Raw genomic sequence first — 57671 nt, forward strand, 5'->3', positions numbered from 1 at the left:
AGGAAGTCGCCGCGCGTTATTCCGAATTAGCTCAGTTGGTAGAGCACCTGACTGTTAATCAGGTTGTCGTCAGTTCGAGTCTGACATTCGGAGTATAAAAAGGTGCTAACACTTGTTAGCACCTTTCTTGTATATTAAACTATATATAGTATTTGCCGGCTTAGCTCAGTTGGTAGAGCATCGGTATCGTAAACCGGCGGTCACAGGTTCAAGTCCTGCAGCCGGCATAAAAAAACTAGGATGACTACATCCTAGTTTTTTTATTTTCATATGATTAATTTTGGGCAAATTGATAAAATTTTAATCAGAGAGTATAATTAGTTAACGTTGCGATGATTTTTTTATTGTTTGGAGGAGTATTAATTGGATAAAGTTGATAATGATAATCAATCAAAGGGCCTAATTTCATTAACATTAACTGAATCATTAGAACGATTTAGTTACTATGGTATGCAAGCAATCCTTTTGTACTATATGTATTATTCATTTGGCAGGGGTGGCCTTGGTTTCAAGCCTTCTACTGCTGCATCATTGTTTGCAATCTATGGATCACTTAGTTATCTATCCGCAGCATGTGGAGGATATGTTAGTGACAGAATTCTGGGAGGAAAAAGGACGGTTTCTCTTGGGGCCATTTTAATTATTTTGGGTCAGTTAATCTTAACGATTCCACTTCATAATACAATTTGGTTATTATTTATATCTCTTGTATTTTTGACAGTGGGGACTGGATTACTAAAGCCAACAATAACGACAATGGTTGGAAACTTATACGATGAACAATATAATACCAGGGCATATCGTTTTACTATTTTCCTCTCTGGAATTAATATTGGGGCTTTTTTAGCGCCAATCATCATTGGTTATATCGGTGTACACGTTAATTTCCATCTTGGATTTTTAATTGGTGCGATTGCTATGTCAATCGGACTGGCTATCTTTGAACGACATACGAAAGACTATAACCAAAACAATAGTATTTATACTTTAAATCCAATTGAACCTTACGAAATTAAAAAGCTACTTGATCGAGTTATTTTATTCGTCGTTTCCATATCATTAGTGTTCCTACTAATGTATGTTTTTGATGCATTTAATCTAGAAAACATTATTACACTATTAAGTGCAATAACTATTGTTATTCCATTTATTTACTTCTTTGTGATTATTAGTAGTAACCACACTAGTCAAAAAGAAAGAAAAGGAATGGTAGTATACTTAATTCTATTCATTTGTGCATCTTTCTTTTGGGGAGTAGAGGAACAAGGACCAATTGTTTTAGCAATGATGGCTAGTGGAAGTACAGACAATGATTTCTATGTATGGAAATATGCTGTATTAGCATTCTTTATTATTGCCTCATTGATAATCGGTTACTTAGTACAAAAAAAGAGTAATAGTGCTTTATTAAAGATATTTACTGCTGCAATTCTATTGTTCTTTATTTTTCTAGGTATTTTCCATGATGGCGACTTCCATGTTCATATTTCAAGAACTTGGTACCAAGCAATTAATCCATTATTTATATTAATTTTTACGCCATTATTCGCTAAATACTGGCATCATAAAGAAAGTAATGCTTTAAAGTCATTTCCACTAGGAGTTCTCTTAGCAAGCATAGGATGTTTAATTTTATTTATACCAATCAAATTCTTGGCGGGAACTGAAGTTAATCCACTATGGATCTTAGCAACAGTTGGAATGGTTTGTTTAGGAGAAATGCTAATTTCTCCAGTTGGGCTATCAGTGACTTACCGGTTAGCGCCTAAGAATTTCCTTTCGCAAATGATGGGGGTATGGTATCTATCGGCAGCTACTGGTCAGGCCATTAACTCTCAAGTAGTGAAATATTTCTCTATAGATAATGTTAACTACTTCTTGGTACTAGGAAGCATTGGAATTGCTTTATCCATTGTGATGGTAATTTTATTACATCAAGTTCTACGCGATTTACACATCAGTAGAAAAAATTAAAAAAATACTTAAAAAGTGTTGACTTAAACTGCGATTTTCGATATTATATTATTTGTTGATTGGTTGAGACATATCAATGACATCGCAGTTTCAACACTTGCGATTAGGTAAAAAAGTCATTGACAAGCATCTATGATTTTGATATTATATTTCTTGTTGATTACATTTTATATCTTTTCGGAGGGGTAGCGAAGTCTGGCTAAACGCGGCGGACTGTAAATCCGCTCCTTCGGGTTCGGTGGTTCGAATCCACTCCCCTCCATTTTTATTGGGCTATAGCCAAGTGGTAAGGCAACGGGTTTTGATCCCGTGATGCGCTGGTTCGAACCCAGCTAGCCCAACTACTTGAAATGACTAACTTTTATAGTTAGTCATTTTTTTTATGTTATAATAAACACATCATTTTTTAAGTTATGGAGGTTGCTATGAAAATAGGTTTTATTGGTGTCGGAGCAATGGCAAAGGCGATGATTAAAGGATATATCAATTCTGGTCAAGTTAATGCTAGCGATATATATGTACATGCTCCACATAAGGAAAAATATCTAGAATTCGCAAATGCTACAGGTATTAACTGTAGCAACAGTAATCAAGAAGTAGCAGCAAGCAGTGACTTGGTTATTTTGGCAACAGGTCCAAAACAAGTCGTTGATGCTTTAAAGGATGTTAGAGAAAACTTAAATGGTAAGATTCTGGCATCAATTGCATGGCAAATTTCATTAGAACGTCTAGAAGAGTTAACTAGCTATGATTTACCAATCATTCGTTTAATTCCAAACGTCAACGTAGAAGTTAACGAAGGAATGTTAATTTATAAGGCTAACGAAAACCTAGTTGATCAAAGACTAACAGATATTGTTAAGAACTTAGAAACACTAGGTAAGATGATTGAAGTTGACGAAGACAAATTTGATGTATCAGGATCATTAATGGGCTGTACTCCAGCATACGCTTATTTATTTGCGGACATCTTTAGCAGAAGCGCAGTTAACCATGGTTTAGACAAACGAACAGCAACTCAATTAGCAGCACAAGCTATTCTAGGATCAATGAAGATGATTGAAAAATCTGACAAGTCACCAAGTGATTTAATTGACGATGTTTGTTCTCCAGCCGGTGGAACTATCAAAGGATTATTAGCATTGAAGAAGAGCGGTTTTGAAAAGGCCGTAATTGATTGTTTTGATGCAACGCAAGAATAGTAATGAAGGGATAGTGAAATAATGGCTTTGCCAATTTATATCCAAATTCATAATGAAATCAAAAAAAATATCGAAGAGGGTAAATGGAAACTAGGTAGTCGCATTCCATCAGAACGTCAACTATCAACTGAATTTAACGTTAGTAGAATGACTTTAAGACAAGCCATTCAAACACTTGTTGATGAAGGGATCCTAGATCAACGTGTTGGTTCAGGTACATACGTTTCCAATGAAAAGGTTCAAGAAAAGATGTCTGGGGTGACCAGTTTTACTGACATCATGTTAGCGCAAGGAAAAATTCCTGCCAGTAAGACTATTTCATATCACACACTAGAACCCTCACTAAGTGAAATCGAAAAGTTAAACATCTCTCAAAACGACAAGGTATTGAGAATGGAAAGAATTCGTTACGGTGATGGCGTGCCCATTTGTTTTGAAATCGCCACAGTTCCTGAAAAAATCATCGATGGTTTAAGTAAAGATGATGTGACCGATTCATTCTACGCATCATTGAAGGAAAAGAAGAACTTAGTACCAAAAGTATCAAGACAAAACGTTTCAGCAACACTCGCTTCCGAAAGAATTGCTGAATATCTAGATATTAAAAAGGGGGATGCCATTCTGTTACTAAGACAGGTGACATCACTACAAAACGGCCAGCCGTTTGAATACGTTCGTACTCAATACGTGGGCGAAAGATTTGAATTTTATTTAGATAGTAAAAAAAGTACATTCGACTAATGTCGATGTACTTTTTTATTTTGCTTCATTCTTCTTTTGTTTCTTTACTAAACGGATGAATTTTGGCAATGCCAACATACGTTTGAAACGGGTAGGTTCCTTGATTAAACGGTATAACCATTCAATATGGTGATTGATCCAAAATTGTGGTGCACGTTGAACGTGACCGGATAAAACATCAAAGCTACCGCCCAACCCAATCCATAGACCATCGTTTACATGACGATATTTTTCGATGAAGTATTCTTGCTTAGGAAAACCTAGGGCAATAAATACCATATCAGGCTGATTTTGCTTGATTTCAGCGGCAATTTTATCACTATCAGTAAAGTAACCATCATGATAGCCAGAAACGATTAAATCTGGGTATTTTTGCGGAATAATCTTCTTTAAATCTGCGATAACTTCTGGTTTGGCACCCAAAAAGTATGCTGATTTATGATTGTGATTACCCCAGCTTAATAAGTCTAATAAAATGTCGTATCCGGTGATTCTTTCACTCATATCTGAACCTAAGATATTTGCACCCATAACGATACCAATTCCGTCGGCAACTAGGTAGTCAGATTTTTTAATTGTATCGGTGTATTTTTGATTTTTTAAAGCATGAACAACGATTTCTGGATTAGCAGTGACGACAAAAGTATTTTCACGATTGTCGATTCTTTGCTTGGTGTTTTCCATGAAATCATTGAATGAACTGTTTAAAAAATCAAAACCTAAAATATTAACAGTTTTATTTTCCATTGCAATACCTTCAAATAAATTATTATGATTATTTCTTTAATTAATGATAAAATAAAAGACAATAAAATGCGACAAGTATTAGGAGGATTTCATAAAAAATGTCAAATGAATTTGATAATTTAACATTACATACTGATGCATATGAAATCAATATGATGCAAACTTACTTCCAAGCTGGTTTGCAAAATCGTCGAGCTGTATTCGAAGTTTACTTTAGAAAGATGCCATTCGAAAATGGTTTTGCTATTTTTGCGGGATTGGAAAAAGTAATTAGCTATATTAAATATATCAACTTTACTGATGATGATATTGAGTTCTTACGTTCTCAAAACGAATATACCGAAGAATTTTTAGAATATCTTCGCAATTTTAAGTTTACTGGATCAATTCGTTCTTTGGTCGAAGGTGAATTGGTATTCAATAACGAACCAATGCTTCAAGTCGAAGGAAACGTTTGTGAATGCCAACTAGTTGAAACAGCAATCTTAAACATCGTTAACTATCAAACATTGATTGCCACTAAGGCTGCTAGAATCAGAATGGCAGCAGGGGATGACCCACTACTAGAATTTGGTAGTCGTCGAGCTCAAGAAACTGCTGCAGCCATCTGGGGAACCAGAGCTGCTTACATTGGTGGTTTCAACGCCACATCAAATGTCTTAGCAGGTAAAAACTTTAACATTCCAATTAGTGGAACTCATGCCCACTCATTAGTCGAACTATTCCAAGATGACTACAAAGCCTTCAAGGCTTACGCACAAAGTCATCATGAATGTGTTTTCCTAGTAGATACTTTTGACACCTTAAAGAGTGGTGTTCCTAACGCCATCAAGGTTGCCAATGAAATGGGCGACAAGATTCATTTCGCCGGTGTTCGTATCGATTCTGGTGATATGGCATACCTATCAAAACGCGTCCGTGAAATGCTAGATGATGCAGGCTATCCAGATGCTAAGATTTTTGCCTCAAACGACTTGGATGAAAAGACCATCACTAGTTTAAAGATGCAAGATGCCAAGATTGATGTTTGGGGGATTGGTACCAAACTAATTACCGCATTCGATCAACCAGCACTAGGTGCCGTTTACAAGATGGTATCTGTCGAAAATGATAATGGTGAAATGGTCGATACCATTAAGCTATCAAACAACGCCGAAAAGGTATCTACACCAGGTAAGAAGCAAGTATGGAGAATTACTGAACGCAAGGATGGTAAGTCAGAAGGAGATTACATCACATTAGACGATGAAAATCCAAATGATGAAGACAGTCTATACATGTTCCATCCTCAATACACATACATTAACAAGACATTGACTGATTTTGATGCAAGACCTTTACTAAAGGACATCTACAAGGATGGTGCTTTAGTTTACGATCAACCGGAATTAGCCGATATCAAACAATATTCTGAAGATGTATTATCATCACTATGGCCTGAGTACAAACGTGAGTTAAACCCACAAGAATACCCAGTTGATTTATCAACAAAATGTTGGAACAACAAGATGAGCATTATTAAGGATGTTCACGATAAAATCAAAAATAAGCAAGACAAGGGTGAATTGTAATGAGAGAAAAGCAAGCAGAAATCATTGATGCATTAAAGGTAAAACCATCAATTGATCCAAAAGAAGAAATCAGAAATAGTGTTGACTTCCTAAAGAGTTACCTAAAGAAAAACACTTTCCTAAAAACTCTAGTTCTAGGGATTTCAGGTGGACAAGATTCTACTTTGACAGGTAAGTTAGCACAAATTGCCATTAACGAAATGCGCGAAGAAACTAATGACGATGAATACAAGTTTATCGCCGTTAGATTACCTTATGGAACTCAAGCTGATGAATCAGATGCAATGGACTCAATTGCTTTCATCGAAGCTGACAAGACTATTCGAGTAGATATTAAACCAGCTTCTGATGCTGCCGTTGCTTCGGTTGAAGCTGATGGAATGACAATTTCTGACTTTAACAAGGGTAACATCAAGGCAAGACAAAGAATGATTGCTCAATACGCAATCGCTGGTCAAACTCACGGTGCCGTTTTAGGAACCGACCATGCTGCTGAAGCTGTAACTGGTTTTTACACTAAGTTTGGTGACGGTGCTGCCGACATTACTCCACTATGGCGTTTAGACAAACGACAAGGTAAGGCCATGTTAGCCGAATTAGATGCACCAAAGCATTTATACGAAAAGACTCCAACTGCTGATCTAGAAGATAACCGTCCAGCTTTACCTGATGAAGTTGCTTTAGGTGTCACTTACGACGATATCGATAACTACCTAGAAGGCAGAGAAGTTTCAAAAGATGCTGCAGAAAAGATTGAAAACTGGTATATTAAAACAGAACACAAACGTCATCTACCAATTACAATTTACGATGACTTCTGGAAGTAAGAAGGGAATTTTTGAATTATGAAGAAAAACAAGATGGCAATCTATGCCCCATTTTTATCTGATTTAATCACTAACACTAACAAGGTTGGTGAGGAAATGAGTCATGATTACGATCCATTGGAAGAAGCCGTTGCTAACAACGATTACACATCAATCGATTTGACAAGCACAAAGGATACTTTCCAAAAGGGTACTGATAAGTACAAAGAATTCTTATCACAACTTGATAACGTACAAGTTCCTGCCAAGGAATTAGGTCGTCACTCAATCCTAAAGGAAGCTTATGCTGACTACGTTAAGGGATGCCAAGACATGGTAGACAGTATCAAGGCTGACACTATTGAAGCAGATGCTTTTAATGAAGCAGGTAAGCTACAACAAGATAGCATCGAACGAGTATTTAAGACAGCTCAAAAGATTATGATGTCAATGTAATAAAAACAAAAGATAGTTGGTAAAAATTACCAACTATTTTTTTATCTAAAAATGCAATGATATAATTAAAGACAAACTCAAATAAGAAATGAGATGAACGATTTGGATCAATCAATCATTAAAAAAATCAGAAAAGAATTAGGTAGCTATTCTGAAAAACAAATCTCTGCCGTTATTTCTATGCTAGAAGATGGCAATACCGTTCCATTTATCGCTAGATACCGTAAGGAACGCACAGGCAGTTTGGATGAAGTGCAAATTAGAGAAATTGCCGATGCCAACACTAAAATCACTAATCTAGAAAAACGTAAAGAAGAAGTTCTTCGTTTAATCGAAGAACAAGGTAAACTAACTGATAAACTAAAGGCTGATATCCAAAAAGCCGAATCAATGCAAAGTGTCGAAGACTTGTATCTACCATACAAGAAAAAGAAGAAGACCAAGGCGATGATTGCCAGAGAACGAGGTTTAGAACCATTGGCTAAACTAGTTTTAGCTAACGATGATTCCTTTGTGAATAAGGCAAAAGACTATGTGGATGCAGAAAAGGAACTAAACGACGTCGAAGATGTTTTGAAAGGTGTTCATGAAATCCTAGCTGAAGATATCGGAAACGACGCCCATCTAAGAGAATGGATTCGAGAAGATACCAAGAAGAATGGTCAAATTGCCAGCAAGGCCAAGAAGGATGCCGATGAAAAAGACGAAAAGCACGTCTACGAAGATTACTATGATTTTTCACAACCAATTAACCAATTGAAGAAACATCGCGTTCTAGCATTAAATCGTGGTGAAAAGGAAAAGGTATTAACAGTCAGCATTGATGTTAATACCAATGTCATCTATAAGTTCTTACAAGCAGAAATTAATCGTAAGCGTAACGGTAAGTCTGCTGAATTTGTGAAGGATGCTTATGAAGATGCATACTCTCGTTTCATGAAACCAGCAATTGATCGTGAAATCAGAAATGAATTAACCGATGAAGCTGATGAACACGCCATTAATATTTTTGGTAGAAATTTGTATAACCTATTGATGCAAGCGCCAATCAAGGGCAAGATAGTGATTGGTTTTGACCCAGCTTACCGTACTGGGTGTAAATTAGCCGCAATTGACGATAATGGGAAATTCTTGGATAAGTTAGTGATTTATCCACATAAACCAGCAAGCGATGCTAAACGCCAACAAGCTAAAAAACAACTAGTTGATTTCATTAAGAAGAACCATGCTGAAATGATTGCCATTGGAAACGGGACAGCTAGTCGTGAATCAGAACAATTTGTTTCAGAACTAATTAAAGAAAATAATCTACCGGTATATTACGTAATTGTTAATGAAGCCGGAGCTTCTGTATACTCTGCAAGTCAAAATGCGCGTGATGAATTTCCTGACTTTCATGTTGAAGAACGTTCTGCAGTAAGTATCGGGAGACGTCTTCAAGACCCGTTAGCTGAATTAATTAAAATTGATCCTAAGTCAGTAGGGGTTGGTCAATATCAACACGATTTACCTGCTAAACAATTAGACGCCCAATTGGATCGAGTTGTGGAAACAGCTGTTAATAAAGTCGGAGTGAATGTTAATACAGCTAGTCCTGAGTTATTAACCCATATTTCGGGGATGACCAAGACTACCGCCAAAAACGTGGTTAAGTTTAGAAATGAAAATGGTGAATACAAGACTCGTCAATCCTTATCAAAGGTACCTAGATTGGGACAAAAGACTTATGAACAAGCCATTGGTTTCTTAAGAATCCTAGACGGCAGTAATCCACTTGATAATACCGATATTCACCCAGAAAGTTACAAGATTGCTAACCAAATTGTGGATGAATTGAATTTAAATTTGGATTCATTGGGAACAACCGAAATTAACCAAGCGTTATCCACATTTGATGTTGATAAGTTTATTAACGAAAATGGTTATGGAAAACAAACCGTATTAGACATCATTGATGGATTAAAACGTCCTGGTAGAGACTTCCGTGATAACATGCCAACTCCAGTCCTAAAGCAAGATGTATTGAAGATTGAGGATCTAAGAGAAGGAATGCAACTACAAGGAACCGTTAGAAACGTAATCGACTTTGGTGCATTCGTTGACGTGGGTGTAAAACAAGATGGACTTGTCCACATCTCACAAATGAGTAATCAATTTATTTCTGACCCAAGTAGCGTTGTTTCTGTTGGGGACATTGTTGACGTATGGGTATTATCTGTTGATATTAAACGAAATCGAATTCAACTAACGATGATTAACCCGGAGAAGTGATAAAATTTAAATGAATAATCAAGAATTACAAACATTGGTGGAAAAGATTTCACAAGAATCATTCGCCAAACCATTTAAGCACCGTGCTTACTTTAATAGTCGTTTAAGAACCACTGGTGGAAGATACCATGTGGCCAGCCATGATATTGATATTAACCCTAAGATGTTAACCGAACATTCAATGGAAATATTGGTAGGGGTGATTAAACATGAGCTTTGCCATTACCATCTACATTTAGCTGGATATTCTGGTAAGCATAATACTTTAGCTTTTAAACGATTATTGAAGACGGTGGGTGGTTCAAGATTTGCGCCGGCACCTGTGGACAAACGTCCATTCAAATATGTTTGTACACATTGTGGACAAAATTACCGTCGTAAGCGTAGAATTAACACTCACAAGTATGTATGCGGAAAATGTCGTGGAAAACTAAAATTAGACACTGGAGATGATTAGTTTGGATAAAAAAATAATTATCCGAGTACCTGCTACATCAACGGGAATCGGAGCTGGGATTAACTCAATCGGAATTTCTTTTGGTTTATATTACACAGTCATTGTTGAAGAAGAAATGCAACGCTGGCAAGTTAACCATGCATTGGGGGATGACGTTCCAAACGATGAAAACAACATTATCGTGCAAACCATCCTAAAGGTTGATCCAACAATCAAACCTCATCAATTAACTGTTATGTCAGATGTTCCAATTGGAAGAGGACTTGGTTCAAGTACTACAGCAATTGTTGCGGGAATCAAGATTGCTAATGCGTTAGGTGAATTAGACCTTTCACTAGACGATGAAATTAACATCGGTAGTAAGATTGAGGGCCATGCAGACGGTGTCGCATCTGCATTGTTAGGTGACATTACGGTTTCTTACTTTAATGGTGAAATGGCTACAACAGTTAAGACCCAAATTCCAGAGGTTATTAACGCGTTAGTATACCTAACTAAGGACGATGGTAGTGATAAGGCTATCTACAAGAACCAAGTTAGCTCTGTAGACGCTGTAAAAGCCAGCAGTGCTACCAATGTACTAGTGGCCTCACTAATGAGCAATGAATGGACTAAAGCTACTGAAATGATGGAAAATGATGCTATTTACACCGATAACATCTATGAAGTAGTGCCAGAACTTGAAACCATCAGAAAACAAGCCCATGAACTAGGAATTTACGGTACATTCTTAAACCAATCACACCGTTGTGTTATTACCTTTGGTACCGAATCAGAACTAAATCAACTACGTGACAGATTAAACATTGGCAAACTAGACGGAGTCATGAGATTGATTAAGGTCGATCACAGTGGTGCCACTGTACGCGGTGAATAAAAAAATTTAAAACACCTATTGCAAAGTAGGGAAAAATCACATATAATAATATTTGTGATTTTTTATTGCGGCCATGGCGGAATTGGCAGACGCGCAAGATTAAGGATCTTGTCGGGATTATTCCCGGTGGAAGTTCGAGTCTTCTTGGCCGCATTAATGAGAAATCATTATCACATATAATAATATGGCGGTAGTGGTGAAGTGGTTAACACATCGGATTGTGGTTCCGACACGCGTGGGTTCGATTCCCACCTACCGCCCTTTTATTGGGCTATAGCCAAGTGGTAAGGCAACGGGTTTTGATCCCGTGATGCGCTGGTTCGAACCCAGCTAGCCCAACTACTTAAAAAGGAGACATCCATTTGGAGGTCTCCTTTTTCTTTGTCTTCATCGATTTAAAAGTAGGGAATATAAAAAAGGTTCTGGTTAATATCAGAACCTTTTATTTTTAGTTATCAGTTGAGTAATTGATTTGAGTGGATGAACTACTCATTACGCTGGAACCAACACTGTAGTCACTTGTTTGACTTTGTGTTTGGTTTAATGAAGTAAGTTTGCTTAGTCCAAGGCTTTGTCTAATTGAGTTTGAAATGTTTAGAAGAGTCTCTTGGGTTGGTACTTCATAATCAATACCGTCAACAACAGCAGTTTCACCTTGAAGAGTTTGTGACTTGATGTGGTGAGTTGCGTTTCCGTATCTTTCACGTAAAGCAACCATATCATCAAACTTCATATCAGTCTTAAGGTTACCTGAGATTGAACTTAAAATTGATTTGTATCTTGGTAATGAAGAGATGTTCATACCTTTTAGAACAAGCTTTTGTAGTACTTGTCTTTGACGTACTTGACGACCATAGTCACCAGCAGGATCTTGATGTCTCATTCTTGAGTAAGCAAGAGCTTGAGCACCATTCAATGTAACTGTTTTACCCTTAACAACATTCGCAGCACCATAATGGAAAGTTAAAGGAGGAGTAACGGTAACACCACCAACAGCGTTAACCATCTTTTCTAGACCACCCATGTTAATGATTGCATAAAAGTCAATTGGAACGTTTAACAAGTTTTGTACTGTTTGTACGGCACTTGAAGCACCACCAATAGTATATGCAGCATTAATCTTTTCATAAGGTTGTGAATCTCCAGGAACAGTTACCTTAGTATCACGAGGGATACTTGTTAGGTAAATTGTTTCCTTCTTAGGATTGATAGTAGCTAGGATCATAGTATCAGTTCTACCTGTGTCATGACGTCCTAGGGCACCAGTATCGGTACCTAGAAGTAAGATTGAAACAGGTTTGTTCTGAGCAATGACGCTAGATACGTTTCTTTCTTTTGTGGATAAACCTGGTTGATAAGCCTTATCCGCAGCATTCTTCATGTTGACATAAACACCATGAGCAATGATTAATCCAGTAACTACTAGAACTAAAAAGACAATAAGTGAAATCCAAGCACCCTTATGGCTTTTCTTCTTCTTAAAGTGAGGTTGGTTTCCTCTAGTTCTGGAAGCTCTATCGATGTTTTGATTATTGTTTTGCATAAATCAAAAATAGCTCCTTTATTCTGAATTTCCCCATTATACTACCTATAATCAAGATACGTAAATATAACTAACATTATAAACTTATTTTTTTGAAAATAATAATACTTACGAAATATGTAATAAATTGTAATAATTCTGTTACATTTTTAATAAGGCCAAGGGATATGATATAATTTTGATGTTAATATAAAAATTATCACAACACGAACATTAAGTTTGTAGTGTATCAATTTTTTTATAATTTGTAAATTTAAAGGAGCGCGTTTAAAGTTGAAAAAGACTTTTCTGTATGTTTTAATTTCCACGTTTATGTTTAGTTCAATGGAAATAGCACTAAAAAGTGTTCAAGGAGTTTTTAGTCCAATCCAATTGAACTTGATTAGATTCTTTATTGGGGGATTGGTTTTAATCCCAGTTGTCATGAAGAATGGAAAGCAAACATTATTGACGAATAAATGGAAAAGTATAGGTGTTTTCTTATTAACTGGATTTTTATGTGTTGTAGTTAGCATGACGTTGTTCCAATTAGCAATCATGTATGATGAAGCATCAACTGTAGCGGTACTATTTAGTTGTAATCCAGTATTTGCATTACTATTCGCTTTCTTTATTCTAAGAGAAAAGATTAGTCGACTAGGATTTATTTCATTAGTTCTTTCTATTATCGGATTACTAGTTATCGTTAATCCGGCCAACCTTACTAATCCATTGGGAATTTCATTAGCATTGGGTTCAGCACTAACATTTGGACTTTACAGCATTGTATCCAGATGGGGTTCAAAAGTTACCGGTCAAAATGGACTTGCAACTACTTGTTACACATTTTTAGCGGGATCTGTTGAACTTTTAATTTTAGTATCAATTACCAATATTTCTTCTGTTGCACACTACATGAATAGTGTAGAATGGTTAAAACCATTTGCAAACACACCAATTATTCATAATATTTCCATAAATTACTTCTGGATTCTATTATTTATTTGTGTCTGTGTAACAGGTGGTGGATTTGCATTCTACTTCCTTGCCATGGAAAGAGCAGGGGTATCAATTGCCTCAATCGTCTTTTTCATCAAACCGGGATTGGCGCCAATTTTGGCAATGATCTTGTTAGGTGAAAAGATTACAATTAATACCTGGATTGGAATTGTGATTATTCTAATCGGTTCTGTGATTACATTTATTGGTAGTCAAATGGAACAAAAGAATGCTGCATTAGAAGAATAAAAAGAGATGATAATATGTCATATTTAGTAATCATGCGTCATGGTCAAAGTGTTGCCAACGAGAAGAATGTTTTTACTGGTTGGAGTGATGTTGCGTTAACTGAACAGGGGATTCAACAAGCTCACGATGCTGGTAAGAAGATTAATCAATTGGGAATTGATTTTGATCATGCTCATACTTCGTTTTTAAAACGCGCAATTGAAACGTTGCATATTGTGTTAAGTGAAATTAACCAACAATATATTCAAGAGACAAAGTCATGGCGACTAAATGAACGTCATTATGGGGCGTTGCGCGGTCGTAAGAAAGATGACGTTAAGTTACAATATGGACCTGAAAAGTTTGCTGAATTTAGACGCAGCTACAGGACGGTCCCACCATTGTTGAATCAACCCGATGAAGAACATAAGTATTCAAAAATCGGTGTGATTGAACCACGTGGTGAAAGTCTAAAGATGGCCTACGAAAGATTGATGCCATACTGGCAAGACGCGATTGCTCCTAAGTTATTGGATGGTCAAAACGAGTTAGTCGTTGCCCATGGTTCAACTTTAAGGGCATTAATTAAGTATTTAGATAATATTAGTGATGATGACATTGATCGAGTGGAAGTTCCAAACGGAAGGCCAATCGTTTATCATTTCGATGATAAGTTGAATGTAATTAGTAAAAAGACAATATAAAAAGAGCTGATAAATTATCAGCTCTTTTTTGTATGTTATTTTTCGTTAAATGCAAGAGTTCCCATTGGATCCCATGGATCTAAAACAACTGGGTCTTGTTCTTGGTTCTTCTTATCTTCTTCAGATAGGTACTTCTTGTTGATAACAACTTGGTAAGTGAAACGTCTGAACCATGATTCACTCATCACGAAGTAACCCTTTGAACCAACTTGGTTACCCCAAGAGTTTTCAACCTTCCACTTAGTAGGTTGACCATCAACGATATCAACACCGGTGATAACCATGGCGTGGTTCATAACACTTTGATGGTAATCTAATTGTTCATCTTTACTCATTAATAAATCGATGTCGAATAATTCATCCTTTGAGTATAGGTTATCGTCCATGATTCCTTTTTTACGATCTGATTCTTTTGAAACGTCGCTTCCGAACCAAACACTTTCACCGTTCTTTAATTGGGTGATAGTTAGTTCTTCTAGGCGGTCCATTTCAAGGTTTAAATGTTTAACTTGGCGACCATCAATAACGTTACCTAACATATCAATGGTGTAAGTCTTTTCATAAGGTTTGTCCAATGTAGGGGAGTTAATGATTGATACGTAATCTTCTAGGTTTAAGTTTACGTATTTATCAAAGAATTTCTTTGGTGTTAAATCAGTATCGATATGGTATTCGTTCTTTTCATCACGGTATTCGAAGTTGAATTCTGAAACTGGTTCACCGAATGAGTAGACTAAGACACGGTAAATTTCGCTTAACATTTCGTCCTTGACCTTTTCGATATCTGAACTATTTTGTGAAGCTAGTTCACGTAGTTGAATGGCATCCATTCTTAGTTTTTGGTTTAATACAGCGTTTAATTCTGAAGTGTCGTTACTTAAGGCAGTTTCAACCATTGCTGATTGAGGAACAACACCGTACTTTTCGATTACGGCACATAACATGTCCCATTGACCACCATCTTGCTGTGGTGAATCTAATAGCCATGAAACACGGCGTGAGGTTAATGGTTCATCAGCAGTCTTGATAATGTTTTCTAAGAACCAGTTACATTTTTCAAACTTATCCCAGAAAGTAGTGTAGATTTGTGATAATTCAAAATCACCAGATAAGTTGAAGTTTTTAGCTAGGTTATGACGCATAGTATTTAGCGCTGCGAAAATCCAGCAACGGCCACTATGTTTTTGGTTGGCAACTTCACCAGTATCGATTTCAATTGAAAAGTTTGGTTTCATGTTACCTTCCGCTTCGAAGTTGGCAGCTGAAGAGTTGATACCATTATGGCTTACGGCTCTTTGCATTACCTTAGCTTCTGTACGATTTAACAAATCGTTATGATACTTTTGGATATTTTCATTACTAATACTTTTTGACATCATGATTCCTCCTTGCTTTTATAACATTATATCACTCAGGTCAAATGCCTTTAAAAACAAAAACCGTGATAATAAGATGTACTTACTATCACGGTTTAAATTAATTATTTTCTTTTAGCGTCGAATGTTTCTGAATGATCTTCATATCCGACAATTACCATGTCAACAACGTCTAGGAACAGACCATGTTCAACGATTCCAGTCATGTTGTTTAGGATGGTTTCAAGTTCGTGGGGATGTTCAATGTAACCTAAGTTTAAATCGATAATGTAGTTATCAGCATGAGTTAACACGTGACCACCCTTAGCATTGGTTCTAAAAGTAGGATGGTAACCCATATCGTCTAAACGTTTGAATAGGTGAGTACTTCCGTATGGGGTAACTTCCAAAGGAAGGGGAAAAGAGCCAAGGTTTTTGGCCATCTTTGTTGAATCAACAATCCAGATGTTTCGATCTGAGTTGATTGCGACAATTTTTTCACGAAGGTGGGCAACACCGCCCCCCTTGATACCTTGGAAATTTTCATCGATTTGGTCAGCACCGTCAATTGTTAAGTCAATATGGTCAACGTCATCGATACTTTTAACATCAATTCCCAAGTCACGAGCACGCTTTGCTGAGCGGTTGGAAGTTGGAACACCAATAATACGTAATCCTTCTTTGGCTACCCGTTCTCCCAATGCATCCAACAAGTATTTCACAGTTGAACCTGTACCAAGACCGACAGTCATGCCGTCTTTAATATATTTGACAGCTTCTTGGCCGGCAACTTTTTTCATTAATTCTTTATCCATAATCCTTTTCCCCTCTAAAATATTCGGTAAAACGACGTTAAAACGACTTTGAATGCTTATACATTCAGACGAAAGGTTTCGAACAAAGGTATTAAATATACCTCAATAATACTATATTAATTTTCTATGGTTATCGTGAGTTTGTCAAATAAAATATTTGTATTTAATTGTTAACAGTTTTCATATAAAATACATAGTATAATAATACTAATAAATTAACAGGATGTGTAGATATGAAGAGAGGATTTGAAGTAGTTACAAAGTATAAGGATAAAGGCATCAATCTACCTTATCGTTCTACTAAACAAGCAGCTGGTTATGATATCGAAGCAGGTGTCGATTTTGTATTACCTTCAATTTGGAAATTAGGATTTTTAAAAGTTCTTTGGGCAATTAAGCATGAAAAAGACGTATCTGAAGATGAGATGCAACGTGCTAAGGATATCTTGCGTCCATTATTAGTTCCAACTGGAATTAAGGCATACATGCAACCAGATGAAATGTTAGTTATTGCTAACCGTTCAAGCGGTCCACTAAAGAGAGGCATGGTTTTACCGAACGGAATTGGTATCGTTGATGCTGATTACTATGGTAACGAAAGCAACGAAGGTGAGTTATTTGTTCAAATGACTAACTTCGGACTACTAGATAAAAAGATTAAGAAGGGTGATCGTATCGCTCAAGGTATTTTTGTACCATTCTTAACAACTGATGCTGACTCCAACAAGGGGACTAAACGAATTGGTGGTTTTGGTTCATCAGGCAAATAAAAAACGAATTAAAGAAAGGAAATTAATGTGGCTAAAGTAAAGACCCAATTTGTTTGCGAAGAATGTGGATACATTTCACCCAAGTACTTGGGACATTGTCCTAACTGTGGAAAATGGAATACATTTGAAGAACAAACCGTTCAAAAAGAAACATCGAGTTTGAAATCAACTCACCGAATGGATTTTAATGGTCAGCAAGCAAAACCACAACTAATCAAAGATGTTAAATTTGAAAAGGAATCACGTTTTGAAACTGAATCTCAAGAATTTAATCGTGTATTAGGTGGGGGAATTGTTCCGGGCTCATTAATTTTAATTGGTGGGGATCCTGGTATCGGGAAATCCACACTGTTACTTCAAATTTCTGGACAATTAGGTGCTAAGAAACAACGTGTCTTGTATGTATCTGGGGAAGAAAGTGCCAGTCAAATTAAGCTAAGAGCGGAACGCTTATCCGTGAATGGCTCCAACATGTATCTATATCCAGAAACCGATATGGGTGCTATCAAGTCTGCCATTGATGAGATTAAACCGGATGCAGTCGTAATTGACTCCGTTCAAACTATTTCCGAACCAGAGGTTGATTCCGCAATCGGTTCCGTATCACAGGTAAGAGCAATTACCGCAGATTTAATGTCCATTGCAAAGACCAATGGAATTACAATATTTGTGGTCGGCCACGTTACTAAGGGTGGATCAATTGCTGGACCTAAGACTTTGGAACACATGGTTGATACTGTTTTATACTTTGAAGGTGACATGCATCATTCCTACCGTATTTTAAGAGCTGTGAAGAACCGTTTTGGTTCAACCGACGAATTAGGGATTTTTGACATGCAAGAATCCGGATTACGAGAAGTTGCTAATCCATCAGAAGTCTTCTTGGAAGAACGTTTGAAGGACGCCAATGGTTCTGCAATCGTTGTCTCAATTGAAGGAACTAGACCAATCCTAGTCGAAATTCAGGCATTGGTAACACCATCCGTATTTGGGAATGCTCAAAGAACCGCTACCGGGATTGACCGTAACCGTGTAGCCGTTTTAATGGCGGTACTTGAAAAACGTGCAGGACTAATGCTGCAAAACCAAGACGCCTTCTTGAAGGCGGCTGGTGGAGTTAAGTTAAACGAACCAGCAATTGATTTGGCAGTAGCAATTAGTGTGGCATCGAGTTACAAGAACAGGGGAACCGACCCTAGTGAATGCTATATCGGTGAAATTGGTTTAACTGGTGAAATTAGACGAGTTAACCGCATTGAACAACGTGTTTTAGAAGCGCAAAAACTGGGCTTTAAGCGCGTATTAATACCAAAACATAATATGTCAGGATGGACTGCGCCAGACGGAATTGAGGTCGTTGGTGTATCCACACTGGCTCAAGCGATTAAAATCGCACTTAACTAACACATACAGAGGAAGATAATAATGAAAAAAATTGATCGATTTACGGTTATCCAATTTATATTTGTCATTTTAGGAGCAACGCTAGGGGTAATTTATCTACCTGTTATTTGGCATGCATTGTGGGAAAACCCTTCAATTTTATTAAATAATGCACTAGTTGATTCAGTAATTGGCGCAATTGTTTTCTATATTCTTTCATTGTTTGTTGTTAAACGAATCATGAATGCAATGAGTCTGGTTGAAATGCAGTTATCACAAAAGAACCCATTCTATATTTTGATGGGGACTTTAGGGATGATTATTGGATTGATTTTAGCGACTTTAATTTCAATCGTTTTATTTAGAACGCCTTATTTAATAACTAACTTAATCTTGCCAGCTCTATTGATGATTACTTTTGGATACCTAGGCTTTCTATTGGGAACCACTAAGTTAAATGATTGGCGCAAGATTTTTAGGGTTAGTTTGAAAAGGGGCGGCAACGCTTTGACTAATACTTCAAGCCGCAATAGTAATAAATCAATTAAGATTTTGGACACTAACATTTTGATTGATGGTCGTATCTACGAGGTGGCAAAGACTGGATTTATTGAAGGAACATTGCTTGTTCCTAAATTTGTCTTGTATGAATTACAATACATCGCAGATTCAGCTGACAGCCAAAAGCGTATTCGTGGTCGTCGTGGTTTGGACATTTTAAATAAACTACAAACCGAAAAGATTATGCCAATCGAAATCACTGATCAGGACTATGACAATATCAAAGAAGTCGATAGTAAGTTAATTCGATTAGCTAAGGATTTCAATGGTTCAATCATTACTAACGATTATAATTTAAACAAGGTTATCCAATTCCAAAAGGTTAATGTTTTAAACATTAACGAATTGGCTAACTCACTAAAACCAAGATTTGTTCCTGGTGAACATCTTGAAGTTATGATTTTGAAAAAGGGAACCGAAAGAAGCCAAGGGGTCGCATTCTTGGACGACGGAACGATGGTGGTTGTTGAAGATGGTAAAAATCATCTAAACGAACGACTATCCGTTGAGGTAACCAGTTCAATTCAAACAGATGCAGGTAAAATGATTTTCGCTAGAATTGATGATAAATAAAAGATTATAGATACCTTTAGATTTTTACTGAGTACTTTATTTTTATCGATAATAATTGTAAAATTAGAATGTTATTCTAAGAATTTATAAAAAAGAGGAGAAAATATCATTGGCTAATAAGAAAATTCGTGTTAGATATGCACCAAGTCCAACCGGACATTTACACATTGGTAATGCTAGAACAGCAATTTTTAATTACCTATTTGCTAGACATAATAAAGGTAAGTTTATTATCCGTATCGAAGATACTGATACTAAGCGAAACGTAGCTGATGGTGAGAAAAGTCAGTTAGACAACTTAAAATGGCTTGGCTTAGATTGGGATGAAGGTCCAGATAAACCTGGTAAGTTTGGTCCATACAGACAATCAGAAAGACGTTCAATTTACGATCCATTGATCCAACAACTATTGGATGAAGACAAGGCTTACTACTCATATAGAACAGAAGAAGAACTAGAAGCTGATCGTGAAGAACAACGTGCAAAGGGCATCATGCCTCATTACGAATATGAATACGCTGGTATGTCAGAAGAAGAAATTCAAAAATCAATGGCTGAATCAGAAGCTAAAGGTTTGAAACCGGTTATTCGTTTCAGAGTACCAAAGAACAAGACTTACGCATGGGACGATGTTGTTAAGGGTCGTGTTGAATTTAACTCTGATACTATTGGTGGGGATTTCGTTATCGTAAAACGTGACGGAATGCCTACTTACAACTTCGCGGTTATTATTGATGACCATGAAATGCAAATTTCACACGTATTCAGAGGTGACGACCACGTTGCTAATACACCAAAACAATTAATGATGTACGAAGCATTTGGATGGGAAGCTCCTGTATTCGGTCACATGAGTTTAATTACTAGTGCCGACACTGGTAAGAAGCTAAGTAAACGTGATGAATCAATCATTCAATTTATCGAACAATACAGAGACCTAGGATACCTACCAGATGCAATGTTTAACTTCATTACTCTATTAGGTTGGTCTCCAAAGGGTGAAGATGAAATCTTCTCACAACGTGATTTCATCAAGATGTACGACGAACACCGTCTAAGCAAGTCACCAGCTAACTTCGATAACAAGAAACTAGAATGGATCAACAACCAATACGTTAAGGCTGCTGACGAAGACGTTGTTATGGATTTAGCATTACGTCAATTAATCGCAAAGGGTAACATTGACGAAAACCCAGATGCTTTAACTATTGAATGGGCTCGTAAGTTAATCAACACTTACAAGCAACAAATGAGCTACATGGCTCAAATCAACTCAATGGCTGACGTATTCTTTAACGAACCAGCTAAGGTTTCTGGTGAAGCCCTTGAAGAAATTCAAAACGAAACTGCACCAGTCGTTCTAAAGGCCTTTGCTGAAAAGATTAAGGATGTTCCAGTTTTCGATAAGATTGAAATCCTAAAGACAATTAAGGAAATTCAAAAGGAAACTAAGATCAAGGGACGTCAACTATGGATGCCAATCAGAATTGCCGTTACTCATGAAAGTCACGGTCCTGAACTACCTGAATCAATCGAATTGATTGGTAGAGAAAAGGCTCTAAAACACATTGATGAAACTTTAAAACAAATAAATCAATAATAAATAAGGCTCGCTAAAGCATGCTTTGGCGGGCCTTTTTTATTTGAATTTATCCTAATATAGTGGCTATTATTATGATAGAATGAAGTAAGTATAAAAAATAGGAATAGGGGTGCCATTGATGCTAAGGATCTATAATACATTAACTCAAGAAAAAGACGTATTTAAGCCAATTAAGTCAAGAACAGTTGGTATGTATGTCTGTGGTCCAACAGTATATAACTATATTCATATTGGAAACGCGCGTAGTATTGTTGCTTTCGATACTATTCGTCGTTACTTTGAATATTGTGGTTACCAAGTGAATTACATTTCTAATTTTACGGATGTTGATGATAAATTAATTAATGAAGCTAAAGAAGAAAACGGTACAGTAATGGATATTGCTAACAAGTACATTGAAGCCTACAAAGAAGATGTGGACGCATTGAATGTTGAACCAGCAACTGTTAATCCAAGAGCTACTGATAATATTGATGGAATTATTCAATTCGTAAAAGAATTGGTTGATGATGGTTATGCATATGCCGCTGATGGCGATGTTTACTATCGAGCAAGAAAGTTCAATGATTACGGTCATTTATCACACCAAAGTGTAGATGACTTGGAATCAGGAGCTAGTCAACATGTCTCAGAAGAAGAACTTTCCAAGAAGGAAGATCCAATTGATTTTGTTTTATGGAAGGCTGCTAAGCCAGGCGAAATTTCATGGGACTCACCATGGGGGAAAGGCCGTCCAGGCTGGCACATTGAATGTTCAGTAATGTCTACCAAATACTTGGGGAACACAATCGATATTCATGGTGGTGGAGAAGACTTGAAGTTCCCTCATCATGAAAACGAACGTGCACAAAGTGAAGCCAAGACTGGTGAAAAGTTTGTTAACTACTGGATGCACAATGGTTTTGTTACCGTCGGTGATGAAAACGAAAAGATGAGTAAGTCACTAGGCAACTTTGTGACTGTTCACGATATTGTTAAGAGAGTAGATCCTCAAGTAGTAAGATTCTTGATGTCAACTACCCAATACCGTCGTCCAATTCAATACAACGAAACTAATTTACAGGCTGCCGAAAACAACCTAAACAAGTTAAGAAATGCTTACAATAACTTGAAGTATCGTTTAAGCGATGCCACAGATATTATTGATATGAAACTAGAACAAGAAATCAGACAAATTCAAGCAGATTTCCAAGATGCGATGGATGATGATTTCAATGCACAAAACGGAATTGATTGTGTATACGAACTAGCCAAACTTGGTAACATGTATGCCCAAAAACCTGAAGTAGGTAAGGATACTGTTAACCTAATTATTGAAAAACTAGAAAAGATGGCTTCTATTTTTGGTGTTGTCTTCAAGGAAGAAACACTAGATGACGATTCAGTTCAAGCATTGATTGATGAACGTAACGAAGCTAGAAAGAACAAGGACTTCGCAAGAAGTGACGAAATTAGAGATCAACTACGAGACCAAGGGATTATCTTAGAAGATACTGCTCAAGGTACTCGTTTTAGAAGGGAATAAATGATGGAAAACCAGAACGTGGATTATAAACAGTTAAATGGAATTGCATTAGCATATCTTGGCGATTCAGTTTACGAAGTGTTCGTAAGAAAGCACCTTTTAAACCTAGGCATTACTAAGCCCAACCGCCTACAAAAGATATCTAGAAAGTACGTGTCAGCAAAGGCTCAAGCAGCATTGATCGATTTGATGATTGAAGATGACATCCTAACAGATGAAGAGGATGCAGTATTCAAGAGAGGTCGTAATGCTAAGAGTTACACACATGCTAAGAACACTAGCGTTTTGACTTACCGCCATTCAACTGGTTTTGAAGCTATGATGGGGTATCTTTCATTAAGTAAACAAGATGACCGTTTAGAAGAACTATCTAACTGGTGTATTGAACAAGTCGATGCTGGGAGGCCAAAATATGAAGACTAATGACCAAAGCGAATTTATAATCGGACGCCATCCGGTTGTTTCCGCATTAAGAGGAAAGCAAGAAATCAACAAAGTTTTCCTACAAAACGGAATCAAGAAAGATGAAAAAAGTGTTGAAGAAATCATCAAGCTAGCTAAGCAAAAGCATCTAGTAATCTCAACTGTGCCAAAGCAAAAGCTAGACTTACTTTCAGATAATCAAAATCACCAAGGAGTGGTTTTATCAATCGCACCATACAAGTATGCAACTATTGATGAATTATTCGAAAACTCTGCAAAACAAGATGTACCACCATTCTTTTTAATTCTTGATAACATTGAAGATCCTCACAACTTGGGTTCAATTATTAGAACAGCTGACGCTGCCGGTGTTACTGGTGTGATTATTCCAAAACACCGTGCCGTTGGTTTAACATCAACAGTTGCGAAGACATCTGCTGGTGCCATTGAAAGAATTCCGGTTGCTAGAGTGACTAATCTAGTAAACACTGTTAATGACCTAAAACAACAAGGTGTCTGGGTATTTGGAACTGACGTAAAAGGTGCAGATTACCGTCGTTGGAATGCCAAAGGACCAGTTGCCGTAATCATTGGAAACGAAGGTAAGGGAATTTCACCACTTCTAAAGAAGAACGTAGACGAAATGCTAACCATTCCAATGGTCGGTCAATTACAAAGTTTAAATGCCAGTGTCGCTGCTAGTTTATTAATGTATCAAGGTTATAATTCAAGAAATCCACTATAAGAAGGATTAAGCCAATGAAAAAACAACTATTATTAATCGATGGATATAACGTCATCGGAAATTGGCCTGAATTGAATAAATTAAAGCTGGATAATCGTTTGGCAGATGCCAGGGATGAATTGATTAATATTATTTCTGAATATAAAAAATACCGTGACTTAGATATGAAGATTATTTTCGATGCGATGTATGTTCCTGGTTTATCTAAGAAAGATAAGAAGCATAACTTAGACATTGTTTGGACAAGCAAAGATGAAACTGCTGATAGTTATATCGAAGCATATGCTAGACAAAAGCAATCTAGATTTGTTCAGGTGGTCGTAGTAACCTCTGATCAAGCTGAACAATGGACTGTTTTTTCAGCAGGGGCTTTGAGAATATCAGCACGAGAATTGCTTCGTGATGTTGAACGTTCAAAACGTGAGATTAAGACGCAAGTTCGTAGTTATACCAATCAATTAACTGGTCGTCGAACTCCTTGGTCTAATGATCAGTTATTACGATTGGAAAAACTAAGAGATAATTTAACAAATGATTAAAAGCTATATATATTTATACCAATCTGATGAAATATAAATGAACAAACATTCGCTTGTTTATGATTATGTAACTATATAAATTATTTTATGTAATTATAATCAGAGGTGAATAGGTAATGAGCTTTAACCAAAATAATATTGATATAGAATTAATTCTTGATTTCAAAGAAAATGGTAACGAAGAGTCACTGCAAAAGCTGTTTGATAAATACAAGCCGTTGGTTAATAAAGTGTGGCGTAATTATTACTTGCACGATATGGATATCGATGACTGGTATCAAGAATCAATGCTGGTAATGGTAAAAAACATTCGTAATTATGATGTAAACCATAAAGCGACGTTTGGGACGTTATACCAAATTAGTTTAAAGAATCATTTATATGATATCTTAAGAAAAAGAAAAGCTAAGAAACGGATGCCGGTTGATAAAATGGTTTCATATAATGCTAACGAGTTATACTTTCAAAATAGCTTGAAGGATAGAATCTTTTTAACACCAGATCAGTCAATGAATATCAAGAGTTGTTACGAAGAGTTGATTGCTAGATTATCACCATTAGAATCCGAAATTGCGTTTTGCTATCTAGAAGACTTGATTAATGAAAATAATTTTTCAATCGATAGATTAAAGCTGGCTTTAGCAAGACATCCAGAGAACGCTACTAATATAGTTGATAATTGTATTGCTCGGGTCAAAAACAAGTTAAAGAAGATTGTAAAAAAGGTCTATGACTAGCCATTAGCATAAATTGACTATCAAAAATATAAATGCTATTATGAATTTATTCAAAAGGGGGATGTATACGATGTCACAGAATAAAGTTGCTTTACAATGTGAGGTCTGCGGATCCCGTAATTACACAACCTCGGTTGGTAATAACCATGAAGATCGATTAGAAGTAAAAAAATACTGTAAACATTGTGGCAAGGCTACGATGCATAAAGAAACACGTTAGTGGAGGAAAAATATGAAATTATTTAAGTTCTTTAAGAGTGTTGGTACTGAAATGAAACTAGTTGTTTGGCCTAATGGTCACCAAACTAGAATTGACACTACCATCGTAGTATCAATGTCAATTATCTTTGCAATCTTCTTTGCAATTGTTGACTGGGCAATTCAATCAGGATTATTATACCTATAATTTACTGTTTTAAATTATAGTAAATAGTGATATTATAATAGGTAGTTTGAAACTTCGTGAGTGCGAAGTTTTTTTATTTTGCAAAAAATCAAAAAGGGAGCTAATTTTAATGGAATCAGCAGAAAAGCAATGGTATGTTATTCATACTTACTCAGGATACGAAAACAAAGTTAAGGCTAACCTTGATTCACGTAAGGAATCAATGGGTATGTCAAACTTTATCTTTAGAGTAGTTGTTCCAGAAACAGAAGAACACGAAGTTAAAGATGGTGTAGACAAGGCTAAGATGGAAAAGACTTTCCCTGGTTATGTTCTAGTAGAAATGGTTATGACTGACGAAGCATGGTACATCGTTAGAAATACTCCAGGAGTTACTGGATTTATCGGATCACATGGTCAAGGAAGTAAGCCAACTCCATTGCTACCAGATGAAGTAGAACTAGTTCTAAGTCGTCTTGGCGTTTCTCAAGAAAAGCAAGAGTTGGATGCTGAAGTGGGAGACACAATTACTATTATTGACGGTGCCTTTGCTGATCTTTCAGGTAAGGTTATCGAAAAAGATGACGAAAAAGGTAAGTTGAAGGTTAATATTGATATGTTCGGTCGTGCAACTACTGCTGAACTAAACTTTAACCAAGTACAACCAATTAGATAAAAAATTGGGTTGTTAAAAATATTTAAACGTGATATATTATTTGTTGTATGTTTATGCATACTTAAGTGGGAGGAGAAATCTCATCTCCAATTTTTACCACACACGGACTTAAGGAGGTATGTCTCGTGGCTAAAAAAGTAGCTAACGTAGTTAAATTGCAAATTCCTGCGGGTAAAGCAACACCTGCTCCTCCAGTTGGACCTGCATTGGGTCAAGCTGGTATTAACATTATGGGATTCACTAAGGAATTCAACGCTCGTACTGCTGATCAAGCAGGATACTTGATTCCAGTTGTGATTTCTGTATATGAAGATCGTTCATTCGATTTCATTACTAAGACACCACCTGCTTCAATTCTATTGAAGAAGGCTGCTGGTGTTGAACATGGTTCTGGTGAACCAAACACTAACAAGGTTGCTAGTGTAACTAAGGACCAAGTTAAGGAAATCGCCGAAACTAAGATGAAAGATCTAAACGCAGCTGATGTTGAAGCCGCAATGCGTATGATCGAAGGTACTGCACGTAGTATGGGATTCACTGTTGAAGGTTAATTCAACATTCATTTCTATACTGTAGTACCATAACACCTATTATTTAGGTGTTATGTGGGAGGTTTATCCGTTACAACCACAATTGCAAGGAGGAAAACACAGATGGCTCAAAAAAGAGGTAAAAAGTATCAAGATGCTTTAAAACAAGTAGACCGTAACAAGGCTTACTCAGTTGAAGAAGCTGTTGATCTTGTAAAGAAAATTGATTTTGCTAAGTTCGATTCGACTGTTGAAGTTGTATTTAACTTAAATGTTGACACTAAACAAGCTGATCAACAATTACGTGGTGCTGTTGTCTTACCAAACGGTACAGGTAAAGACCAAAAAGTTGTTGTATTTGCTAAGGGTGACAAGGCTAAGGAAGCTGAAGAAGCCGGCGCTGACTTTGTTGGTGAAGCAGACCTAGCTGAAAAAATCCAAAACGGTTGGTTAGACTTTGATGTTGCTATTGCAACACCAGACATGATGGCTCAAGTTGGTCGTCTAGGTCGTGTTCTTGGACCAAAGAACTTAATGCCAAACCCTAAGACTGGTACAGTTACTATGGATGTTAAGAAGGCCGTATCTGATTCTAAGTCAGGTAAGGTTACTTACCGTACCGACCGTGACGGAAACGTTGCAGTTATCATCGGTAAGTCATCATTCGATGCTGACAAGCTAGTTGGTAACTTCAAGGCTATTGAAGACTTGATTGTTAAGAACCGTCCAGCTTCAGTTCGTGGTACTTACATCAGTAACCTATCAGTTTCAACAACCTTTGGACCTGGTGTAAAGGTTGATCTAGAATCATTCTAAAGTTAAGTAATTAATTTGGAATTTGAAAATCCCTATTGACCAAAGTTTATATATATAGTAAACTACTATTTGTTATAAAAATTGATATCTACCTAAGACTTGGGTGGTACTTGTACCTTAATATCCCAACGAGGACACTTAAAACGGTTTCTCTATGTCTAGGTGGCATAGGGATTTTTTATTAAATCCCAAAAAATATTGGGAGGTGAAACAATGCCAAAGAAAGAAGTAATCGACGCTAAAGCTAAACGTGTAGAAGCTGTTACAGAACAATTCAACAATGCTACTACTGCTATTGTTGTTAACTACCGTGGTTTAAACGTTGCTGAAGTAACTGACCTACGTAAGCAATTACGTGATGCAGGTGTTTCATTCAGTGTTATCAAGAATAACATTGCTGTACGTGCATCTAAGGAAGCAGGTTACGAAGAATTAGGTGACTTATTCAAGGGTCCTACTGCCGTAGCATTCTCTGATGAAGATCCTATTGCTCCAGCTAAGGTATTAAAGCATTTTGCTGATAACACTGAAGCTGTTGAAATCAAGGGTGGTATTCTTGAAAACAAGATTGCTACTCTACAAGAAATTGATGAATTCGCTTCATTACCAAGTCGCGACGAATCAATCTCTATCCTTGCAAGCATGTTACAATCACCTGTTCGCAAGTTTGCTATTGCCGTTAAGGCAGTTGCAGAAAAGGGCGATGGCGACGCAGCCTAAGCTCATAATATAAAATTATAACTATCCAAATTGGAGGAAATTAAAATGGCTTTTGATAAAGATAACATTATTGAACAAATTAAAGAAGCTTCAATCACTGACCTAAACGACTTAGTTAAGGCAATTGAAGAAGAATTCGACGTTACTGCTGCTGCAGCTGTTGCTCCAGCCGCTGGTGGTGCTGATGGTGCTGCTAAGGACTCATTCACTGTAGAACTAACTTCTGCTGGTAGCCAAAAGGTTAAAGCAATCAAGGTTGTACGTGAAATCACTGGTCTAGGTCTAAAGGACTCAAAGGACTTAGTTGATGGTGCTCCTTCAGTAATTAAAGAAGACGCTAAAGAAGACGAAGCTAACGACATCAAGGCAAAACTTGAAGAAGTTGGTGCAGAAGTTACTCTTAAGTAATTTCCCTTTAAAGGAACGTGTGATTTATCACACGTTCCTTTTTTTGTACATATTTTCATATAAAGTCTTGTGCCAACAATTATTAATTGAGATAATAGTGTTAATAAGATTTATGGAGGAAACATAATTGAAAGCTTTATTTAAGAAATGTGGAGATTGGATCAATCGACATATGACTTTAGTAAAAGTCCTATTCGTGGTATTCGTTTTAGCTGTTGTTGTACACGTTATCTTTTCTGTTTCAAAGGAAATTAGTGGAAGACAAATGGCTGAAAGTTTTTCAAGACTATCACCAGTGTCTATTGTTATCATGATAATTTTGGGATTTATCGCAGTTTCACCGATGTTAATATATGATTTTACAATCGTTGATTTTCTACCGGGTAAGTTTAAAAAATCATATATCATAAAGACGGGGTGGATTACCAATACACTTACTAATATTGCTGGTTTCGGTGGTGTGTTAGGCGCAAGTATGCGTTCTAGTTTTTACAGTGAAAACGCAACTAAAAAACAAATATTATATGCAATCTCTAAGATTGTTATTTTCTTATTAGCCGGACTATCCACATACTGTTGGATAGCCATTATCATGATGTTTAGTTTTGGTTTTGGAACTAACAGTCATGATTGGTGGTGGTGGATTGTACTAGTTCTTGGAGGACTATACTTCCCAATTTTGTTTATCATCACACGCTTAAATGATTCTGATTATTTCAAGGACTTAACCGCTAAACTAGAAATCCAATTAATCGTTGGATCATGTCTAGAATGGTTAGGTTGTGCTGGATTATTCATGGCAATTGGTGCATTCATGCACCAACCAATTAACCTGCTTGCCGTATTTCCAGTATTTGTTGTTGCAAACGTAGTAGGGGTTGCTTCATTAGTTCCTGGGGGACTTGGAAGTTTTGAAGGAACCATGCTAGTTGGATTGATGTTCATTGGTGTTAGACCAAGTGACGCAGCTGTTTGGTTAATCCTATACCGTGCTTTCTACTACATTTTCCCTGTATTCTTGGGAATTATCTTCTTAGTAGTAGACGTATTCCAACGTTTCAACAACTTCTTAGATGGTATTCCAAAGCTAATTCTACAAAGATTAGCTCACATGTTTATTACTATTTTTATGTACTTTTCAGGAATCATGATGCTACTACTAGCCGTTATTCCTAACTTAGTATTAGTTAATAGATTCTATATTTCACTTGAACCATATTCGTTCTACTTCTTAGATCAACTAAGTACTGTTATCGTTGCATTCCTATTAATTGGTTTTGCGCGTGGATTTGGTTCAAAGGTGAAGAAGGCATTCTGGCCAACAGCGGTCATTTTAGTAATTGCCTTATGGAACACACTTTGGAAGGAAGACTTCCCAACCAATATGGTAGTTATGTCAGTAATTCTACTTGGCTGCCTATGGTTAAGTTACAAGGTATTATACAGACAAAAGTTCACATACTCATGGGGACATGCGTTAATTGATTTACTAATATTCGTTAGTGCGTTTGTCGTATACCTAATCATTGGATTACTAACAAACTTCAAGTTTGCGGTATTCCACTGGACTAACTCATACTTATTACCATCACCTCAAGTATGGTTTGCTGGTTTATTAGGATTGATTTTAGCCTTCCTAATCTTGGTTCTAACATTCCGTTTCTTATCATACTCAAAAGTCGATTGGTTAAACCAACCATTTGATGGTGATAGAGTATCTAACGTTATTAATGAATTTGGTGGAAACGAAGTAAGCCACTTAGCTTATGTTCGTGACAAGAGCATCTACTTCTACCAAGAAGATGGTAAAGACCAACTATTCTTCATGTACAAATGTCGTGCTAACAAGATTATGATCATGGGTGAACCAATTGGTAACATGGATAAACTTGAAAACGCGATTGATAAGTTCATCGAAGATAGTGACAACATTGGTTACTCACTTGTTTTCTATGAAATCGGTGAAGAGCTAACAATGTTACTTCACGAAAAAGGATTTAGTTTTACCAAGGCAGGGGAAGAAGGCCACGTGGCCTTAGATACATTCTCAATTGCCGGTAAGAAACATCGTGGTGAAAGAGCCTTGATGAATAAATTCGACCGTGACGAATATAAATTTGAAATTATTCAACCTCCTTTCTCAAATTCATTCATTGATGAATTAAGAGAGGTATCTGATAACTGGTTGAAGGGTAAACCAGAAAAGGGATTCTCATTAGGATACTTTGACAGTTACTACCTAAACCAAGCACCAATTGCTGTAATGAAGGATAAGGATAACAAGGTTGTTGCTTTTGCCAACATCATGCCAACTGGTGATCATGAAATGACATCAATTGATTTGATGAGATCAAGCGAAGATGCACCATCAGGAATCATGGATGGAATCTTCATTAACTTGTTCAACTATGTAAAGGATGAAGGCTACAAGTATTTCAACCTTGGAATGGCTCCATTATCAAACGTTGGGGAATCTAGATATAGTTTCATTGACGAAAAGATTTCTAACTTAATCTACAAATATGGAACTGCATTCTACAGTTTTCAAGGATTAAGATCTTACAAGGAAAAATACGTTAGTGAATGGACACCTAAGTACATCTCATACCGTCGTGGAAACTCACTAGTATTCACCATGCTTCAATTATTAGTATTAGTAAATGAACATGTTGAAGATACACCATGTGAAAAGAAATCAATTTGGAAGAAATTATTCAAAAAATAGGCCATTTTAGCAGACTTAAATTGAGTAAATAAAAATACCTGATATAGATATTAATAATTCTGTATCAGGTATTTTTTTGCATCTAACAGAATAAAAAAGAGGGTGAAGTAATTAAACTTCATCCTCTTTTTTATTTATAATTATTTTTTATCTTTTGGATACCAAATTTTGTAATCGTCATCCTTCATAGCTTCAACTTCACCTAGACGGTAACCGTTACCGACTTGTGAGAAGAAGTCATGGTTAGCTGTCGATGTTGAGATACCATTCATAACGATTGGGTCAACGTCTTCAGCGTTATCAGGGAATAGTGGATCTTGACCTAAGTTCATAAGTGCCTTGTTGGCATTATATCTGATGAACTTCAATACATCATCAGCCCAACCGACTTGATCATATAGAATGTGAGTGTACTTTTCTTCGTTTTCGTATAAGTCATACAAGAAGTTGTACATCCAATCTTTTAAATCTTGTTGTTCGTTTTCACCTAATTGGTTGAAACCAAGTTGGAACTTGTAACCAATGTAAGTTCCGTGAACAGATTCATCACGAAGAATTAACTTAATGATTTCGGCAACGTTAGGTAACTTGTTGTGACCTAAGTACCATAGTGGGGTGTAGAAACCGGAATAGAATAAGAAGGTTTCTAGGAATACACTTGAAATCTTTTTCTTCAATGGGTTTGAATCATCATGATATAAGTCATAAATCTTCTTAGCCTTGTTTTGAAGGAATTCTTCTGAATCACTCCAGTCAAAAATTTCTGAGATTTCGTCAGGAGTGTTTAAGGTAGAAAAGATTGATGAGTAACTCTTAGCATGGACAGATTCCATGAATTGAATATTGTTTAAAACGGCAGTTTCGTGTTGAGTGGCAACATCTTTTCTAAGAGCGGCCATACCGTCTTGTGATTGTAGGGTATCAAGTAAAGTTAGACCACCAAAGACATGACCAACTAGCCATTTGTGATCGTCATCTAACGTTCTCCAATCAGCTAAATCGTTAGATAAAGGGATTCTAGTATCTAACCAGAATTGTTCGGTTAGTTTTTCCCATGTCGCTTTATCAATTTGGTCGCTTACAGCATTCCAGTTGATAGCTTTGTAATTATCCATTGTATAAATTCTCCTAACTAATTAGATTGAACAACTTTCACATTCGTTAACACCGACTTCTTGGTTATCATCAGTGTAAGTTCTGACATAGTATAGTGACTTAATGCCTTTAGCGTGAGCGTAGTTACGTAGGATAGTTAAATCACGAGTAGTCATTTTATCAGTTCTACCGTTCTTCCATTCGTATAGACCTTCAGGAATTGTTGAACGCATGAATAGAGTAAGACTCATACTTTGATCAACGTGTTTTTGAGCAGCAGCGTAAGTATCAATAACTTTTCTCATGTCAATGTCATAAGCAGACTTGTAGTACTTAAGAGTTTCGTTTGATAGGTATGGAGCTGGGTAGTAAATCTTACCAGTCTTTGATTCATATCTTTCTTCGATACGACTAATGATAGGGTGCAAACTAGCAGTTGAATCATTAATGTATGAGATTGAACCGTTTGGTGCAACAGCCATTCTGTTTTGGTGGTATAAACCATCTTTCATAACAGCTTGTTTTAGTTCTTCCCAATCACTTTGGTTTGGAACAAAGATGCCATCGAATAGTTCTTTTACGCGGTCAGATTTTGGACCCCAGTCTTCGGTAGTGTATCTATCGAAGTATGAACCATCAGCATATTTACTTTTATCAAAGTTGTGGAAAGTTTCGTTTCTTTCAGCAGCAATCTTGTTGGATGCAACTAAAGTCCAGTAGTTTAATAGCATGAAGTAAACACCTGTGAATTCGATTGCTTCGTCAGAACCGTATTCGATTTGGTTTTTAGCTAAGAAGCTGTGAAGACCCATTCCCCCAAGACCAATACTGTGTGATAGGGCGTTACCACGTTGAATTGATGGAACAACGTTGATGTCTGAATGATCAGTAACGAAAGTTAAGGCACGAACCATTGCGTCAACAGACTTACCAAAGTCAGGACTAGCCATCAAGTTAACGATATTAGTTGAACCTAAGTTACATGATACATCAGTACCAAGTTTTTCATAGTGTTGTTCATTATCAACAGTAGAAGGTTCTTGTACTTGCATAATTTCTGAACATAGGTTACTCATAACAATCTTACCGTCAATAGGGTTTTCCTTGTTAACAGTATCGATGTTAATGATGTAAGGATAACCTGATTCTTGTTGTAATTTACTAATTTCAGTTTCTAATTCACGAGCGTTAATCTTAGTTTTCTTGATTTCATCGTTTGCGACCATGTTGTCGTATTCTTTGGTGATATCAACGTATGAGAATGGAACGCCGTAAATCCTTTCAACATCGTATGGACTGAAAAGGTACATTTCATCATCATTTTGTGCAAGTTCATAGAACTTGTCAGGAACAGTAACGGCAAGTGAAAGTGTCTTAACACGAATCTTTTCATCTGCATTTTCCTTCTTAGCTGAAAGGAATGAAATGATATCTGGATGGAATACATTTAAGTATACTGCACCCGCACCTTGTCTTTGTCCTAGTTGATTTGAGTATGAAAAACTGTCTTCTAGAAGTTTCATGACTGGAACAACACCAGAAGCAGCACCTTCAATATGCTTAATTGGATCACCAGCAGCACGTAGGTTAGAAAGGTTAATTCCAACACCACCACCAATACGCGATAGTTGTAGCGCTGAGTTAATAGTTCTACCAATAGTGTTCATATCGTCAGTAGGTTGAATTAAGAAACATGATACGAATTCACCACGACGTTTTCTTCCGGCATTTAGGAAAGAAGGGGTGGCTGGTTGGTATCTTTGGTGAACAATTTCATCTGCTAAGTTCATAGCAAGTTCTTCATCACCATCAGCAAAGTATAGTGCGTTGATAGCAACACGATCGATGAATTGTTCTAGGTAGTAGTTACCATCATCGGTTTTTAGGGCATATTGAGCATAGAATTTATATGCAGCCATAAAAGATTTGAACTTAAAATTTTGACTTTCCAAGTAGTCGTAGATTTTTTCAATAAATGAAAAGTCATATTTGTTGATGAATTCTTCTTCAAGGTAATCATTATCGATTAAAAAATCGAACTTTTCTTTTAGAGAACCAAATTTCTTTAGGTTAGGTTCAACGTTTTCTTTGATGAAGGCTTCAAGAGCTTCTTTATCTTTATTTAATTGAATCTTATCATCCTTAGGGATGTTAATCTCATTATTTAGGTCGTAATATGTTACGTCCTTCAAATCTTTCAACGACATGCTTAAACCACTCTTTCATTAGTAAAATTAAACTTGAGAAAAAATAAGGCGAGACCATTAGCGGTTTCGCCAAAAACAACATTTTATATTATAATGAATAATACGTAATTTGAAATTAAGCTAGTTGGCTTAATTGATCTGGTCTAAATCCGGAAATTGAGTCAATACCATCTGCTTCTACAACTGGTAGTGACATGAAACCTTTTGATTTTAGATATGAAACATATTCGGGTTCTTCGTTAATGTTTCTTTCAATAAAATCAATATCGTGTTCGCTTAAAAAGCGCTTAGTCATCTTGCATTGCATGCAATTATTCTTTGAGTATACGGTTACTTGTGCCATGGTATTGCTCCCTTTCTTTTGAAGAAATATGTATTACATTTCAATCGAAATATGTAAGATATTTCCGTTTAATTTATATATAAAAGTTTACACCAGAACAGAAAAAAATCAAATAAAAAACACCATATTTAGTGGTCGAAATGTTCCTAATCTACTAGATACAGTGTCTTAGCGAATTTAAAAAATTTTTTACGAGGATCTGATTTGAAATGAACGAATTTTATTATACACCTAATCCACATGTTGTACACGAACTTCATACATGGAATTTTGATTTATTAAATAACACATTGACCTTTACTACTGATAACGGAGTTTTCTCAAAAAGAACTGTTGATTTTGGTTCGAAAACTTTAGTTGAAAGCGTTAATTTTGATAAAATTCCTGACGGAAATGTCCTAGATTTAGGATGTGGATATGGACCCATGGCAATCGCGTTAGCCAAGCATTACCCTGATAGAACATTTGAAATGGTAGACGTTAATAATTTAGCACTAGAATTAGCTGTAAAGAATGCGGAACAAAATTATGTCTCAAATGTTTTGATTCATAATTCTAATGTTTATGAAAATGTCACAGATAACTTTGCTGCAATTATTACCAACCCGCCAGTAAGAGCAGGAAAGGATATTGTTGATGGTATGATTTCAGGTGCTATTAATCATTTATTGCCAAATGGAACACTAACTGTGGTATTACAAAAGAAACAAGGTGCGCCATCTGCGAAGAAGTTAATGCAATCATTATTTGGTAATTGTGAAATTATCAAGAAGAACAAAGGTTACTATATATTGGAAAGTGTATTTAATGGATAAGACAAAAGAGTACTATATGAAAGAAGCTTTATTTGAAGCAAAGAAAGCATACATGATAAATGAGGTTCCGATTGGAGCAATTGTTGTTAAAGATGGTGATATTATTGGTAGAGGACATAATCTCCGTGAGTTAAGCAATAATGCATTAGATCATGCCGAAGTCGTTGCCATTGATGAAGCATGTCGTCGCTTGCATAGTTGGCGCTTGGAAGACTGTGACCTATATGTAACTATTGAGCCGTGTTTAATGTGTGCTGGAGCAATCATCAATTCCAGAATTAAGAATGTTTACTATGGTGCTAACGATATTAAGGCCGGTGCTGCCGAAAGCCTATATCATGTTTTAGAAGACAGTCGTTTAAATCATCAGGTTAATGTTTTAGGTGGTTTGTTGGCTGATAATGCTAGGAAATTAATGAAGTCTTTTTTTAAAGAAGCACGCAAAAGAAGTAAAGAAGCTAAGAAAAAGAGAAATAAGCTTGAAAAATAATCCTGAATAAGTTAATATAATTATTGCCGTAAGGCCTTGAAGCAAAGTTGTGTTTACGAACCGTGTCAGATCCGAGAGGAAGCAGCACTAAGTATTCTACGCTTGTGCTTCTTGTTTTTTATACAAACAAACTCCTAGTCAAATGCTGGCTAGGAGATTTTTTTATCTATGATGCAAAAACGATAATGGAATAATTATTGAATAGAATATATAATGTAGTTAACTAGTTTTTTGAAAGGAAGTTTTCCATGAGTTACCAAGCTTTATACCGTGTATGGAGACCGCAACGTTTTGACGATGTGATTGGTCAAGATGTTATTACCACCACATTGAAAAATGCGATTGTCACCAATCAATTGAGTCATGCTTATTTATTTGCAGGTCCTAGGGGAACTGGAAAAACTTCCGCTGCGAAAATTTTGGCAAAGGCAATTAACTGTCCAAACCAAAAAGATGGGGAACCTTGCAACGAATGTGAAATTTGTGAAAGTATTACAAACGGAACGCTAAATGATGTTATTGAAATTGATGCGGCCTCTAATAATGGAGTTGAAGAAATTAGAGATGTCAGAGATAAGGCCAAATATGCCCCAACTCAGGCAACTTATAAAGTGTACATTATTGATGAAGTTCATATGTTATCAACAGGGGCTTTCAATGCATTGCTAAAGACATTGGAAGAACCACCTGCACACGTTATCTTCATTCTAGCCACAACCGAACCACAAAAGATTCCAGCCACAATCATTTCACGTGTTCAACGTTTTGATTTTAAACGTATCACCGCAAATGATATCTTAGGCAGAATGGAGTTCATTTTAAACGATAAAAAGATTGATTATGATGACAAAGCACTAAAGGTCATCGCCAAAGCCGCAGAAGGTGGGATGCGTGATGCCTTAAGTATCCTAGATCAAGTATTGTCATTTGGCTTTGATAAGGTGACTTACGAAAACGCTTTGCAAGTAACTGGAAGTGTAACCAAGTCACTACTATCAAAGTACCTAACCAATGTTGTGAACCATGATGTTAAAGATGCACTATCAGATGTCAGACAAATGCTAGAATCTGGTAAAGATGCGGCAAGATTTGTCGAAGACCTAATCAAGTACTGCCAAGACATCTTGTTATACCAACAATCACCTGAAATGGTTGAAGAATCAGAACTAGGTGTGATTGATGAGGAGTTCAAGCAACTAACATCAATTGTCGATGCACAAAGAGTTTACCGTATGATTGTTGATTTAAACGACATTCAAAATCAAATGAGATACACAATGCATCCAGACGTTTATCTAGATGTATTGACCGTTAAGTTATCTACTGATAACCAACAAATAGATAGTCCAGCGCCAGCACAATCACAGCCAGATTTTCAACCTGCAAGTGCTTCAAACGTTGATAACCAAATGGTTCAACAATTGAATGATCAAGTTGCTCGTTTACAAAAACAAGTCGAAGAACTAACCAAAAATGGTGTTTCTGCTAACAACGGCGGTAATGCTGCTAGTGAGCCAGCTAGAAGACCAGCTGCTAAGAAACCATCAGGTAGTTCAAACAACGCTAGGGTTAACCTAACCAAGATTTATCCGGTCTTAGACAACGCCACTCGTCAAGATTTGACCAATATTCAAAATATTTGGGATGAACTATTGAGCGGACTAGACGTCACCAAGCGTGCATTGATGAATGTTTCTAAACCAGTTGCTGCCAGTCATGATGGTGTGGTTGTTTCATTCGAATATCCATTCCTATTCCAAAAGGCAAGTACTGATGAAGAACTACAAGACGCCTTGGGTAATGGATTGGACCGTATTTTGAGCTACGTTCCAGACTTTGTCTTTATCCCGGCTGAACAATGGCCTGAAATAAGAAAGGGTTACATCGTTGCCCAAAAGAATAGTGGTAAAGACGTTAGAGAAGAATCTGAAAATTCAAGTGTTGAAAATTCAGACCAAAACGATGATAATAATAATGAAAAACAAGACAATGAACCCAAAATAGTTAAACAAGCAACACAACTTTTTGGTGAAGATATAATAGATGTAAAAGATGATTAAGGAGCTGTTATAGTTATGATGAACGGAATGAACATGGGAAAGATGATGAAACAAGTTAAGCAACTACAAAAACAAATGGGTGCTGAACAAGAACAAATAAACAACACAGAATTTGTTGGAAAAGCCCCTGAAGATATGGTAATTGTTACTTTCTCAGGTGACCGCAAGATGAAAGACATGAAGATTAAACCAGAAGCATTGGATCCAGAAGACCCAGACATGACTTCAGATTTAGTAATCAGTGCCGTAAACGATGCACTTGCACAAATCGAAAAGACTACTCAAGACTCAATGGGTAAGTACACTAAGGGAATGGGAATTCCAGGAATGTAATTTAAATAAAGAAGGTTAATTATGCAATATCCTGAACCGATTGCTAAGTTGATCGACAGTTTTATGCGTCTACCAGGGATTGGGCATAAGACAGCGATTAGACTGGCATATTTCGTAGTTGATATGAACAAAGACGACGTCGCTAAGTTCTCTTCAGCATTGAAGGAAACCAAGGACAAGTTGATGTATTGTTCAATTTGCGGAAATTTAACTGATGAAGATCCGTGTGTTATCTGTCGTGATAAGACGAGAGATCAATCGACTGTTTTGGTTGTTGAACAGCCAAGAGACATCATGGTAATGGAAAAAATGAAAGATTATCATGGTTTATATCATGTATTAAATGGTGTTTTATCTCCAATCGAGGGAAAAGGACCAGAAGATTTAAATATTAAAAGCCTAATTAAACGTTTGCAAAGCGACGAAGCAATCAAAGAAATTATCATTGCCACCAATGCAACTCCTGAAGGGGAAGCAACCGCAATGTATCTATCACGTTTAGTTAAGCCAGCCGGAATTAAAGTAACTAGATTAGCACATGGATTATCAGTCGGTAGTGATATCGAATATGCTGATGAAATGACGCTTTCTAGAGCCGTTTCTGGTCGAACTGAAATGTAGGAGTGAATACTGATGTTAGGATTTTCAAGATTTTCACACAACGTAGGAAAACAATATGATGAATTTCTATTGGATTCTATCGATCGTGCTAAGTACCAATGGGACCAAGCTACTGAAACCCAAGAAGCAATTTATGAAGTTGACGGTGAAATTGTTGCCCAAACTCGTTTAGCTCGTGAAAAATATCTATTTTTATATCGAGAAGCAAGAGAAAGAAAAGTTTCCAACAATCGTATTCAATCTTCTGTTATTGATTACTAAAGGTGTCTTTATTCTTTGGAATAAGACACTTTTTCTTTGTTGTTCATTTGTTGAAACGAATAAATTAAAGTACAATGAGATAGAAAGATGAAAGTAGGGGTATAGTATATGGCTGGAAAATTTATCACATTTGAAGGCACGGATGGTGCTGGTAAAACAACCATCCTGAACATGGTATTAGATTATTTAAAAGAAGAAATGGGCGACAAGTTAGTTACCAGTAGAGAACCTGGTGGTAACCCAATCGCTGAAAGTATTCGTGAAGTAATTCTAGACCGAAAAAATGTTGATATGGACAAGCGAACTGAAGCATTATTATATGCAGCGGCTCGTCGCCAAAACATTGAGCAAACAGTGAAACCAGCGATTGCTGACAACAAGTTAGTTATCTGCGATCGTTACCTTGATAGCTCAATCGCATATCAAGGTGGAGGTAGAGAAATTGGTGAAGATGCAATCAATGAAATGAACCAATTTGCTACCGAAGGCTTTTTACCAGACCTTACTATCTACTTTAATCTTCCAGTAGAAGAAGGATTAAAGCGTATTGCTAAGAATAGGGCGGAAGATGAAGTCGACAGATTGGATGTTGAAACAATCGATTTCCATAATCGGGTTCATGCAGCCTACCAACGTTTAGCAAAGGCTAATCCAGAACGTATCAAGTCAGTTGATGCTACACAATCAATTGAAGCGGTATACCAAAATGTTTTAGAAATTTTGCAACCATATTTAAATGAATTAAAAAAATAGGGACGTGATTTTGAATGAAACTTTTAATTGTAATTGTGCAAAATAAAGATGCTAACAAACTACAAAATGCATTTGCTAAGAATAATGTTCATCAAACCAAGTTATCAACTACCGGTGGATTTTTAAAATCAGGAAACACTACCTTTATGATTGGGATTGAAGATGAACGTGTTAATGATGTCTTAGACATCATTAAGAAGGTTTCAAGTAAGCGTGAACAATACATGACACCTCCAGTTAATTTGGATGGTGGAGTTTCAGACTCATCATATCCAGTTAAGATTGAAGTAGGTGGCGCTACTGTAATGGAAATGCCAATGGATAATTTTTATCGATTCTAATGGGGGAAGAACATGACCGAAAATCAAGTGATTGAAGAGACTGAGAAAAAGCAAAAGCCACTGATGAAAAAATTTTTACAAGTGGTGAACAATCACGAATTATCCCATTCTTACCTATTTAACGGTGAAGAAGGGGTCGGAAAGTTATCATTAGCGTTGTTTATAACAATGAGAATGTTTTGTAAGAACGTTTCCGATGATTCAATGCCCTGTGGACATTGTGATGAATGTCGTAGAATCGCAGAACAACAACATCCAGATGTTGTCATCATCAAGCCAGATGGATTAAGTATCAAGGTTGATCAAATCAGATACCTAAAATCTGAATTTTCCAAAAGTGGTTTGGAAGGAAATCAGAAGTTCTTCATCGTTTGTGATGCGGAAAAAATGACTACCGGAGCCGCAAACAGCTTATTAAAATTTATTGAAGAACCTGGCGCTAATATAGTTTCGTTTCTACTAACGACCAATAAGAATTTAATACTACCAACCATTATCTCTAGAACCCAGGTGGTTGATCTAAATCCGCTAAACACAAAGGCGTTTAACGAAGAGTTGGCCAACCTAGGAGTAATTCCCAGTCAGTTTAAAATCATTAAACGACTAACCAATCAGATGTCGACCATCCAAGCATGGCAGGAAGACGAATGGCTAACCAAGATTATTTCTGCGATTAGTCAGTGGTTCAGTATGCTGGTTCAAAGAGATAAAACTTCATTTGTTTTGGTACAAAGTAATATCATGCCGTTAGTTAGTGATAATAGTAAACGCCAAGTAGTGATTGATATGCTGCTATCAATATTTGAAGATGTTTTAGATGCTAAGTATACTGGAAGTAAGGATTATAACTTTCCAAAACAAGCCCAAAACATTGAACAACTAAGCGAAAGTATCAATGAGGCCAAGCTAATTCAAATTATGGAAGTAATCTTAAACTGCAACAACCAAATGGCTGTCAATGTTAGTTTCCAAAATATATTAGAGGCTACTACATTAAAAATTATGAAAATACTAAATAGTTAAATGGGGTGAAATTGTTTGGAGAAACGTGAATTATATGATGGAATCAAGGATTTAGAATCACAAACTGAATTAATGTTGACTCAATTCACTGAAGTTCGAAAAGCATTAACCGAAGTAATGGAAGAAAATGCCGAACTAAGAATTGAAAACCAACATCTACATGATTTCATCAATGAACAAAAAGAAAATGTGGAAAACGATAATAAGAAGAGCAGACCACGTTCATCTAAATCTCGTGAAAACTTGGAACACTTATTTAATGAAGGATTCCATGTCTGTATCGAGTTTTATGGATCACATCGTGAAAACGATGAAAGCTGTATTTTCTGTAATGAAATCTTAAATCGTTAATCTGGAGGAGTCTAAGTGCAAGAACAACATAGCTTTACCGCTAACCAAGATAAAGGAATATTATATTTAGTTCCAACACCAATCGGGAACCTAGACGACATGACTTTTCGAGCAATTAAAACACTTAAAGAAGCTGATTTAATTGCTGCTGAAAATCCAAGTCACACTCAACAATTGTTAAATCATTTTGAGATTGATACCAAGAAAATCAGTTTTCGAGAAGATAATAAAGACTACCGTATTGATGAATTGGTACAAACTTTAAATGACGGCCAAAATGTTGCCCAAGTTAGTGACGCAGGGATGCCATCAATTAGTGATCCCGGGCAAGAACTAGTGAAAGCATGTGTTGATAATAATATTAATGTTGTCCCACTTCCTGGAGCAAATGCTGGATTAACGGCACTAATTGCTTCTGGACTTGTTCCACAACCATTTTATTTCTTTGGTTTTTTAAATCGAAAGAACAGTGACCAGATTAGCGAACTAGAAGAACTTAACCAGCATAGTGAAACTTTGATTTTCTATGAAGCTCCTCATCGTTTAAACAAGACTCTTAAGAATATGCAAAAGGTATTCGGTGCCGACCGTCAGGCGGTATTGTGCAGGGAACTAACCAAGAAGTTCGAAGAATTCGACCGCGGCAGTATTTCTGAACTAATCGAATGGACCGAAGCAAATCAAGTTCGTGGTGAGTTCGTGGTAATTGTTGATGGTAATAAAAACTCCACCCAAGAAAACCAGGAACAAGATGAGTTGGCTGGATTATCCATCCAAGAACAAGTAGACTTGTTTATTGGTAAGGGCATGAAGACCAATGCAGCAATCAAAGAGGTTGCTAAGCTACACAAAGTTAAAAAACAAGAGATTTACAATATCTATCACGAAATCTAGGAGTGAATAATAATGGAAAACCAACCAACTGTTTTTAGTGAAAACCATCGAGTTACTTACTATGAAGCTGACTTTACCCGTCGTATGACCATTGCGATGATGCTAGATGTTATTATCCTGGCGTCAGAAGATCATAGTGATAAGCTTGGTGTCGGCGCTGAATTTGTCCGCCAGTTCGGAGTTACCTGGGTTGTTATTCAATACGATGTGCATATTAACCGTATGCCAGTGGTTGATGAAAATATCACCATTAATACGAAGTCAAAGTCATACAACAAGTACTTTGCTTACCGTGAATTCACTATCGAAAGCGAATCAGGAGAAGTGTTAATGCACATGACCGGTTTATGGGCAGCTATGAATTACAAGGAAAGAAAGATTGCTTCCATTCCAAAGGAAACCGTAGAACCATTTGGTGCTGAAAAGGTTAACCAAGTTCCTAAGATGCCTAAACCACAAAAGGTCCAATACAACGAAGAAACTAAACAAAGCTTCCGCGTAAGATATACAGATATTGATTCAAACCAACACGTAAACAATGCTCATTACATGGATTGGATGGTAAACGTCTTACCTGCTGACTTCTTAACCAACCATACGCCAACTCATTTCCTATTAAGATATGAAAATGAAGTTAAATATGGATCAACAGTAGAAAGTTACTATGACATGGAAGAACAAGTGGACGGTTCAATTCTAACTAAGCATGAAATCATGAGTGGTGACAGTCATTCTGCAATTGCCAACATTACTTGGCGAAAAAATGATTAAATATTTTCGGGTGTGTTCATTTTTATTATGGAGACACCTATTTTTTTGTTATAATTTGTTTTAGAATTATTACGTATATTAATAAAGTTATTAGGGAGACGGAAAAACAGGATGAAAGTATTGTCTTTAGATACATCCAATCGACAACTAACTGTTGCTATTTTGGATGATGGTCAAATATTAGCGACAGAAACAACTACTGTTCATCAAAAACATGCGGAATATTTACTTCCAATTATTGATGAATTAATGACAAAGGTGGACTTAACACCATCGGACTTACAAAGAGTTGTTGTGGCAGACGGTCCAGGCTCATACACTGGAATTAGAATTGCGACTGCCACAGCTAAAACTTTGGCATACACCTTAGGAATTGAACTAGTAGGTGTATCAAGTTTGCAAACCTTAGCACTAAACATTAAGCAAGAGGGCAGCCTTGTAATGCCAATTTTTGATGCTAGAAACAATAACGTCTTTTCTGGACTTTATGAAATTAAAAATGGCGTTCCAGAAAATGTCTTAGAAGACTGTCATACCGACTTTGATAAATGGTTAGACAGAATCGATATCAAAGACAAGACAGTCTATGCTGTTGGTACCGACGCACCACATTTTGAAGATGCATTGAAGAATAAGTTTGGAGACAAAGTTATTTTTAGTGATAGTTTTGATAACTTACCACAAGCAGCTAGATTAGGTTTATATGGACAAACCTTATCACCTGTTGAATACATTCATACATTTGTACCAAGATATTTACGTTTGACTAAAGCTGAAGCAGATTGGAAACAAAATCATCCCGGGGAAGAAGTTACTTCATATGTTGAAAAAGTTAATTAATTGGTATCAGAAAAAATTTGTGAATACCGAGCACCTAATGAAAAAGGAACACCTAAATATCAAGAACCACATCGTAAAGATTAATGGCGATAAGTTTTACTTGGCCAAGGCAATGGTTACCGATATTCCTGAAATGGTTAATATCGAACGTGACGTTTACGATGGTAAGGCACCATGGACTGACGAAGCGTTCTTACCTGAGCTAAAGCCACGATTGGATCGCTTTTATTTACTATTACGTCAAGAAGATGAACTAGTTGCTTTTATCGGTAGTTCTTTAAACGATAAACAGGGAGACTGCCATATCTCAAACGTTGCTGTAAAACCAGAATACCAAGAACGTGGATTAGGTTACTTCTTAATCGCTAAGATTATTAAGAAGGCTCGTCAATTAAACTATAAGACGGTTTCTTTGGAAGTAAGAATTAGTAACGTTAAAGCTCAAAGATTGTATTCCGACTTAGGTTTTAAACAAGTTGGTGTGAAGAAGGGCTACTACGACGGTGATCATGAAGATGCCGTTGATATGGTTTTAGATTTAAGTCTATACGAAACTATTCCAAATAACTTTGGAATTTAATGAAACGAGGTTTTTTTGTGCAACCACATATAATTATGTCTTTTGAATCTAGTTGTGATGAAACTAGTGTGGCCATTATCGAAGATGGCGAAAAAATATTATCAAACGTTGTTGCAACGCAAATCAATAGTCACAAGCGATTTGGTGGAGTGGTTCCAGAAGTTGCAAGTAGACATCATATTGAACAAATCACTATCTGTGTTGAAGATGCAATGAAGCAAGCTGATGTTTCATACGATGACATCGACGCAATCGCGGTGACATATGGTCCAGGACTAGTCGGTGCGCTCTTAATCGGTGTTACTGCTGCTAAGACCATTGCATGGGCACACAATATCCCATTGATTCCAGTTAACCACATTTCCGGACACATCTTGGCTAGTCGTTTTGTTACCAAGATTAACTATCCAGCATTAGCATTGGTTGTTTCCGGTGGTCATACTGAATTGGTCCTAATGAAAGAAGAGGGCGACTTCAAGATTATCGGTGAAACTAGGGATGACGCTGCCGGTGAAGCATACGACAAGGTTGGTCGAGTATTGGGAATTAACTACCCAGCTGGACCTAAGGTTGATGCAATGGCTGCTGAAGGTAAAGATACATTTAACTTCCCACGTGCGATGGAAAAAGAAGATAACTTCGACTTTTCATTTAGCGGATTAAAGAGCGCGTTTCTAAACACCACTCACCATGCAGATCAAATTCATGAAGAATTGGATAAGAACGATTTAGCAGCTAGTTTCCAAAGCGCAGTCGTTGATGTTTTAGTTGATAAGACCACTAGAGCATTACAAGAATATCCAGTTTCTCAATTGATTTTGGCTGGTGGGGTTGCCGCTAATAAGGGTCTTCGTAGTGCTTTAGAAGAAAAAATTGATAAGATTGATACAACTGAATTAATTAAGGTGCCAAACAAACTTTGTGGTGATAATGCCGCAATGATTGGTGCAGCCGGATATGTGATGGCAAAGAAAAATGTCTTTGCTGGCGTTGATTTGAATGCTGACCCAAGTTTGGAATTTGACCTTTTAGAAGATGAAGAATAAAAAAAGATGAATCCGTTTTGGATTCATCTTTTTTGTTTATTCAAGTTTCATCATTGCGTTTTCCCAATCGGTTTCAATCTTTTCAATCTTAGAGTTGATATCGGTTAGTTTAGCTTGCAAATCATTCAACTTTTCAATGTCATTTAAGTTTTCTGGTTTAACCATTTCTGCTTCAATGGACGATTTATCTTTTTGGGAAGCATCTAGTTGTTCTTCTAAATCTTCAACTTGACGTTTAAGTTTTCTTTGCTTCTTTTGTAACTCTTTGTTAGCAATGAACTCTTTTTGATTTTGTGACTTTGGCTTGGGGTCTTCAACCTCTTTGTCCTTAGCTTGTTCTTCTTTTTTGTGTTCTTCAATGGCCGCTTGTTCTTCCTTCTTTTCTACATAATAGTTGTAGTTACCAAGGAATAGTTCGCTACCATCAGGGGATAGCTCGACAATTTGAGTGGCTAACTTATTGATGAAGTATCTATCATGAGATACAAATAAAATGGTTCCATCGAAACTGATCAATGCGTTTTCTAGCACTTCTCTACTATCGATATCCAAATGGTTTGTAGGTTCATCTAGGATTAAGAAGTTATCGTGATTCATGGATAGCTTAGTCAAAACTAGGCGGGCCTTTTCACCACCAGAAAGGTTACCAACCACTTTTTCAACGTCTTCACCAGAGAACAAGAAACTACCTAGGATTGAACGAATGCGTTGTTCAGGATAAGTAGGGTAGTCGTCCCAGATTTCATTTAAGACAGTCTTGTTAGGATGTAGGTTATCTTGGTGTTGGTCGTAGTAACCGATTTGGACGACGGTACCACGTTCGATTTCACCAGATTGGAGTGGCAATTGTTTCATGATGGTCTTTAGCAATGTTGATTTACCGATTCCGTTTGGTCCAATCAATGCGACCGCTTGATTACGTTTAACATCAATATTGATATTTTTAGATAGGATTTGGTGATTGTATCCAATTGCAGCATCACGAATGTTTAAAACGACGTTTCCACTTTGTTTTTCAGGAGTAAATGAAAGACGAGCGGATTTATCATCACGAGTTGGTGCCGCTATTTTTTCCATCTTTTCCAATTGAGTTCTTCTTGATTGAGCTCGATTGGTAGTTGATGCACGAACAATGTTTTTATCAACGAACTCCTGCATCTCTTTGATTTTCTTTTGTTGTTTTTCGTATTCCTTTAGTTGATGTTGGTAATTTAGTTTCTTTTGTTCAACATAACTGGAGTAGTTTCCAACATAATGAGTCATGTGACCTTGTGATAAGTCGTAGACTTGATCAACAATCTTATCCATGAAGAAACGGTCATGAGAGATAATTAGAAGGGCACCATGATAACTCTTTAGATAATCTTCCAGCCAACTGATGGTTTTAACATCAATATGGTTGGTAGGTTCGTCTAGAATCAATAGGTCCTTCTTTTGTAGAAGTAGTTTTGCCATCGCTAATTGGGTTTGTTGACCACCTGATAGCTCACTAATTTTATGATTGTACATTTCTTCACCGAAGCCAAACCCGTTTAGGACGGCCTTGATTTCGGCTTGATAAGAAAAACCATTTTTAGCGGTAAACTCAGCTTGGAGTTGGTCATAAGTTTGTGAAACTTCTGCCAGCTTTTCTGGATTCGAGTTGACGTTTGGGTCAGCCATTTTGTTTTCGTATTCGTGAATTTTATTTTCTAAAGCGATTAAATCAGCAAAGACATTGGTCATTTCTTCAATGATGGTGTCATCAGAAGTTAGACCAGTATTTTGAGCTAAGTATCCAATGGTGATACCTTTTTTGGTGGTGACTTCACCTTCATCGATTGGTTCATCGCCCAAAATCATTTTCACTAATGTTGACTTACCAGCACCGTTTCTACCAACCAAGGCAACCTTGCTGTTTTCTTCGATACTCAAGTTAACGCTTGTGAAAAGATCTTGCCCACCAAATCGTTTTGTCATTTTATTTGCTTGTAAAATAATCATAAAATTCACCTCCTAATTCTCTTGTATTATCAGTAATAATGACTATTTTAGCATATTATGACCAATAAATTAAAATGTTCAATCCATTTTAGTAGATGATAATATTTTCACAAACTTTGTTTTTATGATAGAATACATAAATGTTATGAAAGATTCGGGAGGGAACATTTTGGATATTAAAATTCCTAGGGCAACGGCTAAAAGATTGCCTATGTATTATCGATATCTTAGCGGTTTACACGACGCGAAAATAAAGAGAATATCCTCTAGTACTTTTGCTGAAGCAGTGCAAGTTGATTCAGCAACCATTAGAAGAGATTTATCTTATTTTGGAGCTCTTGGAAAACGTGGATATGGATACGAAGTTGATAATTTATTAGACTTCTTCAAGAAGATTCTAAATCAAGATCACTTAACAAATGTTGCATTAGTCGGTTTAGGTAATTTGGGTCAAGCCTTACTACACTTTAATTTTCACAAAGATAGTAACGTAAGAATCTCAGCTGCCTTCGATATTCATGACGACATGATTAACACTGTTCAAAGTGGTGTACCAGTATACGATGTTAAAGACTTACAAGAACAATTAAGAGATCAACAAATTGAAGTAGTCATTTTTACTGTTCCAGCAACCGTAGTTCAAGACCTATGTGATGAAGCCGTAAATGGTGGAGCTAAGGGTATCATGAACTTTACTTCAAAACGTTTATCAGTTCCCAAAAATGTTAGAGTACAAAACGTTGATTTAACTAACGAATTACAAACTTTAATTTACTTCATTGAACACTATGAAGGTGAATAAGCAAGATGAGCCGTTGGCCCATCTTTTTTTGTTGGATTATATCGTGTATCAAGTAAAAATTCTTGCATCTAAAACTAAAAAATAATATATTATTTATAGTGATTAGCACTTATAATAATTGACTGCTAATACTGATAAAAAGCATAAAAAAACAAAGTGAGGTCAAGCAAAATGTTAAAACCATTGGGTGATCGTGTAATTATTGAAGCACAAGAAGCTAAAGAAGAAACAGTTGGAGGCATTGTGTTAGCAAATAATGCTAAAGAAAAACCACAAACTGGTAAAGTTGTTGCCGTTGGAAACGGCAGAGTTTTAGACAATGGCCAAACTGTTGCACCAGAAGTTAAGAAGGGTGACGAAGTTGTTTACGACAAGTACTCAGGTACTTCTGTAGACTACGATGGTCAAAAATATTTAGTACTAAAAGAAAGTGACATTTTAGCTGTCGTTGAATAATAGATAAAACGAAATTATTAATGAGGTGAATAAAAAATGGCTAAGGAAGTTAAATTCTCAGAAGACGCAAGACGTTCAATGCTAAGAGGTGTTGATAAACTTGCAAACACTGTTAAGACTACATTAGGACCAAAGGGTAGAAACGTTGTTGTTGAACAATCAACAGGTACACCAAACATTACTAATGATGGTGTTACAATCGCTAAGTCAATCGAACTACCAAATCATTTTGAAAACATGGGTGCTAAGTTAGTATCAGAAGTTGCATCAAAGACTGACGACATTGCCGGTGATGGTACTACTACTGCTACTGTATTAACTCAAGCAATCGTAAACGAAGGAATGAAGAACGTTACTGCCGGTGCCAACCCAGTTGGTGTTCGTCGCGGTATCGAAAAGGCAACCGAAGTAGCCGTTGAAAAGCTACACAAGATGTCAAACGAAATCAAGAGCAAGAATGATATTGCTCAAATCGCTTCAATTTCAGCTGCTAACCCAGAAGTTGGTGAATTAATCGCCGATGCTATGGAAAAGGTTGGAAACGATGGTGTTATCACTGTTGAAGATTCACGTGGTGTTAATACAACTATGGATGTTGTAGAAGGTATGCAATTTGATCGTGGTTACATGTCACAATACATGGTTACCGACAACGATAAGATGCAAGCTGACTTAGACAACCCATACATCTTAGTTACTGACAAGAAGATTAACAACATTCAAGAAATCCTACCAGTACTACAATCAGTTGTTGAACAAGGTCGTTCACTTCTAATCATTGCCGATGATATTGGTGGTGAAGCACTACCAACATTGGTATTAAACAAGATGCGTGGTACTTTCAACGTTGTTGCTGTTAAGGCTCCTGGTTTTGGTGACCGTCGTAAGGCTCAACTACAAGATATTTCAGTTCTTACAGGCGCTACTTTAATCACTGACGACCTAGGATTAAACCTAAAGGATGTAACCATTGATCAATTAGGTCAAGCTAACAAGGTTAACGTTACTAAGGATGACACTACAATTGTTCAAGGTGCCGGTGACAAGGACCAACTTGCTGCACGTGTTGCAGAAATCAAGAACCAACTAGAAACTACTACATCAGAATTCGACAAAGAAAAGCTACGTGAACGTTTAGCTAAGTTAGCCGGTGGTGTTGCCGTTATCCGTGTTGGTGCAGCTACCGAAACTGAACTAAAAGAACGTAAGTACAGAATTGAAGATGCATTGAACTCAACTAGAGCCGCTGTTGAAGAAGGCTTCGTTCCTGGTGGTGGAACTGCATTCATCAACATCCTAAAGGATTTAGAAGAAATTCCTGCTGAAGGTGACGAAAAGACTGGTGTAAACATCGTTTTACGTGCTCTAGAAGCTCCAGTTAGACAAATCGCCCACAACGCCGGAATTGATGGTTCAATCGTTGTTGAACATCTAAAGGGTAAAGAAATGGGTATTGGTTTCAATGCCGCTACTGGTGAATACGAAGACATGGTTAAGGCTGGAGTTGTTGACCCAACCAAGGTATCAAGATCTGCTCTTCAAAACGCCGCATCTGTTTCAGCATTGCTATTAACTACTGAAGCTGTTGTTGCTAACTTACCAGAAGAAAAGAAAGATCCAATGAACCCTTCAATGGGACCAATGATGTAATAAAAAAGGATTCCTTTGGGAATCCTTTTTTTGTTTAACCTTGTTTTTAATCTGTTACATTTGTATAATTTATTAATAGTATTATAAAACGAAAGGATAACAGTTATGCTAAAATTCGAAATTATCGTTTCCCTTTTCGCGACAATGTTAATTTCTGCTGTGGTAACGCCGTTTATTAGAAAATTAGCATTTCGCTGGGGAGCTATCGATAGTCCAAATAAGCGAAGAATGAATAAAATTCCCATGCCGACATTAGGAGGTTTGGCAATTTTTGTGTCATACACAATTGCCACATTGTTCCTATTAAGGTCGCAAATGCCAACCCATCAACTTTATGGGATGTTTGCAGGCCAAGTAGTTATCATTATTACAGGGGTAATCGATGACATCATTGTATTAAAACCACGTCAAAAGGTATTTGGGATTAGTTTAGCAGCAATTATTGTCTATTTCTTCGGAAACATTCAAATGAGTAATGTATCGTTACCATTCATTGGAACATTTAGTCTGGGATGGTTCAGTTTACCAATTACTCTAATTTGGATTTTAGCAATCACTAACGCCGTTAACTTAATTGATGGTCTGGATGGATTAGCAACGGGGGTCGCAGTTATTGCCTTGACCACCATGGGAATTACAGGCTTTTTCTTCCTAAACGTTGGAAACGTCTACGTTTCAATCATGATTTTTGCACTAGTTGCAGCATGTTTAGGATTTTTACCTTACAATTTCTTCCCAGCTAGAATCTATCTAGGGGATACAGGATCATTGTTCATCGGTTTCATGATTTCAATTTTTTCATTGAACGGATTGAAGAATGCCACATTCATTACCGTCATTATTCCGGTAATTATCCTGGGTGTCCCAATCACCGATACTATTTACGCAATCTTACGTAGAATGTTAAACAAACAACCAATCATGCATGCTGACAAACGACACTTACATCACCGTTTGATGCAAATCGGATTGACTCACCGTCAAACCGTATTGGTAATCTATGGAATTGCATTGATTTTCTCATTCATTTCATTGTTATATCCAATCTCAACAATTTGGGGTTCCATTTTACTAACGATTGCAACGTTAATCGGGTTGGAGCTATTCGTTGAATCAATCGGTTTAGCGGGTAAGGACAGACAACCATTACTAAACGCAATTAAAAAAGTCGTTAAAGAAAACACAAGTAAAGATAACCACTAAAAAAAGAATGGCCATTTGGTCATTCTTTTTTGTATGGATCATAATCAACTTCAAAGTATTTTTCATCGCCATCATGCATTTCGACACGACCGTTTAGTAAATCAATTACTTTTTGTTTAAACTCTTCAACCTTGGGATTATCGATGGCAACGATTACGGAAACCTTGTCGGTATATTGAGTGTCGATAATGTTAATGCCGTTTTCCTCTAGGTGGTAATTTAATTGATCAAATAAGTTGTAGGCAACGTCGATAGTGATTTCTGTTTGTAAAATTTTTTTGACGATGCCGACGTGTTCGATGGCCTTGGTGGTGGCATTACTGTATGCGCGAATTAAACCACCGGCACCTAGTTTAATGCCACCAAAGTATCTGGTAACGACGGCAGCGGTGTTGTGCACGCCAATGTTTTTTAACGCTTCTAGGATGGGCACACCAGCAGTTCCTGATGGTTCACCGTTATCACTAGCGCGTTGAATGGAGTCGTCTTGGCCAATCACATAGGCATGACAGTTGTGAGTGGCTTTTTTATGTTCTTCTTTGACGCTATTAACGAAAGCCATTGCTTCACCTTCGTTTGATACTCTAGCGATTGAACAGATGAATTGTGATTTTTTGATATCAATCTCGTTGACACCATTTTCTTTAATTGTGAGATAATCTTTTTCCATTTAGATGTTTTCACCTCAGAATTTATCTTTTTTGCGTACTTAATTATGGTGATAATTATGATTAAAGATGTTTCTGAATTATACGGGAGACAAGTCAACGCCACGATGGTGGATGACAGTCTCTTAAATAACTCTATTGTTCATAAATACGTTCCAATTAAGGTTAACAGTAACAATATCTATTGTAAACGATGTGGCCAAAAAACGCCCGTAAACAGGTGTAATTTGCCAAATAATAACTATTATTGTCCAGTCTGCATCAATTTGGATCGAGTAACCAAAAGCATTCCATTAGTGTACGCTGATGAGCCAAATGATTTTGAGATTAAGCAGCCTGTTTTAACATGGCAGGGGCAATTGACTAATGAGCAAAAGAAGTGTTCCAGAGATATTATCGAAGTCTTCGAAAACAAAAAGACGCACCTATTGTGGGCGGTTACCGGAGCAGGGAAGACTGAAATGTTGTTTCCGGGAATCGAAAAAGCATTAACTGAGGGCAAACGCGTTGGTATTGCATCGCCACGTGTGGATGTTTGTGTTGAACTATACCCGAGAATTAAGGAGGCGTTTACCAACACATCGATGATTCTTCTACACGGCTGTAATCCACAACCGTATCACTATGCGCAGTTGACAATTTGCACTACCCATCAACTATTACGATTTTATCGAGCCTTTGACGTATTGATTATCGATGAGGTCGATTCCTTTCCGTTTGTAAATAACGACGGATTACACTTTGCGGTAGAAAATGCGACGAAACAAATTAGTGCCAAGTTGTTTTTAACGGCTACACCGACCAATGAAATGACGAAGAAGATAAGGTCCAACAAACTATCAGCTAGCTACTTACCAATTCGATTTCATCGTCATTTATTACCGGAAATTAAATTAAAGTACACAAAGAAGTGGCGCGAGAATTTAAAGAAACAAAAATTGCCGAGGTTACTACTACATAAGATTGACGAAAAGATTAAAGAAAACCAACGCTTTTTATTGTTTGTTCCTCGCATTGCCGATTTAAAAACAATTAGTGATATTTTAGCCAAGCATTTTGACGGCAGTAAATGGGAGACCGTCTTTTCTAGTGATGACAAACGAATGGAGAAGGTATCCGATATGCGTGAACAACGCAAACTGTTTTTGATTACTACCACCATTTTGGAACGAGGCGTTACCTTTCCTGGAATTGATGTGATCGTATTCGGGGCAGAAGATGAGGTCTTTTCAACTTCATCATTGGTGCAAATAGCTGGAAGAGTGGGTAGAAAACTAGATCGACCGACTGGGGAGGTATTGTTTCTAGCCGAGGAAAACACGCTGGCCATTAAGAGTTCGATTAATCAGATTAAGTATATGAATAAGAAGGCGAAAAAATTAAATGGATAGCTGCCTATTGTGCAATAAATCAATGGTATATGACATGTCACTTGATTTTTTATTGAGTTTTAAAAGACTGCCAAAGCGATACGTTTGTGCGGAGTGTATGAACCAGTTTGCTCGCATTGATGAAACAAGGATATGTACGTCCTGCGGGCGACAAATGGATAAGTCCGGAATATGTATTGATTGTCAGAAATGGCACCAATTAGGGAATCATTTTGTGAATGAATCAATCTTCCAATATAACGATGCAATGAAGGATTTTATGCACCGTTACAAGTTTGTCGGCGACTACCAGTTACGAATGATTTTTCAAAAAGAGATTAGAAAAAAGATGAGAAAAGATTTGTTGATAGTACCGATTCCAGTTAGTATTGAAACTAAGATTAATCGGGGCTTTAACCAAGTCATTGGACTCTTGGGAGATATTGAATATGTTGATGCTCTAATGGTGAAGGAAAAACGCAAGGTGCGGCAGTCTAAGTTGAACCGTCAACAGCGCATTCACAACAAACAAGTTTTCACAATCAATCCTAAACATGTGTCTGAAATAATCGATCAAAAGATATTATTGGTCGACGATATTTATACTACTGGGACCACGATTAGACATGCGGCAAATGTACTGAGATCAAATGGTGCGAAGCAAGTTTTCGGACTAACTTTATGTCGATAAGGGATGTTTTAAATATAAAGGATATTTTTTTAGAAGAATTAGATAATCTGTTTTTAAAAATGATAATTAAATGTTAGAATAAGAAAGATAGAATTTATATAAAGCGAATAAAACATTAAAAACTAATTCACGGAAGGAAAATAAACAAATGGCTAACATTTTAAGAAAATGGGTCGAAAGCGATAAGCGTGAAGTTAAAAGACTTAGCAAGCTAGCTGATAAGGTTGAAGCATACGCCGATGAAATCAGCCAACTAAGTGATGACGAACTAAAAGCTAAAACCCCAGAATTTCAACAACGTTATCAAGATGGGGAAACTCTTGATGACTTACTACCAGAAGCATTTGCAGTTGCCAGAGAAGGTGCTACTCGTGTATTAGGTCTAACTCCTTTCCATGTTCAAATCATGGGTGGAATTGTGCTACATGAAGGTAACATTTCAGAAATGAAGACCGGTGAAGGTAAGACATTGACTGCCACTATGCCAGTTTACCTAAACGCCTTAGCTGGTAAGGGTGTTCACGTTATTACTGTTAACGAATACCTATCACAACGTGATGCTGAACAAATGGGTGAACTATACAACTGGTTAGGCCTATCAGTAGGTGTTAACTTAACTGAAAAGAGCCCAGAAGAAAAACGTGAAGCTTACAATGCTGATATCACTTACTCAACTAACAGTGAAATCGGTTTTGATTACTTACGTGATAACATGGTTGTCTACAAAGAAGACATGGTTCAAAGACCATTGAACTTTGCCATCGTCGATGAAGTTGACTCCATCTTAATTGATGAAGCTAGAACTCCATTGATCATTTCAGGACAAGCCAAAGGTTCTTCAGAACTATACATGCAAGCTGATCAATTTGCTAAGACTTTAAAGGAAAAAGATGACTTCAAGATTGACTTGGAATCAAAGACTGTTTCTTTAAATGACCAAGGAATTGAAAAGGCTGAAAAGTACTTCAACTTAAAGAACCTATACGACACTGATAACACGGCATTAACTCACCACATTGATGAAGCATTGCGTGCGAACTTCATTATGATTAAGGATAAGGATTATGTTGTTTCTGACGACGAAGTACTTATCGTTGATTCATTTACTGGTCGTATTATGGATGGTCGTCGTTTCTCTGATGGATTACACCAAGCTATCGAAGCTAAAGAAGGAGTAACCATTCAAGAAGAAAGTAAGACAATGGCCAACATTACTTACCAAAACTTATTCAGAATGTACAGCAAGCTTGCCGGTATGACTGGTACTGCTAAGACTGAAGCAGACGAATTTAGAGAAATCTATAACATGGACGTTATCTCCATTCCAACCAACAGACCGGTTGCCAGAGTGGACGAACCTGACTTGTTATACCCAACTCTACAATCAAAATTTGATGCTGTAGTTGATGAAATCAAAGAATTACACGCCAAGGGTCAACCAATCCTAATTGGTACTGTGGCCGTTGAAACTTCAGAATACATTTCAAAACGTTTAGATGATGCTGGTATCAAACACGAAGTGCTAAATGCCAAGAACCATGCTAAAGAAGCTGAAATCGTTGCTAACGCTGGTCAAAAGGGTGCGGTTACTATCGCTACCAACATGGCCGGTCGTGGTACTGATATTAAATTAGGACCGGGTGTTGTTGAATTAGGTGGACTTGCCGTTATCGGTACTGAAAGACACGAATCAAGACGTATCGATAACCAATTACGTGGACGTTCAGGACGTCAAGGTGATCCAGGTCTATCCCAATTCTACTTATCACTAGAAGATGACTTAATGCGTCGTTTCGGTTCTGATAAGATTAAGAACTTCTTGGAAAGAATGAAGGTTGATGGTGATTCAGCTGTTATCAAGAGTCGTTTAATCACCAAGCAAGTTGAATCAGCACAAAAACGTGTTGAAGGTAACAACTACGATTCAAGAAAACAAGTTCTACAATACGATGACGTTATGAGACAACAACGTAGCGTTATCTACAACGAAAGATACCAAGTAATCACTGAAGATAAGTCATTAGACTGGGTTATGAAACCAATGGTTAAGAGAACAATCAATCGTATTGTTAACTTACACACTCAAGGTGACAAGAAGGACTGGGACCTAAGTACAATCCTAGACTTTGCCATTAGTGCACTTGTTAGTCCTGATATGATTAGTCTATCTGACTTAGAAG

59 protein-coding genes, 7 tRNA genes, 1 other RNA gene and 1 other annotated feature (1 of these 68 running past the window's edge) are annotated in these 57671 nt (G+C 36.8%); of the genes, 58 read left to right on the forward strand and 9 right to left on the reverse strand.

Features of this window, described 5'->3' with window-relative positions; all coding sequences use genetic code 11:
* Nucleotides 1-20 precede the first annotated feature (20 nt).
* From RZ79_RS01610 to RZ79_RS01640, 7 genes are all read left to right on the forward strand, one after another.
* A tRNA-Asn gene (locus tag RZ79_RS01610) sits at nt 21-93 on the forward strand.
* A 61-nt stretch (nt 94-154) separates the two neighbouring features.
* Nucleotides 155-227: transfer RNA gene (locus RZ79_RS01615), tRNA-Thr, on the forward strand.
* A 136-nt stretch (nt 228-363) separates the two neighbouring features.
* Nucleotides 364-1974, forward strand: a complete 1611-nt coding sequence (locus RZ79_RS01620) for a peptide MFS transporter (protein ID WP_054449723.1) — start codon at nt 364-366, stop codon at nt 1972-1974.
* A gap of 179 nt (nt 1975-2153) precedes the next feature.
* Nucleotides 2154-2236 (forward strand) — tRNA-Tyr (locus tag RZ79_RS01625).
* A 7-nt stretch (nt 2237-2243) separates the two neighbouring features.
* Nucleotides 2244-2315 (forward strand) — tRNA-Gln (locus RZ79_RS01630).
* A gap of 84 nt (nt 2316-2399) precedes the next feature.
* Complete coding sequence (gene proC, locus RZ79_RS01635) at nt 2400-3176, forward strand: pyrroline-5-carboxylate reductase (RefSeq protein ID WP_162200342.1); 777 nt, start codon at nt 2400-2402, stop codon at nt 3174-3176.
* 21 nt (nt 3177-3197) lie between these two features.
* On the forward strand, nt 3198-3917 hold the full coding sequence (locus tag RZ79_RS01640; protein ID WP_053795174.1) for a GntR family transcriptional regulator: 720 nt from the start codon (nt 3198-3200) through the stop codon (nt 3915-3917).
* A gap of 15 nt (nt 3918-3932) precedes the next feature.
* Here the strand turns inward: RZ79_RS01640 and RZ79_RS01645 are convergent, their stop codons facing one another.
* Nucleotides 3933-4670 (reverse strand): WecB/TagA/CpsF family glycosyltransferase, encoded by a 738-nt coding sequence (locus RZ79_RS01645; RefSeq protein WP_420313685.1) that lies wholly within the window; start codon nt 4668-4670, stop codon nt 3933-3935.
* Between the two features lie 92 nt (nt 4671-4762).
* Here RZ79_RS01645 and RZ79_RS01650 point away from each other — a divergent pair, with 92 nt between their 5' ends.
* The 9 genes from RZ79_RS01650 to RZ79_RS01690 all read left to right on the forward strand — a co-directional run bounded on the left by RZ79_RS01650 (nt 4763) and on the right by RZ79_RS01690 (nt 11441).
* Nucleotides 4763-6235 carry a nicotinate phosphoribosyltransferase gene (locus RZ79_RS01650; protein ID WP_054449726.1) on the forward strand — a complete coding sequence of 491 codons (1473 nt, stop codon included), beginning with the start codon at nt 4763-4765 and terminating at the stop codon, nt 6233-6235.
* Nucleotides 6235-7062, forward strand: a complete 828-nt coding sequence (nadE, locus tag RZ79_RS01655) for an ammonia-dependent NAD(+) synthetase (protein ID WP_053795177.1) — start codon at nt 6235-6237, stop codon at nt 7060-7062. The genes RZ79_RS01650 and nadE overlap by 1 nt, the downstream gene beginning before the upstream one ends.
* Nucleotides 7063-7080: 18 nt before the next feature.
* Nucleotides 7081-7497, forward strand: coding sequence for a hypothetical protein (locus tag RZ79_RS01660; protein ID WP_054449727.1), 417 nt, complete (start codon nt 7081-7083; stop codon nt 7495-7497).
* A gap of 102 nt (nt 7498-7599) precedes the next feature.
* Nucleotides 7600-9768, forward strand: a complete 2169-nt coding sequence (locus tag RZ79_RS01665) for a Tex family protein (RefSeq protein ID WP_054449728.1) — start codon at nt 7600-7602, stop codon at nt 9766-9768.
* Between the two features lie 10 nt (nt 9769-9778).
* Complete coding sequence (locus RZ79_RS01670; protein WP_054449729.1) at nt 9779-10225, forward strand: SprT family protein; 447 nt, start codon at nt 9779-9781, stop codon at nt 10223-10225.
* Nucleotide 10226: 1 nt separating this feature from the next.
* Nucleotides 10227-11102, forward strand: a complete 876-nt coding sequence (locus RZ79_RS01675; protein WP_225428476.1) for a homoserine kinase — start codon at nt 10227-10229, stop codon at nt 11100-11102.
* Nucleotides 11103-11169: 67 nt separating this feature from the next.
* Nucleotides 11170-11255: transfer RNA gene (locus tag RZ79_RS01680), tRNA-Leu, on the forward strand.
* Between the two features lie 34 nt (nt 11256-11289).
* Nucleotides 11290-11362, forward strand: a tRNA-His gene (locus RZ79_RS01685).
* Between the two features lie 7 nt (nt 11363-11369).
* Nucleotides 11370-11441 (forward strand) — tRNA-Gln (locus RZ79_RS01690).
* A gap of 109 nt (nt 11442-11550) precedes the next feature.
* Here the strand turns inward: RZ79_RS01690 and RZ79_RS01695 are convergent.
* The gene (locus RZ79_RS01695; RefSeq protein ID WP_054449731.1) at nt 11551-12645 is read right to left on the reverse strand and encodes an LCP family protein; all 1095 of its coding nucleotides are present in this window, start codon (nt 12643-12645) and stop codon (nt 11551-11553) included.
* Nucleotides 12646-12918: 273 nt separating this feature from the next.
* On the opposite strand from RZ79_RS01695, the gene RZ79_RS01700 reads away from it, so the two are divergent.
* Both RZ79_RS01700 and RZ79_RS01705 read left to right on the forward strand, forming a co-directional pair.
* Nucleotides 12919-13872 carry a DMT family transporter gene (locus tag RZ79_RS01700; RefSeq protein ID WP_054449732.1) on the forward strand — a complete coding sequence of 318 codons (954 nt, stop codon included), beginning with the start codon at nt 12919-12921 and terminating at the stop codon, nt 13870-13872.
* Between the two features lie 14 nt (nt 13873-13886).
* Nucleotides 13887-14555, forward strand: coding sequence for a 2,3-bisphosphoglycerate-dependent phosphoglycerate mutase (locus RZ79_RS01705; protein ID WP_054449733.1), 669 nt, complete (start codon nt 13887-13889; stop codon nt 14553-14555).
* A 35-nt stretch (nt 14556-14590) separates the two neighbouring features.
* Here the strand turns inward: RZ79_RS01705 and RZ79_RS01710 are convergent, their stop codons facing one another.
* Nucleotides 14591-15931, reverse strand: a complete 1341-nt coding sequence (locus RZ79_RS01710; RefSeq protein ID WP_054449734.1) for a C1 family peptidase — start codon at nt 15929-15931, stop codon at nt 14591-14593.
* A 104-nt stretch (nt 15932-16035) separates the two neighbouring features.
* Entirely contained in the window at nt 16036-16725 is a 690-nt protein-coding gene (rpiA, locus tag RZ79_RS01715; RefSeq protein ID WP_053795186.1) for a ribose-5-phosphate isomerase RpiA, read from the reverse strand.
* A gap of 233 nt (nt 16726-16958) precedes the next feature.
* Between rpiA and RZ79_RS01720 the strand changes: the two genes are divergently transcribed.
* The 17 genes from RZ79_RS01720 (at nt 16959) to mprF (ending at nt 31844) form a co-directional block, all read left to right on the forward strand.
* On the forward strand, nt 16959-17495 hold the full coding sequence (locus tag RZ79_RS01720; protein ID WP_054449735.1) for a dCTP deaminase/dUTPase family protein: 537 nt from the start codon (nt 16959-16961) through the stop codon (nt 17493-17495).
* Nucleotides 17496-17522: 27 nt separating this feature from the next.
* The gene (gene radA, locus RZ79_RS01725) at nt 17523-18899 is read left to right on the forward strand and encodes a DNA repair protein RadA (protein ID WP_053795188.1); all 1377 of its coding nucleotides are present in this window, start codon (nt 17523-17525) and stop codon (nt 18897-18899) included.
* A gap of 21 nt (nt 18900-18920) precedes the next feature.
* Nucleotides 18921-20012, forward strand: a complete 1092-nt coding sequence (locus RZ79_RS01730) for a PIN/TRAM domain-containing protein (RefSeq protein WP_054449736.1) — start codon at nt 18921-18923, stop codon at nt 20010-20012.
* Nucleotides 20013-20121: 109 nt separating this feature from the next.
* Nucleotides 20122-21612 (forward strand): glutamate--tRNA ligase, encoded by a 1491-nt coding sequence (gene gltX / locus RZ79_RS01735; protein WP_054449737.1) that lies wholly within the window; start codon nt 20122-20124, stop codon nt 21610-21612.
* A gap of 121 nt (nt 21613-21733) precedes the next feature.
* Nucleotides 21734-23140 carry a cysteine--tRNA ligase gene (gene cysS / locus RZ79_RS01740; RefSeq protein ID WP_054449738.1) on the forward strand — a complete coding sequence of 469 codons (1407 nt, stop codon included), beginning with the start codon at nt 21734-21736 and terminating at the stop codon, nt 23138-23140.
* A complete protein-coding gene (locus RZ79_RS01745) occupies nt 23141-23563 on the forward strand; it encodes a Mini-ribonuclease 3 (RefSeq protein WP_155457554.1) in 423 nt (140 codons plus the stop codon).
* A complete protein-coding gene (gene rlmB / locus RZ79_RS01750) occupies nt 23553-24308 on the forward strand; it encodes a 23S rRNA (guanosine(2251)-2'-O)-methyltransferase RlmB (RefSeq protein WP_053795192.1) in 756 nt (251 codons plus the stop codon). The genes RZ79_RS01745 and rlmB overlap by 11 nt, the downstream gene beginning before the upstream one ends.
* A gap of 14 nt (nt 24309-24322) precedes the next feature.
* Nucleotides 24323-24847 (forward strand): NYN domain-containing protein, encoded by a 525-nt coding sequence (locus RZ79_RS01755; protein WP_054449739.1) that lies wholly within the window; start codon nt 24323-24325, stop codon nt 24845-24847.
* Nucleotides 24848-24963: 116 nt separating this feature from the next.
* On the forward strand, nt 24964-25584 hold the full coding sequence (locus RZ79_RS01760; RefSeq protein WP_054449740.1) for a sigma factor: 621 nt from the start codon (nt 24964-24966) through the stop codon (nt 25582-25584).
* A 70-nt stretch (nt 25585-25654) separates the two neighbouring features.
* Nucleotides 25655-25804, forward strand: coding sequence for a 50S ribosomal protein L33 (gene rpmG, locus RZ79_RS01765; protein ID WP_034531899.1), 150 nt, complete (start codon nt 25655-25657; stop codon nt 25802-25804).
* Between the two features lie 12 nt (nt 25805-25816).
* Nucleotides 25817-25990, forward strand: a complete 174-nt coding sequence (gene secE / locus RZ79_RS01770; RefSeq protein WP_034531900.1) for a preprotein translocase subunit SecE — start codon at nt 25817-25819, stop codon at nt 25988-25990.
* Between the two features lie 109 nt (nt 25991-26099).
* Nucleotides 26100-26645 carry a transcription termination/antitermination protein NusG gene (gene nusG / locus RZ79_RS01775; protein WP_034531901.1) on the forward strand — a complete coding sequence of 182 codons (546 nt, stop codon included), beginning with the start codon at nt 26100-26102 and terminating at the stop codon, nt 26643-26645.
* 125 nt (nt 26646-26770) lie between these two features.
* Nucleotides 26771-27196 (forward strand): 50S ribosomal protein L11, encoded by a 426-nt coding sequence (gene rplK, locus RZ79_RS01780; RefSeq protein ID WP_034531902.1) that lies wholly within the window; start codon nt 26771-26773, stop codon nt 27194-27196.
* A gap of 102 nt (nt 27197-27298) precedes the next feature.
* Nucleotides 27299-27991 (forward strand): 50S ribosomal protein L1, encoded by a 693-nt coding sequence (rplA, locus tag RZ79_RS01785; protein ID WP_034531903.1) that lies wholly within the window; start codon nt 27299-27301, stop codon nt 27989-27991.
* Between the two features lie 73 nt (nt 27992-28064).
* Nucleotides 28065-28180, forward strand: a sequence feature (ribosomal protein L10 leader region).
* Between the two features lie 24 nt (nt 28181-28204).
* A complete protein-coding gene (rplJ, locus tag RZ79_RS01790; protein ID WP_053795195.1) occupies nt 28205-28711 on the forward strand; it encodes a 50S ribosomal protein L10 in 507 nt (168 codons plus the stop codon).
* A 45-nt stretch (nt 28712-28756) separates the two neighbouring features.
* Nucleotides 28757-29119 (forward strand): 50S ribosomal protein L7/L12, encoded by a 363-nt coding sequence (gene rplL / locus RZ79_RS01795; protein WP_034531905.1) that lies wholly within the window; start codon nt 28757-28759, stop codon nt 29117-29119.
* A 127-nt stretch (nt 29120-29246) separates the two neighbouring features.
* Entirely contained in the window at nt 29247-31844 is a 2598-nt protein-coding gene (gene mprF / locus RZ79_RS01800) for a bifunctional lysylphosphatidylglycerol flippase/synthetase MprF (protein WP_191978967.1), read from the forward strand.
* 140 nt (nt 31845-31984) lie between these two features.
* Here the strand turns inward: mprF and nrdF are convergent, their stop codons facing one another.
* From nrdF to RZ79_RS01815, 3 genes are all read right to left on the reverse strand, one after another.
* Entirely contained in the window at nt 31985-32959 is a 975-nt protein-coding gene (gene nrdF, locus RZ79_RS01805) for a class 1b ribonucleoside-diphosphate reductase subunit beta (RefSeq protein WP_054449741.1), read from the reverse strand.
* 21 nt (nt 32960-32980) lie between these two features.
* Nucleotides 32981-35146 (reverse strand): class 1b ribonucleoside-diphosphate reductase subunit alpha, encoded by a 2166-nt coding sequence (gene nrdE / locus RZ79_RS01810; RefSeq protein ID WP_054449742.1) that lies wholly within the window; start codon nt 35144-35146, stop codon nt 32981-32983.
* 115 nt (nt 35147-35261) lie between these two features.
* Nucleotides 35262-35489 carry a redoxin NrdH gene (locus RZ79_RS01815; protein ID WP_034531908.1) on the reverse strand — a complete coding sequence of 76 codons (228 nt, stop codon included), beginning with the start codon at nt 35487-35489 and terminating at the stop codon, nt 35262-35264.
* 209 nt (nt 35490-35698) lie between these two features.
* On the opposite strand from RZ79_RS01815, the gene RZ79_RS01820 reads away from it, so the two are divergent.
* The 16 genes from RZ79_RS01820 (at nt 35699) to tsaD (ending at nt 46668) form a co-directional block, all read left to right on the forward strand.
* Nucleotides 35699-36304, forward strand: a complete 606-nt coding sequence (locus RZ79_RS01820) for a class I SAM-dependent methyltransferase (RefSeq protein ID WP_054449743.1) — start codon at nt 35699-35701, stop codon at nt 36302-36304.
* Nucleotides 36297-36794 (forward strand): tRNA adenosine(34) deaminase TadA, encoded by a 498-nt coding sequence (gene tadA, locus RZ79_RS01825; RefSeq protein ID WP_054449744.1) that lies wholly within the window; start codon nt 36297-36299, stop codon nt 36792-36794. The genes RZ79_RS01820 and tadA overlap by 8 nt, the downstream gene beginning before the upstream one ends.
* Before the next feature lie 27 nt (nt 36795-36821).
* Nucleotides 36822-36918, forward strand: an RNA gene (gene ffs, locus RZ79_RS07135) — signal recognition particle sRNA small type.
* A 124-nt stretch (nt 36919-37042) separates the two neighbouring features.
* Nucleotides 37043-38854, forward strand: coding sequence for a DNA polymerase III subunit gamma/tau (dnaX, locus tag RZ79_RS01830; RefSeq protein ID WP_054449745.1), 1812 nt, complete (start codon nt 37043-37045; stop codon nt 38852-38854).
* Nucleotides 38855-38869: 15 nt separating this feature from the next.
* Nucleotides 38870-39187, forward strand: a complete 318-nt coding sequence (locus RZ79_RS01835; RefSeq protein WP_054449746.1) for a YbaB/EbfC family nucleoid-associated protein — start codon at nt 38870-38872, stop codon at nt 39185-39187.
* A 21-nt stretch (nt 39188-39208) separates the two neighbouring features.
* Entirely contained in the window at nt 39209-39808 is a 600-nt protein-coding gene (gene recR / locus RZ79_RS01840; RefSeq protein ID WP_034531913.1) for a recombination mediator RecR, read from the forward strand.
* Between the two features lie 12 nt (nt 39809-39820).
* The gene (locus RZ79_RS01845) at nt 39821-40069 is read left to right on the forward strand and encodes a YaaL family protein (protein WP_034531914.1); all 249 of its coding nucleotides are present in this window, start codon (nt 39821-39823) and stop codon (nt 40067-40069) included.
* 108 nt (nt 40070-40177) lie between these two features.
* Complete coding sequence (gene tmk / locus RZ79_RS01850; protein ID WP_054449747.1) at nt 40178-40822, forward strand: dTMP kinase; 645 nt, start codon at nt 40178-40180, stop codon at nt 40820-40822.
* Nucleotides 40823-40836: 14 nt separating this feature from the next.
* Nucleotides 40837-41163: a cyclic-di-AMP receptor gene (locus RZ79_RS01855; RefSeq protein ID WP_034531916.1), complete on the forward strand. Its 327-nt coding sequence runs from the start codon at nt 40837-40839 to the stop codon at nt 41161-41163.
* Between the two features lie 12 nt (nt 41164-41175).
* Nucleotides 41176-42186, forward strand: a complete 1011-nt coding sequence (gene holB, locus RZ79_RS01860; RefSeq protein WP_054449748.1) for a DNA polymerase III subunit delta' — start codon at nt 41176-41178, stop codon at nt 42184-42186.
* A 15-nt stretch (nt 42187-42201) separates the two neighbouring features.
* Entirely contained in the window at nt 42202-42537 is a 336-nt protein-coding gene (locus tag RZ79_RS01865) for a DNA replication initiation control protein YabA (RefSeq protein ID WP_053795204.1), read from the forward strand.
* Between the two features lie 15 nt (nt 42538-42552).
* The gene (rsmI, locus tag RZ79_RS01870; protein ID WP_054449749.1) at nt 42553-43431 is read left to right on the forward strand and encodes a 16S rRNA (cytidine(1402)-2'-O)-methyltransferase; all 879 of its coding nucleotides are present in this window, start codon (nt 42553-42555) and stop codon (nt 43429-43431) included.
* Between the two features lie 12 nt (nt 43432-43443).
* Nucleotides 43444-44202 carry an acyl-[acyl-carrier-protein] thioesterase gene (locus tag RZ79_RS01875; protein WP_054449750.1) on the forward strand — a complete coding sequence of 253 codons (759 nt, stop codon included), beginning with the start codon at nt 43444-43446 and terminating at the stop codon, nt 44200-44202.
* Between the two features lie 111 nt (nt 44203-44313).
* Nucleotides 44314-45042 (forward strand): tRNA (adenosine(37)-N6)-threonylcarbamoyltransferase complex dimerization subunit type 1 TsaB, encoded by a 729-nt coding sequence (gene tsaB / locus RZ79_RS01880; RefSeq protein WP_054449751.1) that lies wholly within the window; start codon nt 44314-44316, stop codon nt 45040-45042.
* Nucleotides 45023-45622: a ribosomal protein S18-alanine N-acetyltransferase gene (rimI, locus tag RZ79_RS01885; RefSeq protein ID WP_041152525.1), complete on the forward strand. Its 600-nt coding sequence runs from the start codon at nt 45023-45025 to the stop codon at nt 45620-45622. Before tsaB ends, rimI begins: the two co-directional genes overlap by 20 nt.
* Complete coding sequence (tsaD, locus tag RZ79_RS01890; RefSeq protein WP_054449752.1) at nt 45622-46668, forward strand: tRNA (adenosine(37)-N6)-threonylcarbamoyltransferase complex transferase subunit TsaD; 1047 nt, start codon at nt 45622-45624, stop codon at nt 46666-46668. The genes rimI and tsaD overlap by 1 nt, the downstream gene beginning before the upstream one ends.
* A 36-nt stretch (nt 46669-46704) precedes the next feature.
* On the opposite strand, the gene RZ79_RS01895 is transcribed toward tsaD, so the two are convergent.
* Nucleotides 46705-48651, reverse strand: coding sequence for an ABC transporter ATP-binding protein (locus tag RZ79_RS01895; RefSeq protein ID WP_054449753.1), 1947 nt, complete (start codon nt 48649-48651; stop codon nt 46705-46707).
* Nucleotides 48652-48817: 166 nt separating this feature from the next.
* Between RZ79_RS01895 and RZ79_RS01900 the strand changes: the two genes are divergently transcribed.
* The 4 genes from RZ79_RS01900 to RZ79_RS01915 all read left to right on the forward strand — a co-directional run bounded on the left by RZ79_RS01900 (nt 48818) and on the right by RZ79_RS01915 (nt 52762).
* Nucleotides 48818-49453, forward strand: a complete 636-nt coding sequence (locus tag RZ79_RS01900; protein WP_155457557.1) for a redox-sensing transcriptional repressor Rex — start codon at nt 48818-48820, stop codon at nt 49451-49453.
* 171 nt (nt 49454-49624) lie between these two features.
* A complete protein-coding gene (gene groES / locus RZ79_RS01905) occupies nt 49625-49909 on the forward strand; it encodes a co-chaperone GroES (protein WP_054449755.1) in 285 nt (94 codons plus the stop codon).
* A gap of 36 nt (nt 49910-49945) precedes the next feature.
* Complete coding sequence (gene groL / locus RZ79_RS01910; protein WP_053792505.1) at nt 49946-51559, forward strand: chaperonin GroEL; 1614 nt, start codon at nt 49946-49948, stop codon at nt 51557-51559.
* A gap of 105 nt (nt 51560-51664) precedes the next feature.
* Nucleotides 51665-52762, forward strand: a complete 1098-nt coding sequence (locus RZ79_RS01915) for a glycosyltransferase family 4 protein (RefSeq protein ID WP_053795213.1) — start codon at nt 51665-51667, stop codon at nt 52760-52762.
* Between the two features lie 19 nt (nt 52763-52781).
* Here RZ79_RS01915 and RZ79_RS01920 read toward each other — a convergent pair whose 3' ends face one another.
* Nucleotides 52782-53432, reverse strand: coding sequence for a YigZ family protein (locus RZ79_RS01920; RefSeq protein ID WP_054449756.1), 651 nt, complete (start codon nt 53430-53432; stop codon nt 52782-52784).
* Between the two features lie 57 nt (nt 53433-53489).
* Between RZ79_RS01920 and RZ79_RS01925 the strand changes: the two genes are divergently transcribed.
* The 3 genes from RZ79_RS01925 to secA form a co-directional block, all read left to right on the forward strand.
* Complete coding sequence (locus tag RZ79_RS01925) at nt 53490-54821, forward strand: ATP-dependent helicase ComFA (RefSeq protein ID WP_054449757.1); 1332 nt, start codon at nt 53490-53492, stop codon at nt 54819-54821.
* Between the two features lie 214 nt (nt 54822-55035).
* Complete coding sequence (locus RZ79_RS01930) at nt 55036-55491, forward strand: ComF family protein (RefSeq protein ID WP_162200343.1); 456 nt, start codon at nt 55036-55038, stop codon at nt 55489-55491.
* 148 nt (nt 55492-55639) lie between these two features.
* On the forward strand, nt 55640-57671 hold the 5' portion of the coding sequence (secA, locus tag RZ79_RS01935; RefSeq protein WP_054449759.1) for a preprotein translocase subunit SecA. It continues 332 nt past the right edge of the window; 2032 of the gene's 2364 nt are visible here — the first part of the coding sequence; its start codon is at nt 55640-55642; its stop codon lies off the right edge, out of view.

Origin of the sequence: Apilactobacillus kunkeei DSM 12361 = ATCC 700308, assembly GCF_001281265.1 — a bacterium.
GTDB classification, from domain to species: Bacteria; Bacillota; Bacilli; order Lactobacillales; family Lactobacillaceae; genus Apilactobacillus; species Apilactobacillus kunkeei.

What these genes read in the sequence shown, in the direction of transcription:
- proC (WP_162200342.1), top strand. Translation starts at nt 2,400, where the DNA reads ATGAAAATAGGTTTTATTGGTGTCGGAGCAATGGCAAAGGCGATGATT.
- RZ79_RS01640 (WP_053795174.1), top strand. Translation starts at nt 3,198, where the DNA reads ATGGCTTTGCCAATTTATATCCAAATTCATAATGAAATCAAAAAAAAT.
- RZ79_RS01650 (WP_054449726.1), top strand. Translation starts at nt 4,763, where the DNA reads ATGTCAAATGAATTTGATAATTTAACATTACATACTGATGCATATGAA.
- nadE (WP_053795177.1), top strand. Translation starts at nt 6,235, where the DNA reads ATGAGAGAAAAGCAAGCAGAAATCATTGATGCATTAAAGGTAAAACCA.
- RZ79_RS01660 (WP_054449727.1), top strand. Translation starts at nt 7,081, where the DNA reads ATGAAGAAAAACAAGATGGCAATCTATGCCCCATTTTTATCTGATTTA.
- RZ79_RS01670 (WP_054449729.1), top strand. Translation starts at nt 9,779, where the DNA reads ATGAATAATCAAGAATTACAAACATTGGTGGAAAAGATTTCACAAGAA.
- RZ79_RS01695 (WP_054449731.1), bottom strand. Translation starts at nt 12,645, where the DNA reads ATGCAAAACAATAATCAAAACATCGATAGAGCTTCCAGAACTAGAGGA.
- RZ79_RS01705 (WP_054449733.1), top strand. Translation starts at nt 13,887, where the DNA reads ATGTCATATTTAGTAATCATGCGTCATGGTCAAAGTGTTGCCAACGAG.
- RZ79_RS01710 (WP_054449734.1), bottom strand. Translation starts at nt 15,931, where the DNA reads ATGTCAAAAAGTATTAGTAATGAAAATATCCAAAAGTATCATAACGAT.
- rpiA (WP_053795186.1), bottom strand. Translation starts at nt 16,725, where the DNA reads ATGGATAAAGAATTAATGAAAAAAGTTGCCGGCCAAGAAGCTGTCAAA.
- RZ79_RS01720 (WP_054449735.1), top strand. Translation starts at nt 16,959, where the DNA reads ATGAAGAGAGGATTTGAAGTAGTTACAAAGTATAAGGATAAAGGCATC.
- RZ79_RS01730 (WP_054449736.1), top strand. Translation starts at nt 18,921, where the DNA reads ATGAAAAAAATTGATCGATTTACGGTTATCCAATTTATATTTGTCATT.
- cysS (WP_054449738.1), top strand. Translation starts at nt 21,734, where the DNA reads ATGCTAAGGATCTATAATACATTAACTCAAGAAAAAGACGTATTTAAG.
- RZ79_RS01745 (WP_155457554.1), top strand. Translation starts at nt 23,141, where the DNA reads ATGATGGAAAACCAGAACGTGGATTATAAACAGTTAAATGGAATTGCA.
- rlmB (WP_053795192.1), top strand. Translation starts at nt 23,553, where the DNA reads ATGAAGACTAATGACCAAAGCGAATTTATAATCGGACGCCATCCGGTT.
- RZ79_RS01755 (WP_054449739.1), top strand. Translation starts at nt 24,323, where the DNA reads ATGAAAAAACAACTATTATTAATCGATGGATATAACGTCATCGGAAAT.
- RZ79_RS01760 (WP_054449740.1), top strand. Translation starts at nt 24,964, where the DNA reads ATGAGCTTTAACCAAAATAATATTGATATAGAATTAATTCTTGATTTC.
- rpmG (WP_034531899.1), top strand. Translation starts at nt 25,655, where the DNA reads ATGTCACAGAATAAAGTTGCTTTACAATGTGAGGTCTGCGGATCCCGT.
- secE (WP_034531900.1), top strand. Translation starts at nt 25,817, where the DNA reads ATGAAATTATTTAAGTTCTTTAAGAGTGTTGGTACTGAAATGAAACTA.
- nusG (WP_034531901.1), top strand. Translation starts at nt 26,100, where the DNA reads ATGGAATCAGCAGAAAAGCAATGGTATGTTATTCATACTTACTCAGGA.
- rplA (WP_034531903.1), top strand. Translation starts at nt 27,299, where the DNA reads ATGGCTCAAAAAAGAGGTAAAAAGTATCAAGATGCTTTAAAACAAGTA.
- rplJ (WP_053795195.1), top strand. Translation starts at nt 28,205, where the DNA reads ATGCCAAAGAAAGAAGTAATCGACGCTAAAGCTAAACGTGTAGAAGCT.
- rplL (WP_034531905.1), top strand. Translation starts at nt 28,757, where the DNA reads ATGGCTTTTGATAAAGATAACATTATTGAACAAATTAAAGAAGCTTCA.
- nrdF (WP_054449741.1), bottom strand. Translation starts at nt 32,959, where the DNA reads ATGGATAATTACAAAGCTATCAACTGGAATGCTGTAAGCGACCAAATT.
- nrdE (WP_054449742.1), bottom strand. Translation starts at nt 35,146, where the DNA reads ATGTCGTTGAAAGATTTGAAGGACGTAACATATTACGACCTAAATAAT.
- RZ79_RS01815 (WP_034531908.1), bottom strand. Translation starts at nt 35,489, where the DNA reads ATGGCACAAGTAACCGTATACTCAAAGAATAATTGCATGCAATGCAAG.
- RZ79_RS01820 (WP_054449743.1), top strand. Translation starts at nt 35,699, where the DNA reads ATGAACGAATTTTATTATACACCTAATCCACATGTTGTACACGAACTT.
- tadA (WP_054449744.1), top strand. Translation starts at nt 36,297, where the DNA reads ATGGATAAGACAAAAGAGTACTATATGAAAGAAGCTTTATTTGAAGCA.
- dnaX (WP_054449745.1), top strand. Translation starts at nt 37,043, where the DNA reads ATGAGTTACCAAGCTTTATACCGTGTATGGAGACCGCAACGTTTTGAC.
- RZ79_RS01835 (WP_054449746.1), top strand. Translation starts at nt 38,870, where the DNA reads ATGATGAACGGAATGAACATGGGAAAGATGATGAAACAAGTTAAGCAA.
- recR (WP_034531913.1), top strand. Translation starts at nt 39,209, where the DNA reads ATGCAATATCCTGAACCGATTGCTAAGTTGATCGACAGTTTTATGCGT.
- RZ79_RS01845 (WP_034531914.1), top strand. Translation starts at nt 39,821, where the DNA reads ATGTTAGGATTTTCAAGATTTTCACACAACGTAGGAAAACAATATGAT.
- tmk (WP_054449747.1), top strand. Translation starts at nt 40,178, where the DNA reads ATGGCTGGAAAATTTATCACATTTGAAGGCACGGATGGTGCTGGTAAA.
- RZ79_RS01855 (WP_034531916.1), top strand. Translation starts at nt 40,837, where the DNA reads ATGAAACTTTTAATTGTAATTGTGCAAAATAAAGATGCTAACAAACTA.
- holB (WP_054449748.1), top strand. Translation starts at nt 41,176, where the DNA reads ATGACCGAAAATCAAGTGATTGAAGAGACTGAGAAAAAGCAAAAGCCA.
- RZ79_RS01875 (WP_054449750.1), top strand. Translation starts at nt 43,444, where the DNA reads ATGGAAAACCAACCAACTGTTTTTAGTGAAAACCATCGAGTTACTTAC.
- tsaB (WP_054449751.1), top strand. Translation starts at nt 44,314, where the DNA reads ATGAAAGTATTGTCTTTAGATACATCCAATCGACAACTAACTGTTGCT.
- rimI (WP_041152525.1), top strand. Translation starts at nt 45,023, where the DNA reads ATGTTGAAAAAGTTAATTAATTGGTATCAGAAAAAATTTGTGAATACC.
- tsaD (WP_054449752.1), top strand. Translation starts at nt 45,622, where the DNA reads ATGAAACGAGGTTTTTTTGTGCAACCACATATAATTATGTCTTTTGAA.
- RZ79_RS01895 (WP_054449753.1), bottom strand. Translation starts at nt 48,651, where the DNA reads ATGATTATTTTACAAGCAAATAAAATGACAAAACGATTTGGTGGGCAA.
- groES (WP_054449755.1), top strand. Translation starts at nt 49,625, where the DNA reads ATGTTAAAACCATTGGGTGATCGTGTAATTATTGAAGCACAAGAAGCT.
- groL (WP_053792505.1), top strand. Translation starts at nt 49,946, where the DNA reads ATGGCTAAGGAAGTTAAATTCTCAGAAGACGCAAGACGTTCAATGCTA.
- RZ79_RS01915 (WP_053795213.1), top strand. Translation starts at nt 51,665, where the DNA reads ATGCTAAAATTCGAAATTATCGTTTCCCTTTTCGCGACAATGTTAATT.
- RZ79_RS01920 (WP_054449756.1), bottom strand. Translation starts at nt 53,432, where the DNA reads ATGGAAAAAGATTATCTCACAATTAAAGAAAATGGTGTCAACGAGATT.
- RZ79_RS01925 (WP_054449757.1), top strand. Translation starts at nt 53,490, where the DNA reads ATGATTAAAGATGTTTCTGAATTATACGGGAGACAAGTCAACGCCACG.